Raw genomic sequence first — 44,289 nt, 5'->3', positions numbered from 1 at the left:
CGTCGGCCAGCACCGCCCGCCGCGCCGCCGGCGGCCGACCGGCCGGCAGCGGGGGCAGCGGGACGGCCACCGCGCCGGCGTAGAGGCAGCCGAGCAGGACGGCGACGTGGTCGAGCCCGGCGGGCAGCAGGACGAGGATCCGCTGGCCGGCGAGGCCACGGTCGGTCAGGGTCGCGCCGATGGTGCGGGCGCGGGCGTCCAGGTCGGGGTAGCTCAGGCTGCGGGTGCCGGTGCGGTCGACGTACTCGAAGCCGGTCTTCGCCGACTCCCCGGCCCGCTCCCCCAGCAGGTCGACGAGGGTCGCGGCGTGTGTGACGGGCATGCCATTCCTTCCAGCGGGTCGAGTCTCGCCCGGTCATGACATCGCGCCCGTCTCGAACTCCGCTCAAGGCCAGCTCGGCGACCCTGGACGACCCCCTGTTTCATCTTTGACTTATATAAGAGTCGCCCGTTACCGTTGCGGACGTGCACGCGTTCGACGTCCTCGGTGACCCGGTCCGTCGCCGGATCCTCGAACTCCTCGCCGACGGCGAGCTGGCGGCCGGCGAGGTGACGTCCGTGGTGCGCGCCGAGTTCGGCATCACCCAGCCCGCCGTGTCCCAACACCTCAAGGTCCTGCGCGAACACGGCTTCGCCCGCGTCCGCGCCGAGGGCACCCGTCGGCTCTACGCCGTCGACCCGGCCCCGCTCCGCGAGGCCGACCAGTGGCTGGCGACCTTCCGCCGCTTCTGGACCCCGCACCTGGACGCGCTGGCCACCGAGATCGCCCGCGGCAAACGGGACCGCCGCCGGGCCGGGCCGCCCACCACGGACGGCCCGGACCCCGGCTAGCGCGACAACAGCTGGGCGCAGCGGATCAGGCCAAGGTGGGAGTAGGCCTGCGGGTGGTTGCCCAGCGAACGCTCGGCCACCGGGTCGTACTCCTCGGGCAGCAGACCTGTCGGGCCCGCGGCGTCCACGATCTGCGCGAACAGGTCCTCCGCCTCGGTACGCCGCCCGGTCAGCAGGTACGCCTCGATCATCCACGCCGCGCACAGGTGGAAGCCGCCCTCGTTGCCCGGCAGGCCGTCGTCGCGGTGGTAGCGGTAGACCGTCGAGCCGCTGCGCAGCTCCGCCTCGGTCGCGGTGACCGTCGCGTGGAACCGCTCGTCGCTCGGGTCGAGCAGCCCGACCATGCCGATCAGCAGGGTCGCGGCGTCCAGGTCGGTGCCGTCGTAGGCGGTGGTGAACGAGCGGACCTGGTCGTTCCAGCCCTTGGTCAGCACGTCCTGCGCGATCTGGTCGCGCAGCACCGGCCAGGTCGGATCGACGTCACGGTCGTAGGCCTCGGCCAGCCGCACCGCCCGGTCGATCGTCAGCCAGCACATGACCTTCGAGTACACGTGGTGGCGCGGGCGGTGCCGCTCCTCCCAGATGCCGTGGTCGGGCTCGTGCCAGCGGCGGGCGACGGCCTCGGCCATCGCGCACACCATCCGCCAGTCGTCGTCGGTGAGCTTGCCGCGCGCCTCCGACAGCGCCGCCACCAGATCGACGACCGGGCCGAACACGTCCAGCTGGACCTGCTGGTTGGCCAGGTTGCCCACCCGCACCGGCCGCGACCCGGCGTACCCGGGCAGCGTGTCGATCACGGCCTCGGCCGGCAGCGTCGTGCCGGCGATCGTGTACAGCGGGTGCAGCAGCTCCGGGCCGGGCAGGGTGGCGAGCACGCCGTGCAGCCAGGTCAGGAACCCCTCGGCCTCGGCGGTCGACCCGACCGAGACCAGCGCCTTGGCGGTCATCGCGCCGTCACGCAGCCAGCAGTAGCGGTAGTCCCAGTTGCGGATGCCGCCCAGTTCCTCGGGCAGCGACGTGGTGGCCGCCGCCATGATCGCGCCGGTCTCCGAGTGGCACAGGCCGCGCAGCGTCAGCGCCGAGCGCGCCACCAGGTCCTTCTCCACCGGCGGCAGGGTCAGCCCGTCGAGCCACTCGGTCCAGTACGCCGCCGAGCGGGCGGCCCGCTCGGCCTCCGGCAGCTCGTGCGGGCCGAGGTCGTTGGTGCCGCAGCGCAACTCCAGGACGATCGGCCGCTCGGCCGTCGGCGTCACGACCGCGCGGGCGGTGTCGTGCATGCCGTCGGAGGTGATCTCCCAGATGATGCCCGGCGCGCGCAGGGCCACCGGGTCGGACGTGCCGAGCACCCGCAGGCCCTCCGGCGACTGGATCAGCCGCACCTGGACCTGGGCGAACTCCGGCCGGGGCGCGAACTCGACGACCGCCGGCGCGGTCCCCGAGATCACCCGCACCAGGTCGGTGCGGTGCGGGAAGGAGTAGTGGTCGAGGTAGTCGGTGACCAGCAGACCCGACCAGCGGGTCTCCACGGTCATCGAGCCGGACAGGTAGCGCTGGCCCAGCGGAAGGCCGTTGCGCTCCGGGCCGATGGAGAAGTTGCCGGCCGACGGCCCGCCGAGCAGGTCGGCGAACACCGCCGCCGAGTCGGGCTCAGGGTGACACAGCCAGGTCAGCCGCGCGTCCGGGGTCAGCAGCGCGACCGAGCGTTCGCTGGCGAGCATGGTCAGCCGCTCGATCGGCGGGGCCTGGTCGCCGTAGAGCCAGTTACGCCGTTCCTCCAGCAGGAACGCCAGGACCATGGCGACCTCGGCCGGGTCGGCGATCCGGAAACCGGCGAGGCTGTCCCCCTGGCCGACCTTGACCCCCAGGTCGGGGCCGGCGAGCCGGGCGAACGCCTTCTCGTCGGTGACGTCGTCGCCGACGAACACCGCGGCCGTCGCGCCGACCTGGTGGCGCAGGATGTCCAGCGCCTTGCCCTTGTCGGTCTGCACCACCGCCAGCTCGATGACTTCCTTGCCCTCGGTCACCTGCACGCCGTCCCAGGTGCACGGGCCGGAACGGACCGCCTCACTGACCCGCTCGCCGGTCTCGCGGTCGGCCCGCCGGGTGTGCATGGCGATGCTCGCCGGCTTGACCTCCAGCGACACCCCCTCGGCGCCGTCGACGATCCGCGACAGCTCGGCCTCGATCCGGCGGTGCAGGTCGCGGGCCTCGGTGTCCAGCGCGTGCACGAAACCGACGTCGAACTCGGAGCCGTGGCTGCCGACCAGGTGCACCTCGGACGGCAGGCGGGAGAGCGTGGCCAGGTCGCGCAGGGCTCTGCCGGAGATCACCGCGGTGGTGGTCTCGTGCAGCCCGGCCAACGAACGCAGCGCGCCGACCGACTCGTTCATCGGTCTGGCCTGCTCGGGGTTCTCCACGATCGGCGCAAGCGTTCCGTCATAGTCACAGGCGACCAGCAGCCGGGGCGTGCGTGCGATCTGGACGATGGCACGCCGCAACTCGGCTGGGAGGGCCTCAGCGGTCATGGCGCGTCCCTCGGCTTTCGCGCAGGGGTTCAACGGTCACGGTCGTTCGACTCTCTCGCAAGGGGTGTGTGCTCGAGCACGTCACCTGAGGCTGGCACACTGCGGCAGAGCCGAACTGTATCGCCCGTCAACGACGACGATCCCCGGCGGCTGCCGTGTGATCGTGACCGAGACAGGCACCCGTGTCCCCAACGGCAGGAATAGTCATGACGACACCGCGGGTGGTATCGCGGCCGCGCAAGTACCACATCGATCTCATGCGGGTGATCACCTTCGCCTGCGTCGTGCTGATCCACACGGTGGGAACCGTGGTGACCCTGCGCCAGGTTCCTGGCGGCGGGCTCGCCTACTTCATGCACTACACGAGATACGCGTTCGTCGCCATCACCGGCTTCGTGCTGTTCCTCGGCTACTACCGCCGCGACGAGGGTGTGCTGCCGTTCTACCGCCGGCGCTTCGGCCAGGTCGTGCTGCCCTACCTGCTGTGGTCGGGCGTGTACCTGGGGTTGATCGTCGCGACGACCGAGTGGCGCGGCACGGTCGAGACGGCGAAGTGGGTGCTGCACAACGTCGTCTACGGGTCGAGCTGGTTCCACCTGTACTTCCTGCTGATCTCGATGCAGATCTACCTGCTGTTCCCGGTGCTGCGCTGGATCGTGCGCCGCACCGAGGGCCGTCACGGGCTGTTGATGGTCGGTGCCTGGGCGTTGCAGGTGGGCTACATGTGCCTGGTGGCGTTCGTGCCGGCGCCGGCGGGCTGGGTGGGCTGGATGTTCTGGGGCCGCAGCTTCACGCTGCTGCCGATGTACATCGGCTTCGCGATCCTGGGGGCGCTCGCGGCCGTGCACTACGAGCGGATGCACGCGTGGGTGCGGTCCCACCTGGTGTTGCTCGGCGCGGTCGCGACCGCCGGCCTGGTGGCGACCGTGCTGATCTACTACGTGCGCGTCTACGAACTGGGGGCCTCGCCCGCGTACGCGGCCATGGCCATGCACCCCAGCGAGATCGTCCCGTCCCTGGCGATGATCCTGGCGCTGTACGTGATCGGCACCGTGTGGCTGAACCGCCGCCAGGACGAGGACTTCCTGGCGAAGGTCGTCGACGCCGGATCGGTGCGCGCGTTCGGCGTGTACGCCACGCATCCGTTGGCGATCTGGTTACTGGGGCAGTGGTTCACCCCAACCCTGTTCTCGGTGATCCCGTACACGCTGATCCGGGTGCCGCTGTTGTTGCTCGCGGTGTACGCACTGTCACTGATCATTGTCGAGATCCTGTTGAGGTCCCCGCTGTCCAAGCAGTTGGTGGCCAGGGACCGTCAGCCGTTCCTGCCCCGGCGCCGGCTGGTCGCCCAGGTCGAGTCCGGCTAGCCCGCGGCTAGCCCGCGTACGGATCCGTCGCCGCCAACGCCTCCGCCTCGGACAACCCGCGCCGACGCCCGACCCGTTGCCGCGCACGCACCTGGGCGGCGGTCCGTGGCCGGAACTTCGGGTCCTGCCCGCAGCCGCACGGCTCGAACCCCTCGTACCGCAACCCGGCCGCCAGGACCGCTGCCACGGCCCGCCAGCCGGAGTCGTCGAGCCGCCGAGGAGCCGCGAAGTCATGGCCGGCGAACGTCATCGGCCGGCGACAGGATGTGCAGAGGTGCTCGGCACCGTCCCAGGCGTACTTGTGGCTGCGCCGGCACCGGGTGCACACGTAGTGGACCTTGTAGGGCGTTTCCGCGTAGCGGCACATGATTGGATGCTAGCCATGGTGAGGCAGGTTCAGGTCACGTTCGACTGCGCGGAGCCCGAGACGGTGGCACGGTTCTGGAGCGAGGTGTTGGGCTACTCGACGCCGTCGGCCGCCGACGGGTGGGCGGCGTGTGCCGACCCTGATGGGGTGGGGCCCCGGTTGTACTTCCAACGCGTCCCTGAGGGGAAGGTCGTGAAGAACCGGGTGCATCTTGACGTGCGGGTGGCGCGTGAGTTGGTGGGCGCGGAGCGGGTGGCGGCGTTGGAGGCCGAGTGCGCGCGGTTGGTCGCGTTGGGAGGCACGCGGGTTGAGCTGCTACCGGCTGACGAGGTCAACGAGTCGATCATCATCATGCGGGACGTCGAGGGCAACGAGTTCTGTTTGACGTGAGGTCTGTGGGTTGTGCCTCCGCGCTGCCTGGGGTCCCGTGAGCCGCAGGGCTCAGGGGGCGGGGCTGGCGCCCTGCCCCCTGAGGCCCGCCACCGACCCGAACCTGTTGTGGAGCCGGAACAGGTGGTGGCTGGTGGTCTGCTCGGGTCTTCAGCGATGGGGTCCGCGCCTGCGTCCGTGCCGTGGTCACGGCTGTCGCTCGGAGTTCGCCACATCCGGGATCAGTCAAGTAAAACAGGTAACCGGTCCAGGCCGTACACAATGGATGCCCTGCGGTAGTTGAGATCCTCGTCAGCCAACCGCAGGTTCGGGAACCTGCGGACCAGCGCCGGATAGGCCGCCCGCAACTCCATCCGGGCCAGTTCGGCCCCGATGCACCGGTGCACCCCGTACCCGAACGCCAGATGCGACGTGGCGGCACGCGTGGGAACGACGGTCTCCAGATCAGAACCCAGCTTCGGGTCGCGGTCGGCTCCCGCCAGGGACACGATCACGACGTCGCCGGCGGAGATCTGCTTGCCGGCCACTACCAGGTCCTCGCGGGCGAACCGGGGGAACGCCACCTGGACGACCGTCAGGTAACGCAGGAGTTCCTCGACGAAGTTGTGGATCGCCGCGTCGTCGTCGTGGACGAGTTGGAAGGATTCCTTGTCCTGCAGGAGAACCAGCGCGCCCAGGGCGAGCATGCTGGCCGTGGTCTCGAAGCCGCCGGTGAGGACGCCGTCGGCCAGGCCCGCCAGTTCGTTGTCGTCGACCTGGTCGCCGTGTTCCTGGATGATCATGCCCAGGAGGCCGTCGCCGGGGTGGTCGCGCTGCTTCTTCACGACGTCGCGGAGGTAGTCGAGGGACTCGCTGATGGCGCCCAGGGACGCGGTCGCCCCGCCGAACAGGTCGAAGCGGGCCATCGACAGGCGTTGGAAGTCGCCCCGGTCCTCGTAGGGGACGCCGAGCAGGTCGCAGATGACCAGCGACGGGATCGGCAGGGCGAACTCCTCCACCAGGTCGACCGGGCCGTCGACCGCCGCCATGGCGTCCAGGCGTTGCTCGATGATGTCGGTGATGCCGGGGGTGAGGCGGGAGAGCCGCCTCATGGTGAACTCCGGCGTCAGCAGTTTGCGCAGCCGGGTGTGCTCCGGCGGGTCGGCGAAACCGAGACCGCCGGGACTGTGCGTCTCCGACGCCCCCTTGCCGACCAGGTTGGCGAAGTCGTTGCTGTACGCCCCGGCGTTGCCGAGGACGGCCTTGGCCTCCTCGTACCCGCTCACCAACCAGACATTCACCCCGAACGGGATGTCGACCCGGCTGACCGGCTCGCGCGCGCGCACCTCGCCCAGCTCGGGCACCGGGTCGAGACCATCACGCCGCAGCGACATCAGTGCCGAGTCCGGCAGCATGGCCATCTTCGACAGGTCGAAACCCTTGCGCTGCGCACGGGCCAGGTACCAGCGGGTAACCAATCCGGCGAGGCGATCCTTCAGCCTCATGACACTCCCCTTACTCCCATAACGCCGCGAGACTAGACCGATTCCGACGCTACGAGCGCCTGGGGCCGGCCACCACGGGGTTTACCCCAATATCAACCTGAGGTTTTCCCCACCCTCATGGCTGCGGCTTTCCCCTCCAGGTAGCGCTGCTCGGGCAGACTGACGGTACGCCGTGCCGCCAGCCGGTAGTGCTCCTGTGCCCGGTCATGCTCCCCCGCCCGCTCCAGCAGGTGCGCCCGCACCGCGTCCACCCGGTGATGACCCGCCAGCCGCCGGTCGGCCGCCAGCTCGTCGAGCAGCGCCAACCCCGCCTCGGGGCCGTGCACCATCGCCGTGGCCACCGCCCGGTTCAGGGTCACCATCGGGTTGGGCGCCAGCCGGTCGAGGATGCCGTAGAGCACCAGGATCTGCGGCCAGTCCGTCTCGTCGGTGCCCGGCGCCTCCGCGTGCACCGCGGCGATCGCCGCCTGCAGCAGGTACGGGCCAAGCGGCGCGGTCGCCAGCGTCCCCTCCACCAGCGCGGTGCCCTCGGCGATCAGCGCCCGGTCCCACCGCCCCCGGTCCTGCTCGGCCAGCGGCACCAGCGCGCCGTCGCCGGTCACCCGCGCCCCGCGGCGCGAGTCGGTCAGCAGCATCAGCGCCAGCAGGCCGGCGACCTCGCCGTCCTCGGGCAGCAGCCGGCGCACCTCGCGGGTCAGCCGGATCGCCTCGGCGGCCAGCTCGACGCGCTGCAGGTCCGGGCCCGACGTCGCCGTGTAGCCCTCGTTGAAGATCAGGTACAGCACGTGCAGCACCACCGCGAGCCGCTCGGTGCGCTCCGGACCCTCCGGCATCACGAAACTCGCCCCGGCCTGCCGGATCCGCTGCTTGGCCCGGCTGATCCGCTGGGCCATCGTCGACACCGGCACCAGGAACGCGCTGGCGATCTCCTCGGTGCTCAGGCCGCCGACCGCGCGCAGCGTCAACGCCAGCTGCGAGGGCGCCGACACCTCCGGGTGGCAGCACAGGAACAACAGCGTCAGCGTGTCGTCGGTGTGCCGGCCGGCCTCCTCGGCCGGGTCCGGCGACATCAGCTCGTGGTAGGGCTGCTGGACGGCGACGGTGACCTCACGGCGACGCCGGGCCGACTCGCTGCGCCACTGGTCGGTCAACCGCCGCCCGGCCACCGTGACCAGCCAGCCCATCGGCTCGGTCGGCAGGCCGTCGGCCGGCCAGCTCGTCGCGGCCGCCAGCAGCGCCTCCTGGACGGCGTCCTCACAGGCGTCGAACTGGCCGTGCCGGCGCACGAGCACGGCGAGGACCCGCGGCGCGAGGGCGCGCAGCAGGTCCTCGACCCGATCGGTGGTCGTGCCCACTCAGCCCTCGAACCCGGCCGAGAACATCACCGGCCGCACCTCGACGGCGAGGTCGGGCAGCCTCGTGTCCGGGATCAGCGAGGCCAACTCGACCGCCCGCTCCTGGTTCTCGCAGTCGACCAGGTAGAAGCCGCCCATGTACTCCTTGGCCTCGACGAACGGGCCGTCGGTGATGGCCGGCTGGGCGCCGGTGCCGCGCACGGTCGTCGAGTTGGCCGGGTCGGCCAGCGCCTGGGTGCCGATGAACTCACCGGACTCCTTGGTCAGGCGCATGAACTCCTCGTGGCCCTCCCCGATCATCGCCCGCTCCTGTTCGGTCAGCGCCGCCAGCGCCGCCGGGTTGACCTGCATGATGAGCAAGTACTTCACGTCATTCTCCTCTGCGTGCCGACCGGCCCCGGCGGGGCCGTGTCACGAGCGAGTCGGACCTGGACCGCGGGTCTCGACATCATCGTGGCGACATCGTGATGACTGTGTGACCGCCCACTTCGGCTCGGGTCATCGGGCGTCGGCGTGCTAGACACGCCCGGGTGTTTTCGCCCGGGTTCTCGACAGTGGGTAGGTGATCTACATGCGGGTTCGCCGGCTGGAGCGGTCCGCGCACCGGCTGCTGGACCGGTTGGCCGAGCAGGTCGGCGGCGGTCTCGTGGCGGCCGCGAACGCGCCGGGACTGGCGGCCGAGGTCGACCAGCACGCGGCCGCGGTGCGCGACATCCTGAGCTTCGGTGTCGACTCCGGTCCGAGCGTGGCCCGGCAGGTGCTGCTGGCCGGGTACGCCCAGGGCGTGCTCGACCACGTGCGGGAGCGCGGCGAGCAGCTGCGGGTGCCGGCCGACGAACAGAGCTGGTCGCGCGCCGACTGGATCTGTGTGCGGCTGGCCGCCGTCTGCACGCTGGCCGACGACCTGCGCACCGGCCGCCCGGCGTCCTCGACCGACGGCCTGCCCTCCCCGGCCTGAGCCAGCACGCACGGCTGAGCCCCCACGCACGGCTGAGCCCGCACGCACGGCGACGGCCGGGGCGCGTACGCCACCGGCCGTCACCATCACGCGTCCGGAGTGGTCAGCGGGTCTCCGGCGGCGGGGGCATGCGCCCCGACCCGGGCGGCATGTCCTGACCGCTGTGCGGCACCGTGCCGGGCCCGCCGCGGCGGCCGGCGCGGACCGCGTCGTCGGTGGCCGCCCTGGTGCCGGTCGCCGGGGTCGGCGCGTCGGCCCGCGCGGCGTCCTCCCGGCCGCGCTGACGCGCGTCGCTGGCCGCCTTGGCGTTGGGCGCCTCGTCCTCGGCCCGGGTGATCCAGCGCTCCCAGCGGCTCTGCATCGGGCGGATCATGCCGCCACCGATACCGACCACCGCGATACCGCCGATCGTGGCGAGCACGGTGACCAGCACCGGCGTGGTGACCGTGGTGGCCACACCGATCTGGTTCAGCGCCGCGATCACCGCCAGTGCCCAGATGGCCACCGAGGCGATGGTGCCGATCATCGGCCCGTAGGACAGGCCGCCCAGGGCGTTGGTGATCAGGTCCTTGACCGCCCTGGCGATCGCGCCGGCCACCACGATGATCACGATGGCGACGACGGCCCTCGGCAGCCACGCGACGATGGCGGTGAGCAGGTCACTGACCGGGTTCGGGCCGAACACGCCGAACGCCAGCTGCAGCGCGATCAGCAGGATCGCGTAGTAGATCAGCTTGGACAGGATGTCCGAGGCGTCGTACTTGCTCTTGGCCATCATCCGCTTGATGCCGCCGCGCTCGACGACGCGGTCGAAGCCGACCCGCTCGAGCACCTTGTCGACGATCTTGGCGACGGCCTTCGCGATGATCCAACCGATCAGCAGGACCACCAGGAACCCGACGAACTTGGGTACGAACGTCGCGATCGAGTTCCAGGCGTTGGAGATGCCATCTCCGAAGTCCTGTGCGAAGTCCATGGCCGCGAGCGCGGGTGCTGAGGACACAGTCACCGCCCCCTTTCCGGCGTGACTGGCACGTTCCCCGACGGACGTGCGTTGGCCTTGGCTTCCCCAGGACCACACCTGTCACACCAGATCTACCCCGAACGGGGGATTTGGATGGCTACGGTCCACCATCCGGAACCGGCCGTTCACAGTGGTCACCTGCTACGCGAGGCCTGTTTCCGCTGGTGTAGAACCTGCGGTGAGTCCCCACCACGATGGAGAAGCGCCATGAGCAAGTTACTCACCGTGACCAGATCGATCGCTGTCACGGCGTTCGCCGCCGCGACACTGCTGTCCTTCGGCGGTCCCGCGTCCGCCGCGCCGGACCGGCAGCCGGTCTCCGGGGACGACCGCGCCACGGCGCACGAGGGCAACGCCAAGGCGCAGGAGTGCGCCCAGCTGTTCCCCGGCAGCCGAGCCATCGCCACCGCCGACCTCACCGTCGTCACCGACGGCTCCGGGACCTACCTCGACATCACCGCGATCGCCGACGGCACCGACGTGGTCGGCGTGGTCGTCAAGGGCGGCCCGGCCTACAACCGTTACGACGCCGCCGCTCTCGGCGACCTGCCCTGGCTGGACCTGCACTCCCCGCTGGTGCCCAGCGGCAAGCCGGCGCAGATCAGCCACTGGTTCGCCTGCGGTGTGTCGACGAACCCGACCACGACCACCCCGCCCGCGACCACCGAGCCGCCCACGACCACCGAGCCGAGCACCACGCCGGGCGAGCCCACGACGTCAGAACCCACGACGACCGACGGCACGCCGACCGAGTCCACCACGACCTCCGCCGCGGTCGTCCCGGCCGCCGACCACGAGGATCTGGCGCAGACCGGGTTCTCCGGCGGCTGGCTGGTCGCCCTCGGCGCGACGCTGCTGCTCGGCGGTGGCGCACTGCTGTTCCTGATGCGCACCCGAGGCGCTCGCCGCTGACCGACCCCACTGACCACTGAGGGCGTCTCCCCGCGCAGGGGAGACGCCCTCAGTCATGTCTGTGCTGGCTGCCCCGAGCCGCTGACAGGACTTGAACCCGCAACCGTTCGCTTACAAGGCGAGTGCTCTACCGATTGAGCTACAGCGGCACGACCACGCCCGGTGGCCGATGCTCATCGTAGGTCACGTGGTCGACGCCACTGACACACGCCATAACACTGGAGCCCGCCCGTTCGATGTGCCCAGGGATATTGTCGACAAGCGCCGTGAACGTGGAGGTGAGAGCGGTGTGGTTCACGCAGCGGAACCGGTCCGCGCGTGCACACGACCAGCCCAGGTTCCCCCGGGAACGACGACCCGACGGGCAGGTCCCCCCGGCGGTCCAGGGTCCGGCACTGCCGGACGAGGCGACCGTCCACTTCGTACTCGACCTCGCGGTCCGGATCGGCGAGGTGCAGATGTCCTCCGGGGCCGGCGCCGCCGACGCCACGGCCACGATCATCGCCGTGGCCAGCGCGTACGGCCTGCCGCACAGCGAGGTCGACGTGATCTTCACGTCGATCACCGTGACCTGTCACCGGGGCGTCGACCACCCGCCGATCACCTCGCTGCGGGTGGTCCGCACCCGCAGCCTCGACTACACCCGCCTCGCCCTGGTCGAGAAGCTGGTGAGGGACATCACCGCCGGCCGGATCGCCGTGCGCCAGGCACACGTCGAGCTGAACCGGATCACCTCCGCACCCCACCCCTACCCGCGCTGGGTCGCCACCGGCGCCTACGCCGGCATGGCCGCCGCGATCACCGTGCTGATCGGAGGCGAACCGGTGATGGCGCTGTTCGCCGCGCTGATCACCGCGCTGATCGACCGGGTCGGGCGGCTGCTCAACCGCCGCGCGCTGCCGTTCTTCTTCCAACAGGTCGTCGGCGGCGCGCTGGCCACCGGCGGCGCCCTGGCCCTGGTCGCCAGCGGCGTCCTGCCCGACGAGGTGCGCCCGACGGCCGCCGTCGCCGCGGCGATCACCGTGCTGCTGTCCGGACTCTCACTGGTCTCGACCGTGCAGGACGCCATCACCGGGTACAACGTCACCGCCGCCGGACGCACCATCGAGGTCTCGATGATGACCGCCGGCCTGATCGCCGGGGTCGTGCTGGCGCTCAACGTCGCGGTCAACCTCGGCCTGCCCTCCCAGGGCCTGGCCGAGCCGATCGCGCCGTCGGCGCTGCGGCTGCCGCTGCAAACCGTGGCCGGCGGCGCCGCCGCCGCGTGCTTCGCGCTGGCCAGCTACGCCACCCCGCGCGCGGTGCTGGTCGCCGGGATCGCCGGCGCGACCGGCGCCGGCGGGTACAGCGCGCTGGCGCTGGCCGGCTTCGGCCAGATCGCCGGCTCGGCCATCGCGGCGACCGCCATCGGCTTCGCCGGCGGCCTGATCTCCCGCCGGCTGCGGATCCCGCCGCTGGTGGTGGCCGTGTCCGGGATGGTGCCGCTGCTGCCGGGTCTGGCGACCTACCGCGCCCTGTACGAGCTGGCCATCGAGCGGACGCTGACCGGTCTGCCGACACTGATGGTGGCCGCGTCGGTCGCGCTGGCGCTGGCGGCGGGCGTGGTCCTCGGCGAGTACCTCGCCCAGCCCGTGCGCTACGGACTGGGCCGGTTGGAGCGGCGGATCTCCGGGCCACGACTGGCTGGTCCGCTGCGTCCGACCAGGAGACGACTGGAGTGACACCTTTGTTGTGACACCGGCGTCGCCAACACCCAATACCCTGCGAGGTTGACTAATCTCGAAGCTCACGGGTTCGAGGGAGGCACGCGCGGCGTGATGAGTGAGAGCACGACCGACCTACCCGACGGCGGCGGCGCCGACTTCCTCGTGGTCGCCAACCGGCTACCGGTGGACCTCGAACGACTGCCCGACGGAACCGAACGCTGGAAACACAGTCCCGGTGGCCTGGTGAGCGCGCTGGAACCGTTCCTGCGCGCGCACAGCGGCGCCTGGGTCGGCTGGCCGGGCGTGCCGGACGTCGAGGTCGACAAGTTCGCCGACGACGGCATCTGGCTGCACCCGGTGACGCTGACCAGCGACGAGGTCCGCGACTACTACGAGGGTTTCTCCAACGCCACCCTCTGGCCGCTCTACCACGACGTCGTCGCCACGCCGGTGTTCGACCGTGGCTGGTGGGACGCCTACGTCCGGGTGAACCAGCGGTTCGCGCAGGCCTGTGCGCAGATCGCCGCGCCGGGCGCGGTGGTGTGGGTGCAGGACTACCAGCTGCAACTGGTGCCGGCGATGCTGCGTGACCTGCGCCCGGACCTGCGGATCGGGTTCTTCCTGCACATCCCGTTCCCGCCGACCGAGCTGTTCATGCAGCTGCCGTGGCGCGCGGAGATCATCCGCGGCCTGCTGGGCGCCGACCTGGTCGGCTTCCACCGCCCCGGCGGCGCGCAGAACTACCTGTGGCTGGCGCGGCGGCTGATCGGCCTGGAGCCCAGCCGGGGCGCGGTCGGCGTGCGCACCCGGCCGGGTGTGGTGCAGGTCGGCGACCGCTCGGTGCGCGTCGGCGCGTTCCCGATCTCGATCGACTCGTCGGGTCTGGACACGACGGCCAGAAGCCGCGAGGTCATCCAGCGCGCCAGACAGATCCGCGCGGACCTCGGCAACCCGCGCAAGATCATCCTCGGGGTGGACCGGCTCGACTACACCAAGGGCATCGACCTGCGCCTCTACGCGCTGCAGGAGCTCTTGGAGGAGGGCCGGGTCGACCCGTCCGAGGTCGTCATGGTCCAGCTGGCCACACCCAGCCGGGAACGGGTCGAGCACTACCAGCGGATGCGCGGCGAGATCGAGCAGGTCGTCAGCCGGATCAACGGCGAGTTCGCCAGGGTCGGCCGGCCGGTCGTGCACTACCTGCACCAGTCGATCAACCGCAAGGAGCTGGTGGCGTTCTTCTCCGCCGCCGACGTGATGCTGGTGACCCCGGTCCGCGACGGCATGAACCTGGTCTGCAAGGAGTACGTCGCCTGCCGCCACGACCTGGGCGGCGCGCTCGTGCTCTCCGAGTTCGCCGGCGCCGCGGCCGAGCTGACCAGCGCGTTCCTGGTCAACCCGCACGACCTGGACGGGGTGAAGAACGCCATGCACGCCGCCCTGACGCTCGACCCGGCCGAGGGCCGGCGCCGCATGCGCGCGCTGCGCCGCCAGGTCCTCACCCACGACGTCGACCGCTGGGCCCGCTCGTTCCTCGACGCCCTGGCCCCGGCGAACCAGGAGTCCCTGACCCAGACCTAACCCTCGGCGGTGGCGTAGAGGGCGCGCAGCGCGGCGCCGAGGTTGGGCGTGACCGTCACGTCGATGCCCGGCGGGACCTGGCCGGAGTCCGGCGGCACCAGCGCCCGGGTGAAGCCCAGCCGGGCCGCCTCGGCCAGGCGGTTCTTCAGGCCCGACACGCGGCGGACCTCACCGGCCAGGCCGACCTCGCCGAGGACCACCAGGTCCGGCGGCAGGGCGATGTCCTTGGCCGCCGAGGCCACCGCCAGCACCAGCGCCAGGTCGGCGGTCGGCTCGTGGATGCGCATGCCGCCGACCGTGGCGGTGAACACGTCGTACTCGGACAGGCGGATGCCGCCCCGGCGTTCCAGCACGGCCAGGGCCATCGCCACCCGCGCGGAGTCCAGGCCGCTCACGGCGCGCCGGGGCGAGGGCAGGGCTGACTTGGACACCAGGGCCTGGACCTCGCCCGGCAGCGGGCGTTTGCCCTCGACGGCGACGGTGACGGCCGTGCCAGGCACGCCGGTCTCGCGGCGGTTGAGGAACAGGCCCGACGGGTCGGGCACGCCGAGGATGCCGTCCTCGACCAGTTCGAAGCAGCCGACCTCGTCGGCCGGGCCGAAGCGGTTCTTGACGCCGCGCACCATGCGCAGCGACGTGTGCTTGTCGCCCTCGAAGTGCAGGACGACGTCGACCAGGTGTTCCAGGACGCGCGGGCCGGCGATGGCGCCGTCCTTGGTGACGTGGCCCACCAGCACGACCGGCAGGCCGCGTTCCTTGGCCAGCGCGACCAGCGCGGCGGTGACCGCGCGGACCTGGGTCACGCCGCCGGGGGTGCCATCGACCTCGGTCGAGCCCAGCGTCTGCACGGAGTCGACGACCAGCAGGCCGGGTTTGACGACGTCGACGTGGCCGAACACCGCGCCGATGTCGCTCTCGGCCGCCAGGTACATGGCGTCGTGCACGTTGCCGGTGCGTTCGGCGCGCAGCCGGACCTGGCCGGCGGACTCCTCACCGGTGACGTAGAGCGAGGTGCTGCCCGAGCCGGCCCAGCGGTAGGCGACCTCCAGCAGCAGGGTCGACTTGCCGACCCCTGGCTCGCCGGCCAGCAGCACGACCGCGCCCGGCACCAGACCGCCGCCCAGCACCCGGTCCAGCTCGGAGACGCCGGTCCGCCTGGCCCGCGCGGTCTCCACGTCGACCTCGGCGATCGGCCGCGCCGGGGCGCTGGGCGCGCCGGCGGCGATCCTGGCCATGGTCGCCCGGTTGGGGACGCCGATCTCCTCGAGGGTGCCCCAGGCCTGGCATTCCTGGCACCGGCCGAACCACTTGGCGGACTCGTGCCCGCACTCGGCGCAGCGGTACCCCGGCTTGTTCGCTTTCGTGCTCTTGGCCACGGCCACAACCTACGGCCGGGGCCCGACAGAACGGCTCAGTGGCCGCTCCCGCCGTCCTCCTCCGGGTCCGGACGCGGGGTGGTCGGCGAGGCGATCGGCAGGTTCACGGTGATCGTGCCGGCCTTGGCGAACACGAACGTCACCGGGACGTTGCGGCCGTTCTCCAGGTCGGCGACCAGGTCGGTGAGCACGATGCCGATCGTGCCGAAGTCCAGCTCGGTGCTGGGTTCGGTGTCGACGGACTCCTCGATGGTCTCGGTGCCCGACGGCCCGCTTGGCTCGGTCGCCGTCCCGGTCACGCCGCCGGGAGCGGACGGGTCGGCGTCCTCGGTGCTCTCCGGGGCGTCGGCCGACTCGGTGGTCTCGGGGGCGGAGGTCGTGTCGGCGAGCGCCGAGTCGTCCGGCACGACGACCTGCAGCGACATCCCGCCGGGCAGGGCGGTGTCGCCGAGCACCTGGACGTCGGGCGAGGCCGGGCTGGTCACCGAGACCAGTTCGTCCTCGGTTGTGCCGGTGTTGACGATCGTGAGAACCAGCGGCGCGTCGTCGCCGGCGCTGTAGTCGCCGAACTCGGGGAAGGCGATCATCACGTCCCGCAGGGCGATGTTGCCGACATTGCCCCGGTTGCCGTTGACCGCCGGCTCGATGGAGTCGGTCTGGGTCACCTGTCCCGAGCTGCACCCGACGAGCACGGCGGAGAGGCCGACGGCGAGCGCCGGAACGATCTTGCGCAGCGGTCCGGTCGAACGACTCACGATCGCGGTCCTTCCTCGGGCAGGCGTGACTCAGGGCGAAGACTAGCGGCACACTCGCACGGCTCGATCGAGTGGTCTCCCAGACACGCCAAGCGGGTTCGGCATTTTCCGGTCCTCTGTGGATCCGTCGAACAACCCAGCACATTCCTCAACAGAGATGGTCGAGCATGCCTGGAGCGGATTTGTCAACCCCCAGAACCAACCGCCGCGTGGCCGCTGACCTGCGGTTACTGATCGCGGGTCGGATACACCCCCACGTCCGACCGTGTTAAGATGGAGGCAGCGAAAGGGGCAGAGGACACATGGTTTTCAAGGTCGGAGAGACCGTCGTCTACCCGCACCACGGTGCCGCACTCATCGAAGCAATCGAAACCCGGGTGATCAAGGGCGAGGAGAAGAAGTACCTCGTTCTGAAGGTCGCCCAGGGCGACCTCACTGTACGCGTTCCCGCTGACAACGCCGAGATCGTGGGTGTTCGGGATGTCGTCGGCCAGGAAGGTCTCAACCGAGTCTTCGATGTTCTGCGTGCTCCTCACACCGAGGAGCCGACCAACTGGTCCCGGCGGTACAAGGCCAACCTCGAGAAGCTCGCCTCGGGCGACGTGAACAAGGTGGCCGAAGTGGTGCGCGACCTCTGGCGGCGCGAGAAGGATCGCGGATTGTCCGCCGGCGAGAAGCGCATGCTCGCGAAGGCACGGCAGATCCTGGTCAGTGAGTTGGCGCTGGCCGAGGGCACGGACGAGGGCAAGGCCGAGGTCATCCTCGACGAGGTCCTCGCCACGGCATCCGTCTAGCCGCCCTGAGCAACAACCGAATCACGGCAACCACCGTCGCGCTCGTCCCCGCCACCGAGCGGGGTGAGCGCCTCGGTGTCAAGGGCCCCAAGGCACTCGTGCCGGTCAACGGGGTTCCCCTCGTCGTACACGCCGTACGTGGCCTGCTCGCAGCGGGTTGCGTCCGGCGTGTCGTCGTCGCGGCCCCCGACACGGCTCTCGACGCCGTCCGGGCCGCGCTCACCGGCCTGGACGCGAGCCTCGTCCCCGGCGGCGACGATCCCGTCGCCCGCGCGCTGGACGCGGCGCTGGCCGAGATCCCGGACACCCAGTACGTCCTGGTGCACGACCTCGCGCGGGCACTCGCCCCGCCCGAGGTGATCCGCGCGGTGGCCGACGCCGTGGCGAACAGCACACCCGTCGTCCCGGTGCTGCCGGTCACCGACACCGTCAAGCGGGTCGACGACCACGACGACATCACCACCACCGTCGACCGCGACGGCCTGCGGGTCGCCCAGGGACCGTGGGGGTTCACCGTCGAGGCGCTGCGGTCCGGGACCCGGCTGCCGGCGGCGACCGTGCCAGGGCATCCTGCCGCCATGGCGATCACCACCGCGTTCGACCTGACCGTGGCCAGCGTGCTGCTGGCGGACCAGCCGTGACCCCCCGGGTCGGCATCGGCACCGACGTGCACCCGGTCGAGCCCGGCCGCGAGTGCTGGATCGCCGGCCTGCGCTGGGAGGGTGTCGACGGCTGCGCCGGGCACTCCGACGGCGACGTCGCCGCCCACGCGCTGTGCGACGCGCTGCTCTCGGCCGCCGGCCTCGGCGACCTCGGCGCGGTGTTCGGCACCGGCGACCCGCGCTGGTCGGGCGCGCACGGCGTGGAGTTGCTGGCGGAGGTCCGGTCGCGGCTCGACGCCGCCGGCTACCGGGTCGGCAACGCGGTGGTGCAGGTCATCGGCAACGCGCCCCGGATCGGCACCCGGCGCACCGAGGCCGAGCGGGCACTGTCGGTGGCGGTCGGCGGCCCGGTCTCGGTGTCCGGCACGACGACCGACGGGCTGGGCCTGACCGGGCGCGGCGAGGGCGTCGCGGCGGTGGCCACCGCGTGCCTCCTACCACACGACTAGGCTTTGAGGTCCCCGCGTCACCACCCGCTTCCCTGACGAGGATGACACCGTGAGCCTGCACCTGTTCGACAGCGCGAGCCGTCGCGCGCGGGAGTTCGTCCCCGTGCGCCCTGGAGCTGCGTCGATCTACGTGTGTGGGCCGACCCCGCAGGGTCCGCCGCACATCGGGCACGTGCGCAGCGCGCTGAACTACGACGTGCTGCGCCGCTGGCTGGCTCACTCCGGGCTGGCGGTCACGCTGGTGCGCAACGTCACCGACATCGACGACAAGATCCTGCGCAAGGCCGGCGAGCACGACACCCCGTGGTGGCAGTGGTCGGCCACCTACGAGCGCGCGTTCGACGCGGCCTACGCCACGCTCGGCGTGCTGCCGGCGTCGATCGCGCCGCGCGCCACCGGCCATGTGACGCAGATGGTCGAGCTGATGGAGCGGCTGATCGCCGGCGGGCACGCCTACGCGTCGGCCGGCGACGTGTACTTCGCGGTCGCCTCCTACGCCGAGTACGGCGCGCTGTCCGGTCAGCGGATCGAGGAGATGCAGCAGGGCGAGTCGGCCGGCGAGGGCAAGCGCGACCCGCGTGACTTCACGCTGTGGAAGGGCGCGCGGCCGGGTGAGCCGTGCTGGCCGACGCCGTGGGGGCCGGGCCGGCCGGGCTGGCACCTGGAGTGCTCGGCGATGGCGCTGACCTATCTGGGCGCCGAGTTCGACATCCACGGCGGCGGCCTGGACCTGGTGTTCCCGCACCACGAGAACGAGCTGGCGCAGTCGCGGGCGGCCGGCGACCCGTTCGCCCGGTTCTGGATGCACAACGGGCTGGTGGGGCTGGCCGGCGAGAAGATGGCGAAGTCGCTGGGCAACGTGGTGTCGGTCGAGGCGCTGGTCGCCCGGTTCCGGCCGCAGGAGCTGCGCTACCACCTGGTGGCCCCGCACTACCGGTCGACGATCGAGTTCTCCGAGGCCGCGCTGGAGGAGTCGGCGCGGGCCTACCAGCGGGTGGAGTCGTTCGTGCACCGGGTGGCGCAGCGCGCCGGGGTGATGGCGCCCGGCGACGTCGGTCGTGAGTTCGCGGCGGCGATGGACGACGACCTCGGCACGCCGGCCGCGTTGGCGGCGGTGCACAGCACGGTGCGGGCCGGGTTCACCGCGCTGGACGCCGGTGACGACAACGGCGCCCTCACCGCGGCCGCGACGGTCCGCGCCCAGACCGAGGTGCTCGGGCTGGACCCGTTGTCGGACAAGTGGTCCTCGTCGTCCACAGTGGATTCAAAGGCCGCCGCGGCGGTCGAGTCCCTGGTCGGCGAGCAGCTGGCGGCGCGCCAGCGGGCCAGGGCGGAGCGCGACTTCGCCGCCGCCGACGCGATCCGGGACCGGTTGCTGGCCGCGGGTATCACCGTCGAGGACACCCCCGACGGTCCACAGTGGACATTTAAGGACAGCTGACGTGGCTGGAAACTCCCAACGCCGGGGCGCGATCCGCAAAACCGGCACGAAGAAGGGCGCCGTCAAGGGGTCCGGCGGCCAGCGCGCGAAGTCGCTGGAGGGCAAGGGCCCGACGCCGCACGCCTCCGCGCGCCCCGGCCACCCGGCCCAGCGCCGCGCGGCGGCCAAGGCCAAGGCCGCCCAGCACCGCTCCAAGGACAAGCCGACCGCCGAGCTGGTCGCCGGACGCAACCCGGTCGTCGAGTGCCTGCGCGCCGACGTCCCGGCGACCGCGCTGTACGTGCAGCTCAGCGTGGACGCCGACGACCGCGTGACCGAGGCCGTCCGGCTGGCCGCCGACCGGGGCATCTCGGTGTTGGAGGTCGCCAGGCCCGAGCTGGACCGGCTCACCGGCGGGGCGCTGCACCAGGGCCTGGCGCTGCAGATGCCGCCGTTCGAGTACGCCCACCCCGACGAGCTGTTGGACGTGGCCGACGAGTCGTCCGAGCCGGCGCTGCTGGTGGCGCTGGACGGTGTGACGGATCCGCGCAACCTGGGCGCGGTGATCCGCTCGGCGGCCGCGTTCGGCGCCAACGGCGTGCTGCTGCCGCAGCGGCGCAGCGCCGGGGTGACCGCGGTGGCGTGGCGCACGTCGGCCGGCACGGCCGCCAAGCTGCCGGTGGCGGTGGCGACCAACCTGACCCGCACCCTGCGTTCGTATGCCGAACGCGGCCTGATGATCGTCGGCCTGGACGCCGACGGCACGGTGGACGTCGACGGCCTCTCGCTGGCGACCTCTCCCCTGGTGGTCGTGATCGGCTCGGAGGGCAGGGGCCTGTCCCGGCTGGTCCGCGAGACCTGCGACGAGACGGTGTCGATCCCGATGGCGGCCGGGGTGGAGTCGCTGAACGCGTCGGTGGCGGCCGGGGTGGTGCTGGCGGAGGTGGCTCGGCGGCGGCGGGTGGCCGGGCGGGTGTAGGCAGCGTCACGTTCGACATTTGCGGCCGGAAGGACTGAACCACTCGGATAGGGTCCAGACGTCCTTTTCGGGGAGGTTGAGGTCACCGCATGTCGTTCGCCAGCCCACTGTTCCTGTGGATCTTCACTCCACTGGTGCTGGCGCTCGTCCTGCTGGCGCCCAGGTCGTGGCGCAACGGGATCGTCGCCGTAGCGTCGCTCACGTTCTACACGGTGGGCGCCGGCCCGACGACGATCCTGCTGCTGGTCTGCATGGTGGTGAACTTCCTCGCCGGCCAGGCCCTGGAGCCCGACGAGTGGGCGCTGGCGAAGCGCCGCAAACGCGGCCTGCTCATCGCCGTGATCATCTTCGACGTGGCGACGCTGGTGGTGTGGAAGTACGCGGGCTTCCTCACCGAGCAGCTCGACGGCTTCGCGAGGCTGTTCGGCGGCGACTTCCCCGTGGTGCACCTGCTGCTGCCGATCGGCATCTCGTTCTACACATTCCACAATATTTCGTACATCGTGGACATCTACCGGGGCGAGCGCCCGGCGCTACGCCAACCGGTGGCGTACGCGACGTACATCTCGATGTTCCCGCAGCTGATCGCCGGCCCGATCGTGCGCTACCACGAGATCGCCGACCAGCTGCCCCAGGAACGCACCCACCGCCTGGACGACGTGGCGGCGGGCTTCCCCCGCTTCGCCCTCGGCCTGTGCAAGAAAGTGATCATCGCCGACTCCCTGAGCCCGGTGGTCGAGGCATGCTTCACGACCCCGAACGACGAGATGACCTTCGCCGTGGCGTGGCTCGGCGCCCTGACCTACACGTTGCAGCTGTACTTCGACTTCTCCGGCTACTCGGACATGGCGATCGGCCTGGGCCGGATGCTCGGCTTCCGCCTCCCGGAGAACTTCGCCCGCCCGTACTCGTCGGTCACGGTGACCGAGTTCTGGCGCCGCTGGCACATGTCCCTGTCCCGCTGGTTCCGCGACTACGTCTACATCCCCCTCGGCGGCAACCGCCAGGGCTCCGCCAAGACGTACCGCAACCTGTCCATCGTCTTCGTCCTCACCGGCTTCTGGCACGGCGCCAACTGGACCTACCTCGTCTGGGGCATCTACCACGGCGCCCTACTGATCATCGAACGCGGCTTCCAACTGGACAACTCCCCACCGACGGCCGGCGCCCGCATCGCCCGCCGCGCCCTCACCTTCCTGCTGGTCGTCGTCGGCTGGGTCTTCTTCCGCTCCACCGACCTGAGCCAGGCCCTGACCATGATCGGCCACATGCTCCTACCCGACTTCACCGGCGTCACCGACGTCGTCGGGGAGGCCTTCACCAACCAGCGGGTACTGATCCTGCTGCTGGCCCTGGTGATCGTGTTCCTGCCGGCACACCCCGTCACCGGGCCCCTGCTGGAGTCCTCCCGCAGCCTGCCCGCCACGGTCCTCCGCGTCACCATCATGACGGCCGGCCTGTTCTACGCCGCCATCCTCATCGCCGCCGGCACCTTCAGCCCCTTCCTCTACTACCAGTTCTGATGCCGGGAACCGCGCAGCCGAACAGACCACGGACAGCGGCCTGACCAGGCGGTAGTGGCGTTCGCTGCCGCTGTTCTTCTGGTGGACGGTCGTCGGCCGCGGCTACGTCCTCGTAGACCGGCATCCCCGAACCGGGTTGCTGCGGGTGCGGATGCAGGTGGTGCCCCGCATTCTGGCCCTGGCGGACGCCCGGCCAGGGACCCCGCCTGTGGAAAGGGGAACTTCCGATGGCGAAGAAGCATCGGTGGAGATGGGTGATCGGCGGGTTGGGCGTCATCGTCCTGCTGATAATCGTGGTCGCCGTCAGCCAGCCGAGCGAAGACGCAGGCACCACTGAGCAGTCGCCTGCCGGGCAGTCGGCCAGTGCGCCCGCGAACGAGTCAGCTGCCCCGGCCGGGCCGGCCACCACCATTACCAGTGGTATGTACGAGGTGGGGGTCGATGTCCAGGCAGGCCAGTACAAGACTCCGGGTCCGCCCGAGGACGACATCATCGGCGCCTGCTACTGGGCTCGGCACAAGGACGACTCGGGAGCGATGGAGTCGATCCTGGCCAACGGCAACCTTGAAGGCCCCGGCTCGGTGACGATCAACGCTGGCGAGTTCTTCGAGGCCACCGGGGAATGCACCTGGACAATGACCGGGTGAGCATCAGTCCCGTCCTGGTCTTCACCAGTCCGAAGTAGAACACACGCGGGTTGTGTGGCGCACGCCTGCGCGGGCTACGGCTTCTGACGGCTTTCGAGGGTGGTTCGGGCGTGCTGCCAGAGGCGTTCGAACTCGTCGGGAGGGATGGGTTCGGGGTCGGGTAGGTCGGCCGGGTCGAGGGGCTTCTCAGAGGTCAGGCCGTAGGTGTTCTCGTACTCGGTGAGTGTGCCGGCGTCGCGGGCGCGCAGTTCCTCGTCGAGGGAGGCGGCGGCGATGGGGGTTTCGGCTGGGCCCTGGAGTTCGATCTGGCGGGTGACCCAGCCGTCGGGGTCGAGCTCGAAGTGGAACCAGATGTCTTCCTCGCCCCAGTGGCAACGCAGGTGCCTCATGTCAGCGGAAGGCTGCCACGTTCTCGGTGGCCCAGCGGACGAACGGCGTCGCGGGGTGGCCGGTGATCCGTTCGACGGTGTCATGGACGGTGCGCAGGGCCTCGGTGGTGTCGCCGCCCATGAGGTCGAGGACGGCGGCGGTGGCAGGGCCGAAGTAGGGGGCCAGGTCGTGGTGGGCCTGTTCCCGGGTGAGTTCGACGAACGACAGGGGGCGGCCCAGGGCGGCGGCCAGCGCGGCCGCCTGCTCCCGGGGAGTGACGGGAGCGGGGCCGGTGAGCGCGTAGGTCTGGCCATTGTGGACGGAATCGGTCAGTGCTTCCCGTGCCACGGCGGCGATGTCGGCGGGATGGATGGCGGGCAGGCCGACGTCGGGGTAGGGGGCACGGACGGTGGAGTCGTCGCGGATCGAACCGGACCACAGGAGGGTGTTGGAGGCGAACTGGGTGGGGCGCAGGATCGTCCAGGTCAGGCCGCTGTCCTTGACCAGGTTCTCGGCGACCAGGTTCGCGTGGGCCTCGGGCAGGTGCGGGTGGGTCTGGACGGTGATCGACGACACCAACACGACGTGCTCGACGCCGGCCTCGCGGGCCGCGTCGATGACCGGGGCCTCGGGAGCCAGGCCCCGCAACAGGAACAGCGCGCGGACGCCCTTGAGCAGCGGCGCCGGGTCGTCGGCCAGGTCGCCCTCGACGGCGTCGACGCCGGCGGGGAACGTCGCGTTGGCGAGGTCCCTGGTGAGGGCCCGCACCGGGTAGCCGCGCAGGCCGGTCAGCAGGGCGCTGCCGATTCTTCCGGTCGCTCCGGTTACCAGGATCATCAGCGCGCTCCCATCAGTCGATCATCAGGACGGGGTGACGGTATGACCTCCACCTTGCTTGAGGTCAAGCCACCCGGTGCGGCGATGAAGGGTGGTAGCGGTTACTGGGAGCGGCCGTTGGCGCGGTAGACGCCGGCTCGGCCTCGGAGCTCGACGGGGGAAACGGGCTCGTGGCGCGGGAGTCGGCGGTGAGCGGCGGAGACGCCCGGACCGGGCGCACGGGCGCGGGCGGTCATGTCCGTCAGAGAAGGGCATGGGCGAGTTGGGTTCGGTGGAGCGGTGTCGGGCGCTGGTCGTCAGCGCGTTGACCGGAGGCGAGCCGAAGCGGGTGGTCGCGGAGTTCCTCGCCGCGATCGCGCGGGTGCCGGTCGAGCGGCGGGGGAGGTTGGCCGGTGCGGTGATCCTGGCATTGGGGGTGCCCGTTCCCGAGGAGCTGGTGGCGATGGCGGACAGTGATCCGCCGGCGGTGCGGCGGTGGGGTTCGGTGCGGGCGGCCACCCGGGCCACGCTCGACTTCTCCCGGCAGCTCGACTCGGCCGCCCCGGATCCGGGCGTGCTCGACGGGATCGTGTCGATGGCGGCGGCGGCGCTGCCCGCCGACCTCGGGAACCTGTTCACCGGCATGTTCCAGGCCCAGCGCAGCGGCGACATCGACGAGTGGGTCCGGATCGTCACCACGGTGTCCTCGACGCTGGAGGGGATGCTCGGCGACGACGACCACCCCCACGCCAACGCCTGGCGCGAGCAGCTGCGCACGATGACCGACCTGGCCTCGGCCGCCAGCCGGCGCGACCGGTCCGCCATGCTCGACTCCGTCGACTCGTTGCGCGCGGCGACCCGGGACGCGCTGAGCGCGGCGACACCGGAGACACCCGCCACCGCGACGCCGGATGAGACACCGGTGGGACAGTGCCGGACGTTGATCGTCCGGGCGTTGACCGAGGACGACGGGGAGCAGGTCGTCGAGGAGTTCTGGGCGGAGATCTCCCGGCTGCCCGCCGACCACCCGCAACGCGCTCGGCTGGCCGCCGCGCTGGTCATCGCGTGCGAGGAGGGCGGTGTCGCGTACCTGTGGCGGGCGGCGGGACTGCTGAAGATCGTCGACGCCGATCCGCCGGCGGCGCCCCGGTGGCCGAAGGCCCGACAGGGGGCGCGTGCCCAGGCCGAGGCTTTCGAGCACCTGGCCGACCCGCACCACAGCCCGGACACGACGGCCAAGGCCATCGCCGACCTCATGGGTGACCGGGCCAACCAGCTGTCGACGGCCTTCGGTGAGCTGCTGGCCGCGATCGCCCGCGCCCAGCACGACGAGAACCTGAGCGAGCTGGACCGCATCTCGGCCGCGCTGCCCGGTCTGCTCGACGCCATGGTCGGCGACGACCCGCGCACCCGGGCCGACCGGGACCAGCTGCTCGCGCTGGCCCGGTTCGTCACCGCCGGATCCCGGTCGGACCCGGCGGGCCTGCGGGCCGTGTTCGACGCCCTGCCGCCGATGCCCGGCGCGACCGACCTGGACCACGCCATCAACCGGGTGATGGACGCCCAGCGGTCGATGCTGGCGGACGGCCAGCTCACCGACGAGCAGCTGACGGAGCTGGCCCGCTCCGCCGCCGACGCCGACCTCCCGCCGTTGCCGCGGATCACGCAGTACCAGTTCCTGGGCATCGGGCACTTCGCGCGGGGGCCGCGACACCATGACCGTGCGGTCGCCGCCCTGCGCGCGGGGCTGGAACTCAGCGGGTCGGCGGCACCGGCTCTGCGGGCCGCCTGCCAGGCCACCCTCGCCCACGTGCTGTCGCTGCGCCCGGAGACCGGCGAGGAGGCCGTTGCCCGGCTGGAGGACGCCCGCGAGCTGCTCGGCGGACCAGAAAGTCCACTGTGGATTCTCACGACGAAGCAACTGGCCGACGTGCGGCAGCAGGCCGGCCAGGGCCGGGCGGCCACCGAGCTGAAGCTGCTCGCCCAGCGGGGCTACGCGTGGCGGGCGTTGCGGGAGTCGAGTGTCGTCGGGGCGCGGGACGCGGTGCGGGAGGCGGCCGGGTCGGCGGTCGAGGTGGCGCGGCAGTGTCTTCGGATCGGGGACGTGGCGGGGGCGGTGCGGGCGTTGGACTCCGGGCGGGGGTTGATGCTGTTCGCGGCCGTCGAGCTGCCGAAGGTTCCGGACAAGCTGCGGGCCGCCGGGCACGACGACCTCGCCCGGCGGTGGCTGGCCGACGGCGGGGCGAACGCCGAGACGCGGCGGGCCGCGCTGGCGGTGCTGCCGGACAGGGACCGGCTGCTGGACCCGCCGGACCTGGACGAGATCCGCGCCGCGCTGCGCACCGTGGACGCCGACGCCCTGGTGTACCTGGCGCCGGGGCTCGCGGTGGTCGCCCCGGTGGACGGGGCGCCGGTGTGGCTGGAACTGCCGGACCTCGACGCCGGCGGGGTCGCCGAGGTCCGGCGGTATCTGGACCCGACCCGCGACCTGGCCCCGGCGGGCGTCGGTGACCTGGACGCGGTCGGCGGCTGGGCGTGGCGGGTGGCGGTCGGGCCGCTGCTGGAGCTGCTCGCCGTGCCGGAGCCGCGCATCGTGCTGGTGCCGATGGGGGATCTGGCGCGGATCCCGTGGGAGGCGGCGCGGCGGCCGGACGGGGTGTACGCGATCGAGCTGGCGGCGTTCTCGCACGCGGTGTCGGCCCGGCTGCTGTGTGAGAACGCGGCGCTGCCGGCCGTCGCCGCCGGGGGCGGTGGGCTGATCGTCGGCGACCCGGAGACGGCGGGGGCGGCGGCCGGGTTGGCGGCGGCGCGGGTGGAGGCGCACGCGCTGCGCGGGTTCTACCCGCACGCCCGCTACGTCGGGCGGCTGCCGGACGGGACCACCAGCGCGGCCGGGGCGGGGACGGCCGCGCAGGTGCGGCGGTGGCTGGCCGAGGAGGACCCGGCGGCCGGCGGCGTGGCGCACCTGGCCTGCCACGGCCGCCACGAGGCCGACCAGGGGCAGGCGTACCTGGTGCTGGCGCCGGAAACCCCGGGTGGGCCGGCGAGCCGGCTGGCCGCCGAACAGATCGGGACCGGGCGGCCGATCGGGCTGGTGGTGCTGGCCGCCTGCCACAGCGGGCGGTCGATCCAGGGGTTCGACGAGGCGTACAGCCTGGGCACGGCGTTCCTGGCGGGGCGGGTGCGGTCGGTGCTGTCGGCGCAGTGGGCGGTGCCGGACCGGGAGACCTCGGCGCTGATGTACCTGTTCCACCACTACCGGGTCGTCGAGGGGCGGGCGGTGCGGGAGGCGTTGCGGCTGGCGCAGCTGTGGATGCTGGACCCGGACCGCCGGGCGCCGGCGGGGATGCCGGCCGGGTTGCTGGCGTCGGTGCCGGAACGGAAACCGGCCCAGGTGGTCGCCTGGGCCGGGTTTGTCCACTATGGACAGTGAAGAAATTCTCGGCGTGATGTCGCGAATCCGGAGCAGGAAACGACTCGTCAGTTGTCGGGTACCGCGCGCAGAGTTCTGGAGGAGTGTTGACAGGGACGTTCGCGGAGTATCGGGAGCTCAGCATCACCGATCCACTCCGCCAAGGCGATGTCCTCGAGGCGGTAGATCCGTCGCGATCGAAGTGGCAGCGGCACCTTCTCGTGCTGACGGCCGACTGTGACTTCGCCTACGACAAACACCAGGGCCGCGTCACCTGCGTTCCCGTGTTGGCGGCCACCGAGTACCTGCTGGAGATGCAGGTCCCCCGACTGCGCGAGAAGAGCCTGGCGAAGATCCTCAGGACTCTTCGGGCGGAACTCACCGGCGTCGGCGCGAACATCTCCGACGAGCGGCTGCGGGCCTGGCCCTGCGAGGTCGAGCCAGCGAAGATCATCACCTCGATCGGGCTCGACGGCCCCGCCGCCGAGACGGTTGGGGCCTCCTTACGTGCCATCCGACTGTTGAGCCAGCCGACGACGTCCCTGGGCGAGGCCGTCGATCAGATCGTCACGGCACAGCTCGTAATGTCCGACGCGCGGACACGCGACGCCGTGATCCGGCAGACAGTCTCGCAACTGCGCGGCCCGTACTCCCAACCGCCCGGCGACACCCTGTTCCTGTCCGCGATCGCCCGCAACCACGACATCGGCTACTTCGTGTACCTGCGACATCTCGAGCAGGTGTGGCAACCCGAGATCGCGATCGGACCGGCCAGACGAGCCGTGAGCTACCGACGGATCTCACGTTTGCAGGACCGGTACATCCATTCGATCGTCCAGCGGTTCGCCCTTGTCTTCCTGTCCATCGGACTCCCGAAGGAGTACGAGGAGATGCGCGATCTCCACGCCGAACTCCTGGAAGAGACCTTCAGATGAGGCCGCTCATCACCACGGTCCGGTCGCTCAAGGAACTGGCCACCGGGTTGTCACCGGACGCCGTGTCCGCCTCACCGCTGCTGTTCGAACACGCCGGCACGCACAGCGACGTGCTGGTGAACGCCGACGACAAGCTCGACGAGCAGCGGATCGTTCTCATGCGGGACACGAACACCAGTGAACGCCACGTTCCCGACAACCTCGCCGACCTCCGACGGGACGTCATCAGCCGCATGGCCTCGTTCGCGGAGCGTGCCAGGGCACACGGCCCGATCGTCCTGCCAAGGGGCTGGCACCAGTACAAGCACAACAATCTCGTCGCGTTCTTCGCCACGTCCAGAAGAACCGTTCAGGCGATTCGCTGGATCGTCGAGGTTCTGCCGGGCGAACGCTCGGACGTCGTCTTCTGGACCACGACGGACTCGGACTACCAGCCCAGCCTGGAGGAGTTCGAGGTGGCGAAGCCACCCATGCCGCCGAACTGGGAAGCCGACTGGAAGACCGCGATCGACAAGGGCGCCGAGCGGATCGAACGGGCCCAGCGCAACCAGCCCTCCGACGTGGAGATATCACTCGAACCCCTCGAACAGTCGACGACCAAGGGCTGGACCTACCAGCAGTGGCTGGAAACCGTCACCGACGACCAGCGGTCGTTCATCGAGGCGAGCACCGCCAAGTCGATCCGCCTGCGGGGCCCGGCCGGCTCTGGCAAGACCCTGGCACTGACTCTCAAGGCCATCCGGGAGGTGCTCAAGGCCAGGGAGGACGACCTCGACCTCCGTGTCCTGGTTGTGACCCACAGCTGGTCGCTGGCGACCGAGATATCGGACTCGCTCGACTCGATGGGAATCGGGAACCTCAGCGAGGTCGACATCTTCCCGCTGCTGGAGATCGCGACGACGATCTCACCGCAGTACGTCAACGACAGTTCCGGGTTCAGCCTGATCGGAAACGACAGCTTCAGCGGAAAACAGGCCCAGCTGGACGAGATCCGCGACGTTCTGGACGATTTCATCGCCGGCGACTGGATCACGTTCGAGTCGGGCGTCTCCGAGAGCCTCCGGGCCCGGTTCACCTCGACAACCGCCGACGACCGGGTGGCCTTGGCCTGGGACCTGCTGGTCGAGTTCGGCTCGGTCATCGGAGCAGCGGCGATCTTTCCCGGAGCCGGGGCGGAAGCGCGCTACCTGAACCTGCCCAGGGCGTCCTGGATGCTGCCGCTGCAGTGCCGCAACGACCTGCAGGTCACCTTTCACCTCTACACGAAGTTCATGGACAGCCTCGACGCTCGATCGTTGCTGACCTCGGACCAGGTGCTGGCCGACCTGCTGAGCCATCTCGAGACGCACGCCTGGAACCGCGCTCGCAGAACCCAGGGCTACGACCTGATCTTCGTCGATGAGTTCCACCTGTTCAGCCCGCTCGAACGACAGGTGCTGCACTACCTGTCCCGGGACGTCAGCGTGTACCCACGGGTGTTCATGGCGCTGGATCCGCGCCAGTCCCCCTCGGCGGCGTTCATCGGTTTCGCCGCGGACGCGACGCGCTCCTCGTCGGCGCTGTCCGAGGACGGTCTGGGCGACGTCACCAATTTCGAGCTGACCGCGGTCCACCGCTTCACCCCGCAGATCCTCGGCCTGATCAAGCACATCCACCACGAATTCCCGACGCTGGACCTCGGGCAGGAGTGGGACATCAACTTCGGCACGGTCGAGTCGACGCAGGACCCCGGTCCGCCGCCACGGCTGATCACCGCCGCGTCCCGGATGGGCGAGGAGGACGACATCGTGCGGGCGGTGCACGAGCTGTATCCGACGGGACGGCTCGCGCTGGCGATCGTGGACAGCCGGCACTGGTGGCGTTTCAGCGACCTGGCCTCGCGTATCGGCCACTCCGGCCGGTTCCACGTGTCGACGATCTCGGGCCGGTCGGATGTGGAGGGCCTCGGTTACCGCCGCCGGGGGCTGGTCGTCGGGCCGGCCGAGTACCTGGCCGGGCTCCAGTTCGGCACTGTGCTCGTCGCCGGGGTCCCGGACATGGAGGTGAACCGCACCCCCACCAACGAACGGACTCGGCTGTTGTCCCTGCTTTATCTCGCATTGAGCCGGGCACAGCAGCAGGTGCGGGTCTTCGTCAACGACGACGACGGCGGTATGGCCGACGTGCTCGTCCGGGCAGTGACCAACGGTCAGCTGGTACGGGACCGCGGCAGCCAGGTCTGACCGGCGCCACCGACAGCGGTGCCCCGGACCGCGTCGTGCGGTCCGGGGCCGACTGCCTATCTGGTGACGGTGATCGGGATGGTGACCTTCGGGCTGGCGCCGCCGTTGCCGCGCAGGACGAGGTCGAACTGGTCGATCTCGGCGGGCAGGGTGGACCAGTCGAGGTCGACGGTCAGGGTCTCGGTGCGGCGGGCGGGCAGCGTTCCCTCCTCAGTAGACAGTTGGGCCCAGTCGGTCGACGGGGCGATCGGGTCGCCGGTGGCGATCTTGTTGAACGACGCCCCGAAGCCCAGGGTGTGCAGCACGTTGCCCTCGGCGTCGAGGTCAAGGCCGGTGTAGGCCAGGCCGTACGCCGGGTCCAGCGCCACGTCCGAGATCTCCGTGCAGGTCGTCGGGTCCAGTTGGCGCAGGACCGTGCGGTCGGCGGTGTCGCTGCCGGTCTGCTGAACACTGTTGGCCCACAGCGTCCTGGACGTCGGGTTCCAGCCGAGGCCCTGGACCTGCCTGGTCACGACGCAGGTGTTCAGCGCCTCCCCCGGGTTCTGGTGGTCCAGCCCGGCGATGGTCCTGATCCGGCTCTGGTAGCCGCCGTCGCGGTGCGCGGCGATGACGTAGAACAGGTCGCGCTGCTCGTCGTAGGCCAGACCCGCCGGGCCGACCCGCGGGCCGAAGCCGAGCGGCAGGGTCACCACGTCGGTGGTGCCGGGGCGCAGACAGACGATCTGCTCGTAGGTCTCCAGGCCGTCGAAGGTCAGGCACAGCATCCCGCGGGAGGGAACCCACGCCAGGTCCGAGGACGTGCTCTGCTCGCTGAGACCGAGCTTGTCCATCACCGCCCGCAGGTTGATCGCCTCGCCGGTCCGCACGCCGGCCTCGGTGACCTCGAACAGCTCCCCGCCGGCCGGGGTGACGCCGCCGACCCAGTAGTTGCCGTTGACCTCCTCGACGCCGGTGGTCCACATGCTGCCCATCCGGACGTTCGCCAGCTTCGTCCACGGCGCCGGCGCGTCGGCGCGGCTCGGGGTGGCGGTGGCGTACCAGTCGAGCTGGGTGGCGCCGGAGTTGGTCAGGCGGACCGTGGCCGGCCGGCCGGGCGTGATCTCGGTCCGCTGGGCGCGGACGTCGAGCCGGCCGCCGGAAAGCACGTGGTTGACCGTCAGCGCCTGGCGGTCGGTGGTCACCTTCGCCGGCACGCTGGACTCGGTCGAGTAGCCGGGGGGTTTGCGGGCGGCCACCCGGTACTGCTGGCCCGCCAACAACTCGAACCAGTACCGCCCGTCGTCGCCGGTGCGGACGCGGCGCACCAGTTTCCCGGTGGGGCCGTACAGGTCGACGGTGGCGCCGGGGACCGGTGCCCTGGTCGTCCTGTCGGTCACGACACCGCTGGCCGAACCGGCGGCCGGGCGGCTGAACCGGATCTGGTGGTCGTCGTTGAGGGAGGGTTCGAGGTTGGAGTAGAGCAGGCCGGTGGAGGCCGTCGCGCGGCCGTCGGGGCTTTCGCCGGTGATCCGGATGTCGGCCCCGGCGCCCCGCTCGTACAGGTTGTCCTCGTCGATGTCGGCGTAGGCGTAGACGATGTCGCCGTTCTCGTGCAGGGTCACCGCGAAGCTGAACCGCAGGTTCGACGACGCGAGGAAGACGTCGCGCCACTCCACGGTGAACGCCCGGTTGGGCGCCGTGCCGGTCGTCCCGGTCATGACGTGGGAGTTCTCGTCGAAGTCCAGCAGGGCGAAGAACGGCTTGAGACCCCAGAACACCGTCTTGTCCGGGCCACGCGTCCAGAAGCTCGCCAGGCCGTGCCGGCCGACGTGCAGCGTGTCGTACCGCTTGCCGAAGTACGGGAACGCGAAGGGCAGCTCGACCGGGACCGAGCCCCAGCCGAACGGGACGTCGAGCTCGGTGTCGCCCGTGATCCAGTGGGTCGGTTCGAGGCCGCAGCTGTAGCCGTACGGGGAGTCCCACCAGCCCTCGGAGATCGCGGAGTCGATCTTGCGGGGCACCCGCACGACCGGCAGCGCCACGTCGCCGGCCACGTCGACCGAGCGGTGCACCGGCGCGGTGGCGCACCGGCCGCCGTCGACGGTGACCACGTAGGTCCTGGGGCCGGGCACGTTCGCCACGGCGAAGGTGCCGTCGGCGCCGACGGTGGCGGTGAAGCGGGTGCCGGCAATGCGCACCGACGCGCCGGTCATGGCCTTGCCGGTGGTCTGGTCGAGGACCTGGCCGGTGACGGTGAAGCCCTTCGCCGCCGGCAACGCGATGTCGGTGGTGGTGGTCCGCCCGGCCGTCACGGTGATCGGCACGGTCGTGGTCTCGAACCCGAACCCGCTGACCGTGGCCTGGTACTCGCCGGGCGCGACGGTCGCGGTGTAGGCGCCGTCGTCGCCGGTCCGCACCGAGCGCAGCAGCGTGCCCGCCGTGAGCGAGAGCACCGCGCCGCGCACCCCGGCGCCGCCGACGGCGTCGGTGACCGTGCCGGTGATCGTGCCGCCCTCGACCGGGTCGGTGGCCTCGACCAGCGCCAGCGCGTCGAGCCGGCCCTCGCCGTAGACGTTGTTGTCCTCGGCGGTGCCGCCGCAGCGGGTGTCGTCGGTGTCGACGGCGGTGGCGTCGAGCAGGTCACGAGTGCGGGCGAGGTCGCCGACCAGGGTCGGGTCCGCCGACCAGGCCAACGCGACCGCGCCGGACAGGTGCGGGGCGGCCATCGACGTCCCGGACAGCACGCCGTACTGGCTGCCGGGCAGCGACGAGCGCACGTTCACGCCCGGCGCGGAGATGTTCGGCTTGACCTCGCCGTCCTGGCCGGGGCCGCGCGCGGAGAACGGGGCGATCGCGTTCGACGAGTCGTACGCGCCGGTGGAGTAGTTCAGGACGCGGCTGCCGGGCGCGCCGGAGGAGGTGCAGCCCTTGTCGCCGGAGTTGCCGTTGGCCCACACGCCGAAGATCCCGGCGTCGGACCACGCGGTGAGGATGTCCTCCATGAACGGGTCGTTGCTCGGGTCGACGGTGCCCCACGAGTTGTTGACCACGTGCGGGCGCCGCGCCGGGTCGGGCGCCGAGCCGTCCACCTTGGTGGGGGCGAGCATCCACTGGGCGGAGTCGACCAGCGCCTGGTCCGACGGGCAGCACCCGTTGGCGGTGATCCACTTCGCGCCGGGCGCGACGCCGATGCGGTTGGCGGCGCCGTCGTCGCCGACCATCGTGCCCATCGTGTGGGTGCCGTGGCCGTTGTCGTCCTTGGGGTAGGTCGAGGTGCCGGAGACGTCGAGCCAGTTGTAGTCGTTGTCGAACGTGCCGGCCTCGGCGTCGTAGCCCCGGTAGGCGCCGACCAGCGACGGGTGGTCCAGTTGGGCGCCGCTGTCGATCGAGCCGACGACGATCCCGTCGCCGCGCACGCCGAAGCGCTCCCACACCTGGTCGGCGTGGATGTTGGCCACGCCCCACTCGACGACCGCCGCCGCGCCGGGCGCCAGGCGCGACCCGGTCAGCTCCCGCGTGACCGGCTCCGGCCGCTCGTAGGCGACCGGCGCGAACACCCGGTCCACGCCGGAGTCGGCGGCCAGGCGTTCGGCCAGCAGCCGGTCGCCGCCCTCGACGCGGATCGCGTTGGTGATCCAGTAGGAGGTGTACTCGACGCCGGAGGCCTTCAGCACCTCGACCGCGTCGGCCTGCGCCTCGGTCGCCGCGCCGCGCAGCCGGTCGACGACGAACGCGCCGCGCCGCGCCCAGTCGGTGATCCCCTCTGCGCCGGCGAGGTCGGGGCGGGCGTCGAAGGACACCCAGAAGTCCTGGTCGGCGCCCTCGGTCTGGAACTGGTCCACCAGCGCCGGCTCGACCTTGTCGCTTCCGGCCATCACGATCGCCGGGTCGTCGGCGGTGGCGGGTGGGGCGGCCGAGCCGACGCCCGGGCCGGCCACCGCCAGCGCGGACACCGTGACCAGCGTGCACAGGCCCTGTCTGGCCCGTGTCGTTCGCTTGCTCATTCTCATCTCCCGTACTGGGCTCACAGCGGTTCGAACCCGTCGAGGTCCTCGCTCTCGGCGAGGTCCTCGGGTTCGGTCTGGGGGTTTGAGCCATCTGCCGGTGATTCGGCAGCCTCCGCCGGTGCGTGCCGGTCGGCTGGCCGGTCACCGTTCATCGAGACACTCCGTTCGCGCTTGTCGGGGGCAGGGGCGTGCGCCAGCGTCCCCGAGACGCCACCGTTTGCGATCGGGCAAACACCCGAATGATTCGGACCGGTCAGTCCGTCAGCCCGGACTCGGACTGCACCACCGCGACGGCCAGCGCCGTCCGCGAGGTCACGCCGAGCTTGCGCATGGCCGAGTTGAGCTGGCTGGACACGGTCTTGGGCGAGCGGGACAGCGCGGCGGCGATCTGCCGGTTGGTGTGCCCGGCGACCACCAGACGCACCACCTCACGCTCACGCGGGGACAGCTGGTCGCCGTAGCCCCGGCGCCCGCCGCGCCACGGCCGGGGCACCTCGACGCCGTCGCGGCGCAGCCGCCCGGCGACCCGGTCGGCGTCGGCGCGCGCACCGAGCTCGGTCAGGTCCCGGAACACCTCGCCCAGGACCGCCAGGCCCCGCCCGGGGTCGCCGGCGGCGATCAGACAGCGGCCGGCGCCCTCCCTGGCCAGCAGGGAGTCCAGCGGGCGGGGCAGCGCGCCGAAGGCCGTCACCGCCCGCTCGAACCCGGCGGCGGCCAGCGCGAACTCGCCGCTGGTCTCGGACAGGAACGCCTGGCAGGCGGCCAACGCCGCCCGGGGCGCCGGTGCGGGGCAGCCGTCGAGGCCGTCGGTGAACGCGGCGACCAGGCGGGCCAGCTCGGCCGGCTCACCGGCGGCGGCCAGCGCCTGCGCCCGCACCGGCCCGATCTCGGTCCCCCACACCCACACGCCCTTGGCCTCCAGCCGGCGCATCGGCCCGTCGGTGACCTCGATCGCGCCGGCCGGGTCACGCCGCGCCAGCCGCACCCGGCCCACCTCGGCCGCCAGCGCGATCGACGCCGTGAACTGGTCGTTGGCGGTGGCGTGGTCCAGGGCGCGGCGCAGGATCGCCTCGCCGCCGTCGAGGTCGCCGTCGAGCGCGCGCAGCGCACCGAGCACCCGCGCCACGTCCAGGTTGATCGGGCCGTCGGGGTCGTCGGCCTCGGCCAGCGCCCCGGCCTTCTCCCGCAGGCCGGGCCAGGCTCCGCTGATCAGGTCCAGCTCGACGCGCATACCGAGGATCAGCATCAGCGGCCAGCCCTGCTCCTCGGTGAGCGAGACCTCCCGGCCGAGGTCGAGCTGGCGGCGGGCCTCCGCGTAGTCACCCCAGACGATCGCGGCGGCGCCGATGTTGGACCGGGCGCCGGCGATCTCGCGGCGCTCCCGCGCGGTGGTGCCCTCGGTGGACAGGGTGGCGGCCACCGCCCAGCCCTGCTCGTCGCCGAGGAACAGCCGGGCGGCGGCGAGCATGCCGACCAGCTCGATGACGTGGTGCTGCTCGCGCACCATCGGCAGGATCATGGTCGCCCTGTGCAGCCACATCCGGTGCCGTCGCGCCGGCCACGTGCTGGTCAGCGGCCACGCCAGGTAGGCCATGATCGACGCGCGGGCGCCTGGTTCGTGCACCAGCTGGTCGGCGGCGCGTTCCAGCTCGGCGCGGCCCTCGTCGGCGGCCCGCACCCGCACCAGCAGCCGGCCGAGGCCGTAGCGGATCTCCGCCTCGTGCCGCACGTCGATCCCGCCGCCGTCGAGGATCCCGCGCAGCGTGGCGATCACCGTGCGGTGGCGCTGGTCGATCTGTTCGCGGCGGATCGCCAGGGTCGCCAGCCGGGCACCGAGCCGGCCGCGTTCGGCCAGGTCGACGGCGGCCTCAAGGCCGGCCTCGGTGAGCAGGTCGTTGAGCGCGGCCACCGCCGGGGTGACGTCCAGCGCCTCGACCGCCAGGTCCACGGCCGCCTCGGTGTAGCGGATCCACTCGGGCACCGCGTTGGCCTCGCGGAAGTGCCGGGCCAGGCGGGCGACCGGCAGCGGGCGCGCGGACTCCAGGGCGCGCCCGGCCCGCAGGTGCAGGTGGCGGCGGCGGGTCGGCACGAGCGCGTCGTAGACCGCGCGGGCGGTCAGCGCGTGCCGGAACGCCAGCCGGTGGCGGTCGCCCTCGGTCAGCAGCCGCAGCGAGATGACCTCCTCGAACGCGTCGGCGGTGTCCTGGCCGTCCAGTCCGGCGACCGTGCTCAGCAGCGCCTCGTCGACGGGTTCACCGAGGACGGCGGCGGCGTCGAGGATGCGTCGGGCCTCGGGGCCCAGGCGCTGGCTGCGTTCCAGGACCGAGTCCCGGATCATCGCCGGCACCTGGAGTTCGGCGAGGCTGCGTCGCGCCCACTCGCCGTCGCCGCGGCGCACCACGTCACCGCGGTGACGCAGCAGCCGCACCGACTCCTCCACCGCCAGCGGCACCCCCTCGGTGTGCTGGTGGAGGAACTCGGCGAACGCCTCGGAGATGTGCCCGTCGCCGAACATCGACGACACCAGTCCGGCCGTGCCGGCCACGTCCAGCGGCTCCAGGGTCAGCGCCGCGCGGGCCGGGCCGCTGCCCTGCCGGGAGGACAGCCGGGGCAGCAGCGACCCGGCCGGCACGTCCTCGGGCCGGTAGGTCACCACCAGGCTCGGCCCGGCCGGCGGGTGCCGGGCGGTGAGGAACAGCAGGAACTCCAGCGTCGCCTCGTCGGCCCAGTGCGCGTCCTCGACGATCAGGGTGTCGACGTTGAGCGCGCCGAGCAGCTCCAGCCAGGCGCGGAACAGGCGGTGGCGGGCGGCGGTCAGGTCCTCCAGCGGCTCGGGTGCCGGCGGCAGGTGCTCGGCCCACTCGGGGAACAGCGGGCGCAGCACCCCGGCCAGGTCACTCAGGCGCAGCGACCGGACGCTGCCGGTGGCCCGGCGCACCGCGTCCACGATCGGGCCCAGGGTGTGCGGCTGGCGGAAGGGCGGGCAGGCGGTGAGCAGCGTGCGCCGGCCGGGATGGGCGTCGAGCCACTCGGTCACCAGCCGGGTCTTGCCGATGCCGGCCTCGCCCTCGACGAGCACCACGGCCGGCGGGTGGTCGAGGGTGTCGGTGAGCCTGGCCAGCGGCACGTCCCGCCCGACGAACCTCGGCATGGCCAGCGTCGTCGCGGCCGGTGTCGTCGCAGCCGGTGTCGTCGCAGCCGGTGTCGTCGCGGCCGGTGTCGCCGTCTCGACCCCGGTCACGCGCACGGTAAATCATTAAACGTTCACCACTGACAAAAGTCACGACGTTGCCGGTCAGGGCCTAACATCGGCGCGGTGGACTGGCTCGTCTACGTCTCCATGCCGGTGATCGCCGCCGCCATCGGGTACCTGACCAAACGCGCGGCCATCGAGATGATGTTCCGGCCGCTGCGGTTCGTCGGGCTGGTCGACCCGTGGCTGGGCTGGCAGGGCGTGGTGCCCCGGCACTCCGAACGCATGATCCGCACCTCGACCGAACTGCTCACCGGCCGGCTGGTGGACACCGCCGAGATCTTCCGCCGTATCGACCCCGACCGGCTCGCCCGGCGGATCCAGGGGCCGCTGCTGACCGAGGTCGACCGGGCCACCCGGCAGATCATGGCCCGCCACCAGCCCCGGGTGTGGGACCTGCTGCCGCCGCTGGCACGCGACCTGCTGGTCAAGCAGGTGCAGGTCAGCTCGCCGGTGCTGCTGGCGCGGATCATGACCGAGATCCAGGAGCACATCGACGAGGTCCTCGACCTCGAACAGGTCGCCGTCGGCGCCCTCACCCGCGACAAACGGCTGCTGATCCGGCTCATCCGCGACATCTCCCGCCCGGAGATGGCCTTCCTCGCCCGCTGCGGGATCTACTTCGGACTGGTCCTGGGGCTGGTGCAGACCGCGGTGTGGGCGCTGACCCGGTCACCGCTGGTGCTGCCGGTGTTCGGCGCGCTGATCGGCTGGTTCACCGACTGGCTGGCGATCAAGCTGGTGTTCTTCCCCCGCCAGCGCAGACGGTTCGGGCCGTTCACCGTGCAGGGCGTGTTCCAGCGGCGCCGCGACGAGGTGGCCAAGCGGTACGCGCGGATCGTCGCCGACGAGGTGATGACCGTGCCCAACCTGGTCGACGCGCTGCTCACCGGCCCCCGCTCCGACCGGCTGCGCGCGCTGGTCCGCCGGGTGGTGGCCGAGACCATCGACGAACAGGCCGGCACCGTGCGGTCACTGGTGTCGGTCACCGCCGGCCCGGAGACGTTCGCCGCCATCACCCAGGACGCCGCCGACCGGGTGATCGCGTTCCTGCCCGAGGCGCTGCTGCACGCGCGGGACTACACCACCGACGCGCTGGACATCCGCGACACCATCGCCACCCGGATGCGCCGGCTCGACCGCGTCGAGTACGAGGGGCTGCTGCGGCCGGCGTTCCGCCAGGACGAGTGGAAGCTGATCGCCGTCGGCGCGGTCATCGGCGCGGTCATCGGGGAACTGCAGGTACTGCTACTGCTGCGGTAGCCACCCCGCGCGAACGCCCGCGCACCAGGCTGATCGTCCAGCACACCAGGAAGATCAGGAACGAGATCGCGGTGACGAACGCGCTCACCGGCGCGCCCGGCGCCAGCGACAGCAGGATCCCGCCGACCGCCGACACCTCGGCGAACACCACCGCCAGCACCGTGGCGCGCAACGGGTTCGCGGTGATCCGCACCGCCGCCGCGGCCGGGGTGATCATCAGCGAGAGCACCAGCAGCGCGCCGACGGTCTGCACCCCCAGCGCGGTCGCCACCCCCACCAGCACCGCGAACACCAGCGACAACGTCCCCGTCGGCACGCCACGCGCACGGGCCACCTCGGGGTCGACGCTGGCGAACAGCAGCGGCCGGTAGATCACCGCCAGCACCGCCAGCACCCCGATCGCGCACCCGCCCAGCAGCGCCAGCGACGCGAACTCCACGCTCACGATCTGCCCGACCAGCAACCCGAACTTGTTCGACGCGCGGCCGGGGTAGAACCACAGCAACAGCACCCCGACGCCCAGCCCGAACGCCAGCACCGCGCCGATGACCGAGTCGTGCTCGGAGGAGCGCCGCGACAGCAGACCCAGCACCAGCGCGGCGACCACCGCGCCGGCCAGCGCCCCGTGCCCGACGTTGATGCCCAGCAGCAGGGCCGCCGCGCCGCCGGTCAACGACAGCTCGCTGGTGCCGTGCACCGCGAAGGCCATGTTGCGGCTGACGATCAGCGGGCCGAGGACCCCGGCGAGCAGGCCCAGGATCGCGCCCGCCACCAGCGCCGTCCGCACGGCCGGGAAGCTGAGCAGCGCGATCGTCGAGTCGAAGTCGAAGAGCTGGTCCATTCAGCTCGGCTCCTCGTCGTGGAGGTGGTGGGGCTGCTCACACAGCCCGGGTTGGGCGCCGACGACGTGGATCTGCCCGCCGACCCGCACCACGTCGACCCGCGCCCGATACAGCTCGGAGAGGGTCTCGGTGGTCATCACCTCGTCCGGGGCGCCGATCCGGAACCGGCCGTCGACCAGGTACAGGACCCGGTCGACCAGCGGCAGCACGGGGTTGATCTCGTGGGTGACGAACAGCACCGCGGTGCCGGCCGTGCGGCGCCGCCGGTCGATCAGCGAGCTGACGACCTGCTGGTTGGCCAGGTCCAGCGACAGCAGCGGCTCGTCACACAGCAGCACCTCGGGGTCGCTGACCAGCGCCTGGGCCACCCGCAGCCGCTGCTGCTCGCCGCCGGACAGGCGCCCGACCGGCGCGTCGGCGAACCCGCCGGCGGCGACCTCGGCGAGCGCGGCGTCGACCCGGGCGCGGCGCGCGCGCATCCCGCGCAGGCCAACACCCCAGCGGTGCCCGTCGAGCCCGAGGCCGACCAGGTCACGCCCGCGCATGACCAGGCTTTCCTCCATGGCGCGTTGCTGGGGGATGTAGCCGATGCGCCGGTTGCCCCGGCCGGGCGGCGCGTCCACGATCCGCACGGTGCCGGCGGTCAGCGGCTGCAGACCGAGCAGCACCCGCAGCAGGCTGGTCTTGCCCGAGCCGTTGGGCCCGAGGACCACGACGAACTCGCCGGGCGTCACGTCGAGGTCCAGGCCGGACCACAGGATCCGGTCGCCGTAGCCGAGGGTGGCGCCGCGCAGGGAGATGACGCCGGTGGCGGTGGTCTGGGCGTCGGGCTCGACGGTCACGACTTGTCGAAGGCGCCGGCCAGGGCGTCCACCGTGCTGGTCATCCACTCAACGTAGTCCGTGACGCCCTCGGGCAGCGTCTCGGTCACGTTCACCACGGGGATGCCGGCGCGGGTGGCGGCGTCGGTGAGGGAGTTGGTCACCGGGGTCTCGGTCTGGGCGTTGTTGACCAGCGCGGAGACCTGGCGGCGGTCGAGCAGCTCGGTGGTCGCGGCGACCACGGCCAGCGGCGGGTCGGTCTCCTCCTCGATGGCCTCGGAGAACTCCGGCGGGGTGGCGTCGGTGAGGCCGGCGGCGTCGAGCAGGTAGTAGGCGACGGGTTCGGTGGCCAGGACCCGGGCACCGGGGTGGGTCTTGCCGATGTCGGCGGCGCGGACGAGCAGGGCGTCGAGGTCGCTGGTGATGGCCTGCGCGTTGGCGGTGAACTCGTCGCGCCGGTCGGGCTCGATGGCGGAGAACTCCTCGGCGAGCGCGTCGGCGACGGAGCTGACGGTGGTCAGGTCGTACCAGACGTGCTCGTTCACGGCGCCGTGCTCGTGGCCATGGCCCTGCTCGTCCTCGGTGGCGCCGTCCTCGTCGTGGCCGGGCTCGCCCTCCTCGCCGTGACCGGAGAGTTCGAAGGCGTCCACGGCCGGGACGTCGGTGCCGCTGGAGTCGAGTAATTTCGTGAAGAACTCGTCGTAGCCGCCTCCGTTGTAGACGACCACGTCGGCCTCGGCGACGGCGACCATGTCGGTGGGCCGGTCGGGTTGGGCGTGCGGGTCCCCGGAGGCGTTGTTGACCAGGGACTCGACGTCGACCTGGTCACCGCCGACCCGGGCCGCGACGCTTCCCCAGACGTCGGTCGACGCGACCACGGTGATGGCGCCGCCCTGGTCGCCACCGTCGTCGCCCTCGGACCCACAGGCGGTCAGTGTGACGACCAGACCGGCGGCGAGCACGAACCCACCCAGAACCGTGCGAGCAGAACTCATCGGACACCCCTCGGCCAACTCATGCACGCCTCGCTATAGATAATGGAAACCATTTCCGACTACGCTCTGCCGACTATACGACACCTCCAACGTGCCTGGTACCTCGACCGGGGTCACCCATCTGGGAAAGTGCTGATGGGCCTTGGACTTCTGCTATTGGTTCTGAACCGTTACGGTCAGCTCATGGCCCGGCCAATGCACATGCGCCGGCCAGCGACACTGGCGTCGCTGGCCGCGGAGCTCGGTGTGTCCAGAACCACCGTGTCCAACGCCTACAACCGGCCTGACCAGCTGTCCCCGGAGCTGCGCAGGCGCGTTCTGGAGACCGCTCGTCGCCTGGGGTACCCCGGCCCGGACCCGGTCGCACGTTCACTGCGCACCAGGAAGGCCGGGGCGGTCGGCCTGCTGCTCACCGAGAACCTGTCGTACGCGTTCCGTGACCCGGCCGCCCTCGGATTCCTGGAGGGGCTGGCGCTGGCCTGCGAGGGCGCCGGACAGGGCCTGCACCTCGTTCCGGTGAACCCCGAACGTGAGGACGTCACCGCCGTCCACAGCGCCGGCGTCGACGGCTTCGTCGTCTACTCGGTCCCCGACGACGACCCCCACCTGGCGGCCGTCCTGTCCCGCCCGGTGCCCACCGTGGTCTGCGACCAGCCACGGGTCGAGGGCGTCGACCTCGTCGGCATCGACGACCACGCGGCGATCGCCCAACTCGCGGGCCGCCTGATCACGCTCGGCCACCGCAACATCGGCGTCCTGTGCATGCGCCTGGCCCGCGACCGCAACGACGGCTTCGCCTCGGTGCAACGCCAGCAGACCGCGCACTTCCACGTCCAACGAGCCCGCCTGTCGGCCCTGGCCGACAGCTTCGAGGCAGCCGGCGTCGACTGGGCCAAGGTGCCCGTCGTGGAACGCTTCGACCACAGCCTCCCCCACGGCGAGTCCGCCGCCGCGCAGCTGCTCGACGGTCACCCCGAGGTGACCGCCGTGATCTGCACCTCCGACATCCTCGCCCTCGGCGCACTCGCCGAAGCCAAACGCCGAGGCCTACGCGTCCCCCAGGACCTCACCATCACCGGCTTCGACGGCATCGTCGAAGCGGAACGCGTCGGCCTGACCACGATCCGCCAACCAGTACTAGAAAAGGGCCGGGCGGCCGGGAAACTGCTGCTCGGAGCGGCCGAGCACAGCAAGCCCCGGCACATCACCCTGGACACCGAACTGGTCGTCGGCTCCACGTCGGCGCCGCCGAGGACAACGGAAGAACGCTGGTTCGGCCCCTGACGGTCCGCCCCAGCCGCCGCACCGTCGGGCTCCACCCCGGGGGCGCACCGGACTTGGACATGGCCCCACCGCGTCCGACCCACGTTGCCCGCTCCGACCACACCCCGCCTGACCAGCAACGCGGCCTCGCCGATGCGAAAGCAAATCCCACTGCCCGAGCGCTCCCGCGTTCCCCCAGGGGGACCCCTGTTTCAAGGGTAGTGAGAGACACCGACAGGGACGGGGCTCGCGCGGGGCTTTGTCCACAGGAGGCGGGGCGCCCGAGGGGTGAATGGACGTGCGGGCAGGGCAGCGGATCCGGCACGCGGGCCCGGGCGAGGCCAGCCGACCGGGCCAAACAGCGACTCGGGGCAACACCAGCGGGGCGGGCATCGTCGCAGGTGGATGACTGCGTCGAGTAACCAATGCCACCTTGCCGCATCCGCGCGACAATTGTTCCAATGAATGATCGAGCGGACTTCCAGTGAGCCACCCCAAGGTCGCGGGATGTCGATACACGAGGGCCCAGCGGGCCGGGAGCTGACCATGACGGCGATTGACGAACTGCTCGAACGACACGCGAACGGCTTCGACGCCGGCGCCCCCAACGTCCCGACCCCGGTCCCCGGCCTGCATCTGGCCGTGGTGACCTGCATGGACGCCCGTATCAAGGTCTTCGACGTCTTCGGGCTGCGGCACGGCGAGGTGCACATCATGCGCAACGCCGGCGGTGTGGTCACCGACGACATCGTCCGCTCGCTGGCGATCAGCCAGCGCAAGCTGGAGACCCGCGAGGTGATCATCATGCAGCACACCTCGTGCGGCCTGTCGATGATCACCGAGGACGAGTTCAAGGACGAGCTCGAGCAGGACACCAAACTTCGCCCGCCGTGGGCGATCGAGGCGTTCCGCGAGGTCAAGGACAGTGTCCGGCAGTCGATCGAGCGTGTTCGGCGCAGCCCGTTCATCCCGCACCGGCGCAACGTGCGCGGGTTCGTCTACGACGTGCA

Annotated in this window: 36 protein-coding genes and 1 tRNA gene (1 of these 37 running past the window's edge); 20 read left to right on the top strand and 17 right to left on the bottom strand. The window is 71.5% G+C overall.

The genetic code is table 11. The annotated features are described in order from the left end of the window. Nucleotides 1–322 (bottom strand): AMP-binding protein (locus tag BLA60_RS26405; RefSeq protein ID WP_154814596.1); only part of this gene is annotated, 322 nt, incomplete at its 3' end. A 143-nt stretch (nucleotides 323–465) separates the two neighbouring features. On the opposite strand from BLA60_RS26405, the gene BLA60_RS26400 reads away from it, so the two are divergent. Next, complete coding sequence (locus BLA60_RS26400; protein WP_075135682.1) at nucleotides 466–831, top strand: ArsR/SmtB family transcription factor; 366 nt, start codon at nucleotides 466–468, stop codon at nucleotides 829–831. Here BLA60_RS26400 and otsB read toward each other — a convergent pair. Beyond that, on the bottom strand, nucleotides 828–3,356 hold the full coding sequence (gene otsB / locus BLA60_RS26395) for a trehalose-phosphatase (RefSeq protein WP_075135681.1): 2,529 nt from the start codon (nucleotides 3,354–3,356) through the stop codon (nucleotides 828–830). The two genes, BLA60_RS26400 and otsB, sit on opposite strands and share 4 nt — an antisense overlap. Before the next feature lie 206 nt (nucleotides 3,357–3,562). On the opposite strand from otsB, the gene BLA60_RS26390 reads away from it, so the two are divergent. Then, nucleotides 3,563–4,723, top strand: coding sequence for an acyltransferase (locus BLA60_RS26390; protein ID WP_075135680.1), 1,161 nt, complete (start codon nucleotides 3,563–3,565; stop codon nucleotides 4,721–4,723). A gap of 7 nt (nucleotides 4,724–4,730) precedes the next feature. Here BLA60_RS26390 and BLA60_RS26385 read toward each other — a convergent pair whose 3' ends face one another. Next, a complete protein-coding gene (locus BLA60_RS26385) occupies nucleotides 4,731–5,090 on the bottom strand; it encodes a hypothetical protein (protein WP_211288849.1) in 360 nt (119 codons plus the stop codon). 6 nt (nucleotides 5,091–5,096) lie between these two features. Here BLA60_RS26385 and BLA60_RS26380 point away from each other — a divergent pair, with 6 nt between their 5' ends. Then, nucleotides 5,097–5,480, top strand: coding sequence for a VOC family protein (locus tag BLA60_RS26380; RefSeq protein WP_154814594.1), 384 nt, complete (start codon nucleotides 5,097–5,099; stop codon nucleotides 5,478–5,480). Nucleotides 5,481–5,701: 221 nt separating this feature from the next. Here the strand turns inward: BLA60_RS26380 and BLA60_RS26375 are convergent, their stop codons facing one another. The 3 genes from BLA60_RS26375 to BLA60_RS26365 all read right to left on the bottom strand — a co-directional run bounded on the left by BLA60_RS26375 (nucleotide 5,702) and on the right by BLA60_RS26365 (nucleotide 8,688). Beyond that, complete coding sequence (locus tag BLA60_RS26375; protein ID WP_075135679.1) at nucleotides 5,702–6,964, bottom strand: cytochrome P450; 1,263 nt, start codon at nucleotides 6,962–6,964, stop codon at nucleotides 5,702–5,704. A 92-nt stretch (nucleotides 6,965–7,056) separates the two neighbouring features. Further along, nucleotides 7,057–8,319, bottom strand: a complete 1,263-nt coding sequence (locus tag BLA60_RS26370; RefSeq protein ID WP_075135678.1) for an RNA polymerase sigma factor — start codon at nucleotides 8,317–8,319, stop codon at nucleotides 7,057–7,059. Beyond that, nucleotides 8,320–8,688 carry a YciI family protein gene (locus BLA60_RS26365; RefSeq protein WP_075135677.1) on the bottom strand — a complete coding sequence of 123 codons (369 nt, stop codon included), beginning with the start codon at nucleotides 8,686–8,688 and terminating at the stop codon, nucleotides 8,320–8,322. It lies immediately after the preceding gene. Between the two features lie 202 nt (nucleotides 8,689–8,890). On the opposite strand from BLA60_RS26365, the gene BLA60_RS26360 reads away from it, so the two are divergent. Further along, complete coding sequence (locus BLA60_RS26360) at nucleotides 8,891–9,277, top strand: DUF6401 family natural product biosynthesis protein (protein ID WP_075135707.1); 387 nt, start codon at nucleotides 8,891–8,893, stop codon at nucleotides 9,275–9,277. Nucleotides 9,278–9,380: 103 nt separating this feature from the next. Here the strand turns inward: BLA60_RS26360 and BLA60_RS26355 are convergent, their stop codons facing one another. Further along, nucleotides 9,381–10,253 carry a mechanosensitive ion channel family protein gene (locus BLA60_RS26355; RefSeq protein WP_075135676.1) on the bottom strand — a complete coding sequence of 291 codons (873 nt, stop codon included), beginning with the start codon at nucleotides 10,251–10,253 and terminating at the stop codon, nucleotides 9,381–9,383. 255 nt (nucleotides 10,254–10,508) lie between these two features. On the opposite strand from BLA60_RS26355, the gene BLA60_RS26350 reads away from it, so the two are divergent. Next, complete coding sequence (locus BLA60_RS26350) at nucleotides 10,509–11,213, top strand: LPXTG cell wall anchor domain-containing protein (RefSeq protein WP_075135675.1); 705 nt, start codon at nucleotides 10,509–10,511, stop codon at nucleotides 11,211–11,213. Nucleotides 11,214–11,289: 76 nt separating this feature from the next. Here the strand turns inward: BLA60_RS26350 and BLA60_RS26345 are convergent. After that, a tRNA-Thr gene (locus BLA60_RS26345) sits at nucleotides 11,290–11,362 on the bottom strand. Nucleotides 11,363–11,500: 138 nt separating this feature from the next. Between BLA60_RS26345 and BLA60_RS26340 the strand changes: the two genes are divergently transcribed. Both BLA60_RS26340 and BLA60_RS26335 read left to right on the top strand, forming a co-directional pair. Next, a complete protein-coding gene (locus BLA60_RS26340) occupies nucleotides 11,501–12,934 on the top strand; it encodes a threonine/serine exporter family protein (RefSeq protein WP_075135706.1) in 1,434 nt (477 codons plus the stop codon). A gap of 96 nt (nucleotides 12,935–13,030) precedes the next feature. Next, nucleotides 13,031–14,497 carry an alpha,alpha-trehalose-phosphate synthase (UDP-forming) gene (locus BLA60_RS26335; RefSeq protein ID WP_075135674.1) on the top strand — a complete coding sequence of 489 codons (1,467 nt, stop codon included), beginning with the start codon at nucleotides 13,031–13,033 and terminating at the stop codon, nucleotides 14,495–14,497. Here the strand turns inward: BLA60_RS26335 and radA are convergent. Continuing rightward, nucleotides 14,494–15,873, bottom strand: a complete 1,380-nt coding sequence (gene radA, locus BLA60_RS26330; protein WP_075135705.1) for a DNA repair protein RadA — start codon at nucleotides 15,871–15,873, stop codon at nucleotides 14,494–14,496. The two genes, BLA60_RS26335 and radA, sit on opposite strands and share 4 nt — an antisense overlap. 35 nt (nucleotides 15,874–15,908) lie before the next feature. Then, complete coding sequence (locus tag BLA60_RS26325; RefSeq protein ID WP_084735276.1) at nucleotides 15,909–16,628, bottom strand: copper chaperone PCu(A)C domain-containing protein; 720 nt, start codon at nucleotides 16,626–16,628, stop codon at nucleotides 15,909–15,911. A 302-nt stretch (nucleotides 16,629–16,930) separates the two neighbouring features. Between BLA60_RS26325 and BLA60_RS26320 the strand changes: the two genes are divergently transcribed. From BLA60_RS26320 to BLA60_RS26290, 7 genes are all read left to right on the top strand, one after another. Beyond that, nucleotides 16,931–17,422 (top strand): CarD family transcriptional regulator, encoded by a 492-nt coding sequence (locus BLA60_RS26320; protein WP_075129788.1) that lies wholly within the window; start codon nucleotides 16,931–16,933, stop codon nucleotides 17,420–17,422. A gap of 20 nt (nucleotides 17,423–17,442) precedes the next feature. Then, complete coding sequence (locus BLA60_RS26315) at nucleotides 17,443–18,063, top strand: IspD/TarI family cytidylyltransferase (protein WP_075135673.1); 621 nt, start codon at nucleotides 17,443–17,445, stop codon at nucleotides 18,061–18,063. Continuing rightward, nucleotides 18,060–18,533: a 2-C-methyl-D-erythritol 2,4-cyclodiphosphate synthase gene (gene ispF, locus BLA60_RS26310; RefSeq protein WP_075135672.1), complete on the top strand. Its 474-nt coding sequence runs from the start codon at nucleotides 18,060–18,062 to the stop codon at nucleotides 18,531–18,533. Before BLA60_RS26315 ends, ispF begins: the two co-directional genes overlap by 4 nt. A gap of 49 nt (nucleotides 18,534–18,582) precedes the next feature. After that, on the top strand, nucleotides 18,583–19,974 hold the full coding sequence (gene cysS / locus BLA60_RS26305) for a cysteine--tRNA ligase (protein ID WP_075135671.1): 1,392 nt from the start codon (nucleotides 18,583–18,585) through the stop codon (nucleotides 19,972–19,974). A gap of 1 nt (nucleotide 19,975) precedes the next feature. Continuing rightward, nucleotides 19,976–20,932: a 23S rRNA (guanosine(2251)-2'-O)-methyltransferase RlmB gene (gene rlmB, locus BLA60_RS26300; protein ID WP_075135670.1), complete on the top strand. Its 957-nt coding sequence runs from the start codon at nucleotides 19,976–19,978 to the stop codon at nucleotides 20,930–20,932. An 89-nt stretch (nucleotides 20,933–21,021) separates the two neighbouring features. Further along, a complete protein-coding gene (locus BLA60_RS26295; protein WP_075135669.1) occupies nucleotides 21,022–22,455 on the top strand; it encodes an MBOAT family O-acyltransferase in 1,434 nt (477 codons plus the stop codon). A gap of 227 nt (nucleotides 22,456–22,682) precedes the next feature. Further along, the gene (locus BLA60_RS26290; protein WP_154814591.1) at nucleotides 22,683–23,102 is read left to right on the top strand and encodes an Rv1352/Rv1906c domain-containing protein; all 420 of its coding nucleotides are present in this window, start codon (nucleotides 22,683–22,685) and stop codon (nucleotides 23,100–23,102) included. Nucleotides 23,103–23,176: 74 nt separating this feature from the next. On the opposite strand, the gene BLA60_RS26285 is transcribed toward BLA60_RS26290, so the two are convergent. Then, nucleotides 23,177–23,491, bottom strand: coding sequence for a hypothetical protein (locus BLA60_RS26285; RefSeq protein WP_075135667.1), 315 nt, complete (start codon nucleotides 23,489–23,491; stop codon nucleotides 23,177–23,179). A 1-nt stretch (nucleotide 23,492) separates the two neighbouring features. Further along, nucleotides 23,493–24,308, bottom strand: a complete 816-nt coding sequence (locus tag BLA60_RS26280; protein ID WP_075135666.1) for an SDR family oxidoreductase — start codon at nucleotides 24,306–24,308, stop codon at nucleotides 23,493–23,495. 253 nt (nucleotides 24,309–24,561) lie between these two features. On the opposite strand from BLA60_RS26280, the gene BLA60_RS26275 reads away from it, so the two are divergent. From BLA60_RS26275 to BLA60_RS26265, 3 genes are all read left to right on the top strand, one after another. Beyond that, nucleotides 24,562–27,720: a CHAT domain-containing protein gene (locus BLA60_RS26275; RefSeq protein ID WP_075135665.1), complete on the top strand. Its 3,159-nt coding sequence runs from the start codon at nucleotides 24,562–24,564 to the stop codon at nucleotides 27,718–27,720. Nucleotides 27,721–27,806: 86 nt separating this feature from the next. Continuing rightward, nucleotides 27,807–28,634: a hypothetical protein gene (locus BLA60_RS26270; RefSeq protein WP_154814589.1), complete on the top strand. Its 828-nt coding sequence runs from the start codon at nucleotides 27,807–27,809 to the stop codon at nucleotides 28,632–28,634. Then, a complete protein-coding gene (locus BLA60_RS26265; protein WP_075135663.1) occupies nucleotides 28,631–30,856 on the top strand; it encodes a UvrD-helicase domain-containing protein in 2,226 nt (741 codons plus the stop codon). Before BLA60_RS26270 ends, BLA60_RS26265 begins: the two co-directional genes overlap by 4 nt. A 56-nt stretch (nucleotides 30,857–30,912) precedes the next feature. On the opposite strand, the gene BLA60_RS26260 is transcribed toward BLA60_RS26265, so the two are convergent. Together BLA60_RS26260 and BLA60_RS46285 are read right to left on the bottom strand one after the other, a co-directional pair. Then, the gene (locus BLA60_RS26260) at nucleotides 30,913–34,839 is read right to left on the bottom strand and encodes a S8 family serine peptidase (RefSeq protein WP_075135662.1); all 3,927 of its coding nucleotides are present in this window, start codon (nucleotides 34,837–34,839) and stop codon (nucleotides 30,913–30,915) included. Between the two features lie 256 nt (nucleotides 34,840–35,095). Then, the gene (locus BLA60_RS46285; RefSeq protein WP_154814587.1) at nucleotides 35,096–38,083 is read right to left on the bottom strand and encodes a helix-turn-helix transcriptional regulator; all 2,988 of its coding nucleotides are present in this window, start codon (nucleotides 38,081–38,083) and stop codon (nucleotides 35,096–35,098) included. Nucleotides 38,084–38,182: 99 nt separating this feature from the next. Here BLA60_RS46285 and BLA60_RS44295 point away from each other — a divergent pair, with 99 nt between their 5' ends. Beyond that, nucleotides 38,183–39,358: a DUF445 domain-containing protein gene (locus BLA60_RS44295; RefSeq protein ID WP_075135703.1), complete on the top strand. Its 1,176-nt coding sequence runs from the start codon at nucleotides 38,183–38,185 to the stop codon at nucleotides 39,356–39,358. On the opposite strand, the gene BLA60_RS26245 is transcribed toward BLA60_RS44295, so the two are convergent. The 3 genes from BLA60_RS26245 to BLA60_RS26235 are packed head-to-tail and all read right to left on the bottom strand — an operon-like array spanning nucleotide 39,321 to nucleotide 42,016. Beyond that, nucleotides 39,321–40,199, bottom strand: a complete 879-nt coding sequence (locus BLA60_RS26245) for a metal ABC transporter permease (RefSeq protein WP_075135660.1) — start codon at nucleotides 40,197–40,199, stop codon at nucleotides 39,321–39,323. The two genes, BLA60_RS44295 and BLA60_RS26245, sit on opposite strands and share 38 nt — an antisense overlap. Next, nucleotides 40,200–41,042: a metal ABC transporter ATP-binding protein gene (locus tag BLA60_RS26240; protein WP_075135659.1), complete on the bottom strand. Its 843-nt coding sequence runs from the start codon at nucleotides 41,040–41,042 to the stop codon at nucleotides 40,200–40,202. After that, nucleotides 41,039–42,016: a metal ABC transporter solute-binding protein, Zn/Mn family gene (locus BLA60_RS26235; protein WP_075135658.1), complete on the bottom strand. Its 978-nt coding sequence runs from the start codon at nucleotides 42,014–42,016 to the stop codon at nucleotides 41,039–41,041. The genes BLA60_RS26240 and BLA60_RS26235 overlap by 4 nt, the downstream gene beginning before the upstream one ends. 183 nt (nucleotides 42,017–42,199) lie before the next feature. Here BLA60_RS26235 and BLA60_RS26230 point away from each other — a divergent pair, with 183 nt between their 5' ends. Next, complete coding sequence (locus BLA60_RS26230) at nucleotides 42,200–43,300, top strand: LacI family DNA-binding transcriptional regulator (protein ID WP_075135657.1); 1,101 nt, start codon at nucleotides 42,200–42,202, stop codon at nucleotides 43,298–43,300. A gap of 525 nt (nucleotides 43,301–43,825) precedes the next feature. Continuing rightward, nucleotides 43,826–44,289, top strand: partial view of a beta-class carbonic anhydrase gene (locus tag BLA60_RS26225; RefSeq protein WP_075135656.1) — the 5' portion only. It continues 28 nt past the right edge of the window; 464 of the gene's 492 nt are visible here — the first part of the coding sequence; the start codon lies at nucleotides 43,826–43,828; its stop codon lies off the right edge, out of view.

The organism is Actinophytocola xinjiangensis (genome assembly GCF_001921215.1).
In the GTDB taxonomy this organism is placed as follows: Bacteria; Actinomycetota; Actinomycetes; order Mycobacteriales; family Pseudonocardiaceae; genus Actinophytocola; species Actinophytocola xinjiangensis.
Note: the sequence above shows the minus strand (reverse complement) of the source record. Positions and strands in the feature narration are given on the sequence as shown.

Coding starts and splice junctions, on each gene's coding strand:
- BLA60_RS26350 (WP_075135675.1), top strand. CDS start 10,509: ATGAGCAAGTTACTCACCGTGACCAGATCGATCGCTGTCACGGCGTTC.
- BLA60_RS26230 (WP_075135657.1), top strand. CDS start 42,200: ATGGCCCGGCCAATGCACATGCGCCGGCCAGCGACACTGGCGTCGCTG.
- BLA60_RS26360 (WP_075135707.1), top strand. CDS start 8,891: ATGCGGGTTCGCCGGCTGGAGCGGTCCGCGCACCGGCTGCTGGACCGG.
- BLA60_RS26390 (WP_075135680.1), top strand. CDS start 3,563: ATGACGACACCGCGGGTGGTATCGCGGCCGCGCAAGTACCACATCGAT.
- BLA60_RS26295 (WP_075135669.1), top strand. CDS start 21,022: ATGTCGTTCGCCAGCCCACTGTTCCTGTGGATCTTCACTCCACTGGTG.
- BLA60_RS26355 (WP_075135676.1), bottom strand. CDS start 10,253: ATGGACTTCGCACAGGACTTCGGAGATGGCATCTCCAACGCCTGGAAC.
- BLA60_RS26380 (WP_154814594.1), top strand. CDS start 5,097: ATGCTAGCCATGGTGAGGCAGGTTCAGGTCACGTTCGACTGCGCGGAG.
- BLA60_RS44295 (WP_075135703.1), top strand. CDS start 38,183: ATGCCGGTGATCGCCGCCGCCATCGGGTACCTGACCAAACGCGCGGCC.
- BLA60_RS26335 (WP_075135674.1), top strand. CDS start 13,031: ATGAGTGAGAGCACGACCGACCTACCCGACGGCGGCGGCGCCGACTTC.
- BLA60_RS26285 (WP_075135667.1), bottom strand. CDS start 23,491: ATGAGGCACCTGCGTTGCCACTGGGGCGAGGAAGACATCTGGTTCCAC.
- BLA60_RS26320 (WP_075129788.1), top strand. CDS start 16,931: ATGGTTTTCAAGGTCGGAGAGACCGTCGTCTACCCGCACCACGGTGCC.
- BLA60_RS26235 (WP_075135658.1), bottom strand. CDS start 42,016: ATGAGTTCTGCTCGCACGGTTCTGGGTGGGTTCGTGCTCGCCGCCGGT.
- BLA60_RS26280 (WP_075135666.1), bottom strand. CDS start 24,308: ATGATCCTGGTAACCGGAGCGACCGGAAGAATCGGCAGCGCCCTGCTG.
- BLA60_RS26290 (WP_154814591.1), top strand. CDS start 22,683: ATGGCGAAGAAGCATCGGTGGAGATGGGTGATCGGCGGGTTGGGCGTC.
- BLA60_RS26375 (WP_075135679.1), bottom strand. CDS start 6,964: ATGAGGCTGAAGGATCGCCTCGCCGGATTGGTTACCCGCTGGTACCTG.
- BLA60_RS26260 (WP_075135662.1), bottom strand. CDS start 34,839: ATGAGCAAGCGAACGACACGGGCCAGACAGGGCCTGTGCACGCTGGTC.
- BLA60_RS26385 (WP_211288849.1), bottom strand. CDS start 5,090: ATGTGCCGCTACGCGGAAACGCCCTACAAGGTCCACTACGTGTGCACC.
- otsB (WP_075135681.1), bottom strand. CDS start 3,356: ATGACCGCTGAGGCCCTCCCAGCCGAGTTGCGGCGTGCCATCGTCCAG.
- BLA60_RS26275 (WP_075135665.1), top strand. CDS start 24,562: ATGGGCGAGTTGGGTTCGGTGGAGCGGTGTCGGGCGCTGGTCGTCAGC.
- BLA60_RS26265 (WP_075135663.1), top strand. CDS start 28,631: ATGAGGCCGCTCATCACCACGGTCCGGTCGCTCAAGGAACTGGCCACC.
- BLA60_RS26245 (WP_075135660.1), bottom strand. CDS start 40,199: ATGGACCAGCTCTTCGACTTCGACTCGACGATCGCGCTGCTCAGCTTC.